At 44.1% G+C, this 57,671-nt stretch carries 50 protein-coding genes and 1 pseudogene (1 of these 51 running past the window's edge); 36 read left to right on the top strand and 15 right to left on the bottom strand.

Translation table 11 applies throughout. From position 1 onward, the window contains the following. Positions 1–148: 148 nt before the first annotated feature. On the bottom strand, positions 149–487 hold the full coding sequence (locus JKJ11_RS22065) for a hypothetical protein (protein ID WP_062456122.1): 339 nt from the start codon (positions 485–487) through the stop codon (positions 149–151). A gap of 95 nt (positions 488–582) precedes the next feature. Then, entirely contained in the window at positions 583–1,122 is a 540-nt protein-coding gene (locus JKJ11_RS22060) for an NUDIX domain-containing protein (RefSeq protein ID WP_006070368.1), read from the bottom strand. Between the two features lie 138 nt (positions 1,123–1,260). Between JKJ11_RS22060 and JKJ11_RS22055 the strand changes: the two genes are divergently transcribed. Together JKJ11_RS22055 and JKJ11_RS22050 are read left to right on the top strand one after the other, a co-directional pair. Continuing rightward, positions 1,261–2,895, top strand: coding sequence for a mechanosensitive ion channel family protein (locus JKJ11_RS22055; protein ID WP_252039204.1), 1,635 nt, complete (start codon positions 1,261–1,263; stop codon positions 2,893–2,895). A gap of 155 nt (positions 2,896–3,050) precedes the next feature. After that, on the top strand, positions 3,051–3,905 hold the full coding sequence (locus JKJ11_RS22050; protein ID WP_124941464.1) for an SMP-30/gluconolactonase/LRE family protein: 855 nt from the start codon (positions 3,051–3,053) through the stop codon (positions 3,903–3,905). A 56-nt stretch (positions 3,906–3,961) separates the two neighbouring features. Here JKJ11_RS22050 and JKJ11_RS22045 read toward each other — a convergent pair whose 3' ends face one another. The 3 genes from JKJ11_RS22045 to JKJ11_RS22035 all read right to left on the bottom strand — a co-directional run bounded on the left by JKJ11_RS22045 (position 3,962) and on the right by JKJ11_RS22035 (position 6,558). Then, positions 3,962–4,213 carry a hypothetical protein gene (locus JKJ11_RS22045; protein WP_006070371.1) on the bottom strand — a complete coding sequence of 84 codons (252 nt, stop codon included), beginning with the start codon at positions 4,211–4,213 and terminating at the stop codon, positions 3,962–3,964. A 298-nt stretch (positions 4,214–4,511) separates the two neighbouring features. Continuing rightward, a complete protein-coding gene (locus JKJ11_RS22040) occupies positions 4,512–5,243 on the bottom strand; it encodes a carbonic anhydrase (RefSeq protein ID WP_124941463.1) in 732 nt (243 codons plus the stop codon). A gap of 124 nt (positions 5,244–5,367) precedes the next feature. Further along, the gene (locus JKJ11_RS22035) at positions 5,368–6,558 is read right to left on the bottom strand and encodes an MFS transporter (RefSeq protein WP_252039203.1); all 1,191 of its coding nucleotides are present in this window, start codon (positions 6,556–6,558) and stop codon (positions 5,368–5,370) included. 117 nt (positions 6,559–6,675) lie between these two features. Between JKJ11_RS22035 and JKJ11_RS22030 the strand changes: the two genes are divergently transcribed. The 9 genes and pseudogenes from JKJ11_RS22030 (at position 6,676) to JKJ11_RS21990 (ending at position 18,720) form a co-directional block, all read left to right on the top strand. Next, on the top strand, positions 6,676–7,443 hold the full coding sequence (locus JKJ11_RS22030; protein ID WP_062456110.1) for an ABC transporter ATP-binding protein: 768 nt from the start codon (positions 6,676–6,678) through the stop codon (positions 7,441–7,443). Positions 7,444–7,506: 63 nt separating this feature from the next. Beyond that, positions 7,507–8,391 (top strand): ABC transporter substrate-binding protein, encoded by an 885-nt coding sequence (locus JKJ11_RS22025; protein WP_252039993.1) that lies wholly within the window; start codon positions 7,507–7,509, stop codon positions 8,389–8,391. An 11-nt stretch (positions 8,392–8,402) separates the two neighbouring features. Further along, complete coding sequence (fhuB, locus tag JKJ11_RS22020) at positions 8,403–10,394, top strand: Fe(3+)-hydroxamate ABC transporter permease FhuB (protein ID WP_252039202.1); 1,992 nt, start codon at positions 8,403–8,405, stop codon at positions 10,392–10,394. A 270-nt stretch (positions 10,395–10,664) separates the two neighbouring features. Beyond that, a pseudogene (locus JKJ11_RS22015) lies at positions 10,665–11,741 on the top strand (IucA/IucC family protein); the annotation flags it as partial. Then, positions 11,733–12,407, top strand: coding sequence for an IucA/IucC family C-terminal-domain containing protein (locus tag JKJ11_RS22010; RefSeq protein ID WP_353505909.1), 675 nt, complete (start codon positions 11,733–11,735; stop codon positions 12,405–12,407). The pseudogene JKJ11_RS22015 and the gene JKJ11_RS22010, both read left to right, overlap by 9 nt. Positions 12,408–12,422: 15 nt before the next feature. Then, on the top strand, positions 12,423–13,268 hold the full coding sequence (locus JKJ11_RS22005) for a GNAT family N-acetyltransferase (protein WP_252039201.1): 846 nt from the start codon (positions 12,423–12,425) through the stop codon (positions 13,266–13,268). A gap of 3 nt (positions 13,269–13,271) precedes the next feature. Continuing rightward, complete coding sequence (locus JKJ11_RS22000; protein ID WP_252039200.1) at positions 13,272–15,050, top strand: IucA/IucC family protein; 1,779 nt, start codon at positions 13,272–13,274, stop codon at positions 15,048–15,050. An 11-nt stretch (positions 15,051–15,061) separates the two neighbouring features. Continuing rightward, the gene (locus JKJ11_RS21995) at positions 15,062–16,399 is read left to right on the top strand and encodes a lysine N(6)-hydroxylase/L-ornithine N(5)-oxygenase family protein (RefSeq protein ID WP_006070380.1); all 1,338 of its coding nucleotides are present in this window, start codon (positions 15,062–15,064) and stop codon (positions 16,397–16,399) included. Between the two features lie 185 nt (positions 16,400–16,584). Further along, positions 16,585–18,720, top strand: a complete 2,136-nt coding sequence (locus tag JKJ11_RS21990; RefSeq protein WP_124941456.1) for a TonB-dependent receptor — start codon at positions 16,585–16,587, stop codon at positions 18,718–18,720. A gap of 64 nt (positions 18,721–18,784) precedes the next feature. Here the strand turns inward: JKJ11_RS21990 and JKJ11_RS21985 are convergent, their stop codons facing one another. Next, entirely contained in the window at positions 18,785–19,030 is a 246-nt protein-coding gene (locus tag JKJ11_RS21985; RefSeq protein ID WP_006070382.1) for a hypothetical protein, read from the bottom strand. An 83-nt stretch (positions 19,031–19,113) separates the two neighbouring features. Between JKJ11_RS21985 and pcp the strand changes: the two genes are divergently transcribed. After that, entirely contained in the window at positions 19,114–19,752 is a 639-nt protein-coding gene (pcp, locus tag JKJ11_RS21980; protein WP_236109345.1) for a pyroglutamyl-peptidase I, read from the top strand. 57 nt (positions 19,753–19,809) lie between these two features. On the opposite strand, the gene JKJ11_RS21975 is transcribed toward pcp, so the two are convergent. Further along, positions 19,810–20,307 (bottom strand): GNAT family N-acetyltransferase, encoded by a 498-nt coding sequence (locus tag JKJ11_RS21975; protein ID WP_031494714.1) that lies wholly within the window; start codon positions 20,305–20,307, stop codon positions 19,810–19,812. An 88-nt stretch (positions 20,308–20,395) separates the two neighbouring features. Continuing rightward, positions 20,396–21,385 (bottom strand): endonuclease/exonuclease/phosphatase family protein, encoded by a 990-nt coding sequence (locus JKJ11_RS21970; RefSeq protein WP_252039199.1) that lies wholly within the window; start codon positions 21,383–21,385, stop codon positions 20,396–20,398. Between the two features lie 83 nt (positions 21,386–21,468). Between JKJ11_RS21970 and JKJ11_RS21965 the strand changes: the two genes are divergently transcribed. Next, positions 21,469–22,656, top strand: a complete 1,188-nt coding sequence (locus JKJ11_RS21965) for an MFS transporter (RefSeq protein ID WP_006070386.1) — start codon at positions 21,469–21,471, stop codon at positions 22,654–22,656. 76 nt (positions 22,657–22,732) lie between these two features. Here JKJ11_RS21965 and katG read toward each other — a convergent pair whose 3' ends face one another. The 3 genes from katG to JKJ11_RS21950 all read right to left on the bottom strand — a co-directional run bounded on the left by katG (position 22,733) and on the right by JKJ11_RS21950 (position 28,147). Then, positions 22,733–24,937 (bottom strand): catalase/peroxidase HPI, encoded by a 2,205-nt coding sequence (katG, locus tag JKJ11_RS21960; protein WP_242456578.1) that lies wholly within the window; start codon positions 24,935–24,937, stop codon positions 22,733–22,735. A gap of 370 nt (positions 24,938–25,307) precedes the next feature. After that, positions 25,308–26,783 (bottom strand): Na+/H+ antiporter NhaC family protein, encoded by a 1,476-nt coding sequence (locus tag JKJ11_RS21955; protein WP_006070388.1) that lies wholly within the window; start codon positions 26,781–26,783, stop codon positions 25,308–25,310. A gap of 17 nt (positions 26,784–26,800) precedes the next feature. Further along, on the bottom strand, positions 26,801–28,147 hold the full coding sequence (locus tag JKJ11_RS21950) for a glutamine synthetase family protein (protein WP_006070389.1): 1,347 nt from the start codon (positions 28,145–28,147) through the stop codon (positions 26,801–26,803). 347 nt (positions 28,148–28,494) lie between these two features. On the opposite strand from JKJ11_RS21950, the gene JKJ11_RS21945 reads away from it, so the two are divergent. The 10 genes from JKJ11_RS21945 to JKJ11_RS21900 all read left to right on the top strand — a co-directional run bounded on the left by JKJ11_RS21945 (position 28,495) and on the right by JKJ11_RS21900 (position 39,769). Next, positions 28,495–29,241 (top strand): gamma-glutamyl-gamma-aminobutyrate hydrolase family protein, encoded by a 747-nt coding sequence (locus JKJ11_RS21945; protein WP_252039198.1) that lies wholly within the window; start codon positions 28,495–28,497, stop codon positions 29,239–29,241. Between the two features lie 16 nt (positions 29,242–29,257). Continuing rightward, positions 29,258–29,815, top strand: a complete 558-nt coding sequence (gene puuR, locus JKJ11_RS21940; RefSeq protein WP_006070391.1) for an HTH-type transcriptional regulator PuuR — start codon at positions 29,258–29,260, stop codon at positions 29,813–29,815. A 26-nt stretch (positions 29,816–29,841) separates the two neighbouring features. After that, the gene (locus JKJ11_RS21935) at positions 29,842–31,326 is read left to right on the top strand and encodes an aldehyde dehydrogenase (protein WP_038227367.1); all 1,485 of its coding nucleotides are present in this window, start codon (positions 29,842–29,844) and stop codon (positions 31,324–31,326) included. Between the two features lie 31 nt (positions 31,327–31,357). Then, complete coding sequence (locus tag JKJ11_RS21930) at positions 31,358–32,635, top strand: NAD(P)/FAD-dependent oxidoreductase (RefSeq protein WP_088877992.1); 1,278 nt, start codon at positions 31,358–31,360, stop codon at positions 32,633–32,635. 78 nt (positions 32,636–32,713) lie between these two features. Further along, positions 32,714–33,580, top strand: coding sequence for an N-carbamoylputrescine amidase (gene aguB / locus JKJ11_RS21925; protein WP_031493990.1), 867 nt, complete (start codon positions 32,714–32,716; stop codon positions 33,578–33,580). A gap of 11 nt (positions 33,581–33,591) precedes the next feature. Then, positions 33,592–34,674: an agmatine deiminase gene (gene aguA / locus JKJ11_RS21920; RefSeq protein WP_252039197.1), complete on the top strand. Its 1,083-nt coding sequence runs from the start codon at positions 33,592–33,594 to the stop codon at positions 34,672–34,674. A gap of 66 nt (positions 34,675–34,740) precedes the next feature. Next, positions 34,741–36,168, top strand: coding sequence for an NAD-dependent succinate-semialdehyde dehydrogenase (locus JKJ11_RS21915; RefSeq protein WP_006070396.1), 1,428 nt, complete (start codon positions 34,741–34,743; stop codon positions 36,166–36,168). Positions 36,169–36,200: 32 nt separating this feature from the next. Next, on the top strand, positions 36,201–37,475 hold the full coding sequence (gabT, locus tag JKJ11_RS21910) for a 4-aminobutyrate--2-oxoglutarate transaminase (protein ID WP_006070397.1): 1,275 nt from the start codon (positions 36,201–36,203) through the stop codon (positions 37,473–37,475). Between the two features lie 390 nt (positions 37,476–37,865). Then, positions 37,866–39,056 (top strand): mannose-6-phosphate isomerase, class I, encoded by a 1,191-nt coding sequence (gene manA, locus JKJ11_RS21905; RefSeq protein ID WP_252039196.1) that lies wholly within the window; start codon positions 37,866–37,868, stop codon positions 39,054–39,056. A 173-nt stretch (positions 39,057–39,229) separates the two neighbouring features. Beyond that, entirely contained in the window at positions 39,230–39,769 is a 540-nt protein-coding gene (locus JKJ11_RS21900) for a GNAT family N-acetyltransferase (RefSeq protein ID WP_006070399.1), read from the top strand. A gap of 76 nt (positions 39,770–39,845) precedes the next feature. On the opposite strand, the gene cscK is transcribed toward JKJ11_RS21900, so the two are convergent. Beyond that, positions 39,846–40,766, bottom strand: coding sequence for a fructokinase (gene cscK, locus JKJ11_RS21895; protein ID WP_252039195.1), 921 nt, complete (start codon positions 40,764–40,766; stop codon positions 39,846–39,848). A 165-nt stretch (positions 40,767–40,931) separates the two neighbouring features. Here cscK and JKJ11_RS21890 point away from each other — a divergent pair, with 165 nt between their 5' ends. The 4 genes from JKJ11_RS21890 (at position 40,932) to JKJ11_RS21875 (ending at position 45,731) form a co-directional block, all read left to right on the top strand. Next, entirely contained in the window at positions 40,932–41,939 is a 1,008-nt protein-coding gene (locus tag JKJ11_RS21890) for a LacI family DNA-binding transcriptional regulator (protein ID WP_006070401.1), read from the top strand. Positions 41,940–41,945: 6 nt separating this feature from the next. Continuing rightward, positions 41,946–42,662: a GntR family transcriptional regulator gene (locus JKJ11_RS21885; RefSeq protein WP_124941447.1), complete on the top strand. Its 717-nt coding sequence runs from the start codon at positions 41,946–41,948 to the stop codon at positions 42,660–42,662. A gap of 199 nt (positions 42,663–42,861) precedes the next feature. Continuing rightward, a complete protein-coding gene (locus tag JKJ11_RS21880; RefSeq protein ID WP_252039193.1) occupies positions 42,862–44,223 on the top strand; it encodes a PTS transporter subunit EIIC in 1,362 nt (453 codons plus the stop codon). Positions 44,224–44,303: 80 nt separating this feature from the next. Beyond that, complete coding sequence (locus JKJ11_RS21875) at positions 44,304–45,731, top strand: sucrose-6-phosphate hydrolase (protein ID WP_252039191.1); 1,428 nt, start codon at positions 44,304–44,306, stop codon at positions 45,729–45,731. A 62-nt stretch (positions 45,732–45,793) separates the two neighbouring features. On the opposite strand, the gene JKJ11_RS21870 is transcribed toward JKJ11_RS21875, so the two are convergent. Next, positions 45,794–45,976: a hypothetical protein gene (locus JKJ11_RS21870; protein ID WP_038227355.1), complete on the bottom strand. Its 183-nt coding sequence runs from the start codon at positions 45,974–45,976 to the stop codon at positions 45,794–45,796. A gap of 612 nt (positions 45,977–46,588) precedes the next feature. On the opposite strand from JKJ11_RS21870, the gene JKJ11_RS21865 reads away from it, so the two are divergent. Then, the gene (locus JKJ11_RS21865; protein ID WP_107306032.1) at positions 46,589–47,713 is read left to right on the top strand and encodes a carbohydrate porin; all 1,125 of its coding nucleotides are present in this window, start codon (positions 46,589–46,591) and stop codon (positions 47,711–47,713) included. Between the two features lie 456 nt (positions 47,714–48,169). Here JKJ11_RS21865 and JKJ11_RS21860 read toward each other — a convergent pair whose 3' ends face one another. Continuing rightward, positions 48,170–49,540 (bottom strand): YjiH family protein, encoded by a 1,371-nt coding sequence (locus JKJ11_RS21860; protein WP_062456048.1) that lies wholly within the window; start codon positions 49,538–49,540, stop codon positions 48,170–48,172. A gap of 299 nt (positions 49,541–49,839) precedes the next feature. Here JKJ11_RS21860 and JKJ11_RS21855 point away from each other — a divergent pair, with 299 nt between their 5' ends. From JKJ11_RS21855 to sigZ, 7 genes are all read left to right on the top strand, one after another. Then, positions 49,840–50,466 carry a hypothetical protein gene (locus JKJ11_RS21855; protein ID WP_038166986.1) on the top strand — a complete coding sequence of 209 codons (627 nt, stop codon included), beginning with the start codon at positions 49,840–49,842 and terminating at the stop codon, positions 50,464–50,466. Between the two features lie 123 nt (positions 50,467–50,589). Beyond that, entirely contained in the window at positions 50,590–50,898 is a 309-nt protein-coding gene (locus tag JKJ11_RS21850) for an isoamylase early set domain-containing protein (RefSeq protein WP_252039190.1), read from the top strand. 138 nt (positions 50,899–51,036) lie between these two features. Beyond that, complete coding sequence (locus tag JKJ11_RS21845) at positions 51,037–52,353, top strand: peptidoglycan DD-metalloendopeptidase family protein (protein WP_006070411.1); 1,317 nt, start codon at positions 51,037–51,039, stop codon at positions 52,351–52,353. A gap of 27 nt (positions 52,354–52,380) precedes the next feature. After that, positions 52,381–52,731, top strand: a complete 351-nt coding sequence (locus JKJ11_RS21840) for a hypothetical protein (RefSeq protein WP_006070412.1) — start codon at positions 52,381–52,383, stop codon at positions 52,729–52,731. Between the two features lie 125 nt (positions 52,732–52,856). Then, on the top strand, positions 52,857–54,218 hold the full coding sequence (locus tag JKJ11_RS21835) for a DUF1800 domain-containing protein (RefSeq protein WP_252039189.1): 1,362 nt from the start codon (positions 52,857–52,859) through the stop codon (positions 54,216–54,218). A gap of 6 nt (positions 54,219–54,224) precedes the next feature. Beyond that, the gene (locus JKJ11_RS21830; protein WP_252039187.1) at positions 54,225–55,358 is read left to right on the top strand and encodes a DUF1501 domain-containing protein; all 1,134 of its coding nucleotides are present in this window, start codon (positions 54,225–54,227) and stop codon (positions 55,356–55,358) included. A 94-nt stretch (positions 55,359–55,452) separates the two neighbouring features. After that, positions 55,453–55,989, top strand: coding sequence for an RNA polymerase sigma factor SigZ (gene sigZ / locus JKJ11_RS21825; RefSeq protein ID WP_006070415.1), 537 nt, complete (start codon positions 55,453–55,455; stop codon positions 55,987–55,989). A 31-nt stretch (positions 55,990–56,020) separates the two neighbouring features. Here sigZ and JKJ11_RS21820 read toward each other — a convergent pair whose 3' ends face one another. Continuing rightward, positions 56,021–57,193: a MalY/PatB family protein gene (locus tag JKJ11_RS21820; protein WP_252039185.1), complete on the bottom strand. Its 1,173-nt coding sequence runs from the start codon at positions 57,191–57,193 to the stop codon at positions 56,021–56,023. A gap of 316 nt (positions 57,194–57,509) precedes the next feature. Here JKJ11_RS21820 and JKJ11_RS21815 point away from each other — a divergent pair, with 316 nt between their 5' ends. After that, on the top strand, positions 57,510–57,671 hold the start of the coding sequence (locus tag JKJ11_RS21815) for an ATP-binding cassette domain-containing protein (RefSeq protein WP_252039183.1). It continues 1,431 nt past the right edge of the window; 162 of the gene's 1,593 nt are visible here — the first part of the coding sequence; the start codon lies at positions 57,510–57,512; the stop codon falls past the right edge of the window.

Here is a 57,671-nt window from a genome sequence, read left to right as displayed (position 1 = left end):
TATGATGTAAATCAATGGGTTAGTATGAAGTAAAATTAGTGCGAATAATGTACTAAACCTTTTAAAACAATTGGTTAAGACTTTTTGGTGAAGTGATTTATCGCTATTTATGGTAATGAGCACCTTGAGCTATTAACAATACAGATGGTTAGATGTGACCAAGTTCACCAAGTGTTACTTTAGATAAGGCTCTATCAGCTTCAAGAGTGTGAGCAATTAATTTTCGTGCATCATCAAGTTCAAAGCCCTGATCTAATGATCGGTCCGCTTCTTTAGTGACCATTTTTAGGAGCTCAATAGAGGAAGAAATATCGTCAATTGACCCTTTTAGCTCGCTCAGTATCTGAAGACTAAAAAGCTGCTCAGTGAGCTTTTTAATCGCAGATTCGAGATCATAGGCGTCCTCTCTCAGATACATCGTAGTTTTGTATTTTTCCAGTCGCCGAAGTGTGTCGATTAAGCACTCTTGAAGAGTTAACTGATCCATAGTCATTCCTCAATCAGGGTCGTATTCTCCTAGCTTGGGATATAATTACCGAATATCGAACTTTATAAGTACTTTTGTGACCAGTTTCCGATTTTCTAAGGTATCAAACCTTTCATTTTGGTCAGTCCCCATGCGCCCGTGGTAACGATATCCTGGATCTTTCCTTCGATGATCATGGTTTCAAACTCTTTGATCGTGAAGGCTTGAGTGATGAGATCTTCTTCTTCACTATCAAGGCGTTGTTGCTTTTGAGTCAGTTCAGTGGCGAAGTAAATGTGGCAAGTTTGATTGAGGAAACCGTACGCGATGAGTTGCTTGCCTACATATGTCATATTTTGAGCTTCAAGTCCGGTTTCTTCTAATAACTCACCCTTGGCGAGATCCAGATGATCGGCGTCGGGATTAGACTCCCAGGCCCCCTGAGGAAGCTCCCAAAAGCGATCGCCCACCGAATATCGGAACTGTTGAACTAAGTGGATGTTCTGACCGTCAAGAGCAATAATAACCGCGCAATCTGGTTTATCTACTACGCCATAGATTCCTTCTTTGCCACTGGGTCGCTCTATTCTATCTTCGCGAACTGTCATCCAATTGTTCTTATAAACGACTTTTGAATCTAGCGTTTTTATGGTCATGCAATTCCGGCCTTTAAATTGTTCTAGGAGAGATAAATCACATTACCTCTATCTCTTACAATTTCAATAAGAAAAAACGAGAATTCAAAGAATTAGATCCTATTCTTATAGAAAATCATACTGTTAATGGATGACCAAATGAAACAGTGGCTGATAGTATTTTTGAGTTATTGTGTCGTCATGACTTCTTGGGCAGAGAGTGCTTTTCCTTTAGCCCCCCCGGATACCAGTACGCCAAAAGCAACTTATGAAAGCTATCTTAAGCGAGTGACTGAGGCTAATTTGGCTCTGGGAGAGGTATATGGCGATATTGCTAATGTAAGTGTGGAGCAAAAGCAGAATATCTTCGCGCTGTTCGATAAAGCCTCACAAACTTTCGATCTTTCTGCCATTTCCGATCTCAATCGTCATAGAGTTGCGATGGAATCGGTAATGTTAATGAAAGAGGTTCTGGATCGTATCCCAAGCTTTGACCCGGCAATGATACCCGATTCTAAAGACGTTCAAAGTTGGACGATTCCGAACACCAATATACAAATAGTAAAACAAGAGTCTGGTAATTATCTGTTCGCAAGACAGACGGTAGCGAATCTTCATTATTATTACTCGTTAGTGAAACACTTACCCTCGAAGTTGGAATCCACGCCTGATTATTATCAATATTATTCATTGAGTGCAGGACGATTGATTCCGCCAACGTGGTTTTCACTCATTGACTCGTTACCTCCCTCGATGATGTCTGAGATCGCCGATCAAGCTGTATGGCAATGGGTTGCGTTCCTATTATTAACCGCTCTTCTTACAGGTTACGCGTATTTAGTCTATCGACAGGTGCACCATGCGCTGTTGAAGCCCTCTTTGATGGCACTAGGATTGTTTGGCTATACATGGATTGCTGATTATCAGCTCAATCTAACTGGTGGTCTGATGAACCTTCTTAATGTGGCAGGGGAGTTATTGTTCTGGCCTTTGATTGCACAAGTCGCATACATCGTCGCATCTTCAAGTTGTAAAGTGTTATTCGCAGGCAATGGCCAGGTTAGCGGCTTGAAGAAGAGTTTGAGTCAAATCACCGGAACCATTGTTGGTACCTTATGTGGGGTAGCAATTCTTGGGTTCGGTTTACATCGTTTGGGTGTCCCAGTGTATGGGATTGTGACCGGGCTAAGTCTAGGTGGTATGGCAATTGCTCTGGCGATAAAACCTACAATGGAAAACCTGATAGGCGGGGTCATTCTATTTATGGACAAGTCTTTGTCTGTTGGCGACTTTTGTAAAGTAGGTAGTGTTTCTGGAGTAGTTGAGCAAATTGGTGTTCGTTCTACATTGATTCGCGCTAAAGACCGAACGCAAGTCACTATCGCTAACGGCGATCTAGTGAAAATGCAAATCATCAATTTCAGCCGCAGGGACCGTTATCCACTTTTGGTGACTCTCAATCTTCGCTATGAAACTCCAATGGAAACGATGGTGAGCTTGACCCGCGATATTCGTTCAATGTTGGAAGCGCATGAGTTGATTTTGGTATCACCACTCAGAGTACACTTTTCTTCGTTCAGCGATTACAGTCTGGATATTGATGTATTCGCCCACATTGATACCCAAGAGCGGGAAGCGTTTTTGACCATCCAGCAAGAGTTATTGATGAAGATAAATCAGATAGTCGCTGAGCATGAAGCCAAATTTGCCTTACCATCGAATACCACGTATCTAAAGTCCGACTTCCAGTTTAACAATCCCGATCAGCTCAAAGTCGCGGGCGATAGAGACTGAATTCTTCGCAGATTATTCAATAGAGGCGATTCTCCGTCCCTTGCTTACATAATTTGTCCTTCAAATTGTTAATCAGCGCTAGCACCCTAGCGCTGATTTTGTTACAACAGTGCCAGAAAATTACCAACCTTAATTGATACAAAAAGGACATGAACGTGGCACAACCTATTCAGTTTGAAAAGTTCGTCGATCTAGATTTTGATTTGGCGGAATGTCCACGCTGGGACTGGCGTAATGAGTCTTGGATGTGGGTCAACATCTGTGACGGAGAGCTCTGGCGTCAAAAAGATGGTGTGAACGAAAAACTTGAGTTTGGCGAACCTATTGGTTGTTTCGCTATGCATGGTGAGCAAGGGTTCATCGTAGCGCTTAAGTCAGGTATGTATCACATTAGCAATTGGGGTGCAGAAAAAACGTCTTTGGCACCGTTAGTCTCTGAGTTTCCACGCATGCGTTACAACGATGGTCGCACTGCACCTGGCGGACGCTTTATAGCAGGTACGCGCAATGGCGCCAAGGTTGGTGACCAAGGGCAATTCCATCAGTTACATCTTGATGGCACGATTGAAGCGCTACCAATGTTCGCTTGGACATGTAATGGCCTAGCGTTTTCACCAGATGGTCAATGGTTGTACTGGGCAGATACAGGTTCAAGTAAAGTGTATAAACACAGCTACAACGCTGAAACAGGTCAATATGGTGAGCAACTAGTGCACTGTGACCTTACTGAACACAATGGTCGTCCTGATGGTGCAAGTGTAGATGCTGAAGGGAACTACTGGGTAGCTATGTATGCAGGTCAATCCGTGGTTAAAATCTCACCTGATGGCGACGTTATTGACGTGATTGCTGTGCCATCAGAAAACCCTACAATGGTTGGTTTTGGTGGTGAAGAGTTAACGGATCTTATTGTGACTTCAGCAGAAGGCAGTAAGGAGAAAGGCAAGCTTCTGATTGCTAAAAACGTAGCACAAGGTTTAAAAGAAACACTAGCAGCCGTGGTGGTATAAGCTCGCAACGGCGCATACCGAATGTAGTCATAGCGGTGCATCTGAGTGCACCGCTGTTAACAACTCATCGACATCTGCTGTTGGCGATACGCTGCTCGGTTCATGTCACTTAAGTCATCTTCTGTAATATACTTTTTGGCGACCACGTTGCCAGACACCACCAGGTGAGAAATGTAATCTCGGCAACTCGTTGTGGGCATATTGCTCCACATAAAGTCTGCTTTGGTGGTATCGCTAAAGCCGATATTGAGCACGATAAACCGCTGCTTATTCCTCATATCGTATACGTTGATCTCACACTGTTGCATACTGCACCCCCTTGTTTTGCCCACCGCTATTCAAGGCTAACCTACTATTCTCAGTAAGGAATGCTTTTGAACATCGTGTTATTCAAAATCTCATCATTGCAACATATTCTAAATTTTGTTTAACAGTTAAGTTACACGCTACGCGTACGGTAAACTTTGAAGCAGTTCAAAGAGTTAATTTTCGAAAGGTTGGGATTCGTATTTCTGGAAGGTTGATCAAAAAAATCTACCACTAATGTAATGATTTTGTTAATAAAAACAAGAGTGCAGAGTGCACCCTTGTCAATTTAGAGCTGAGTTACTTTAGAATGAGGCGGGCGTTATGTGGTTGTATAGGACGTGCATTATTCCCCATGGTATCAGATAAGTTATCCAGAGGTGCTTGTTCAATAAATTGTGGGTCAGTTAAGACAATCCAACGTACTCCTTCGCTACATGGTGGGGTGGTTAGTGAACCGTTGTAACGATAATAGCTATGAACTCTTGGAAGTAGGGATTTAAGTTTTACATCGGATTCCACTTTTATCGACTGGCCATTTGCTGGCAGTGTATTCAGAAGAGCCGATAGGGTGGAGTCTTCTCGTTTCCCTATGTCGTACATAACGGCAACAACCGCGAGTTCTCCATTGTCATTGGCGTGGACGAAATGCGCTTCAAGTGGGGCGTGTTTACCGTTAATGGTATTCTCAGACGGCGTATGAAAGTGGAACTGTTTCAACGTGAACGTTTGTTCGTCCAGTTTCAAGGTGTTGCTACCAGCGACATTGATTTGAATGGTATGCCCATTATTAACAACGTTGCCAATGCTACCTGAATAGTCAAACTCAAGTGGCGTCATCTCTGCTGCGGTAAGCGATTGTGTTTCTATATCGATGGGGCTTTGATTTTTACCTTGGCTGCATGTGCTACTGAATGAGCCCCAGTGTGCGGGGCCGTTATCCGCGCCGTATCCCCAACTTTGCGCGACTACCGCTTGAGAGAATGGCAGTAGTGACGTGAGAGTTAGAGCGAGTGTTATCTTATTTTTCATCTGATGATTATCCTTGTCTGACGTAGAGAGTGTGAATACTCTGGCGCTAGAATAATGGATAATTTCAAAATGCAATTATCTGCATATCTAGTTTGCGATTCTGCTCCAATCTTAACCAAAAAGACTATGTCTTGAGCTGTCGAAATGTAAGTAAAATCATCAAACCAGCAAGCAAGATGCTAAACCCTATTGGAGCAATGTCTAAGTAGGCGCTCAATGACATGATAAGGCCTGCCAATCCAAACCCAATAGTGTGTCCTGTTGCAATAAGCCCACTGATCTGTCCCTGATTTTCACTATGATGTTGCATTGCTTTTGCTGTGTAGGCTGGAGCCATTACAGCATTACCTGAAGAAAGAACGATGATAGCAATTAGGTACGTGGTAATGCTAGGTACCAGAAACAGTCCGTAGCCAATGAGTGTGAGAGTGGCACCCAGAGTCAGCATCTGATTGACTGAGAACAGCTTTTTCTTTACGACAAATAGCTGCGTCAATAACGTTGCCACTGCACTGGTTGTCAGCAAATAGCCAACCCAATCTGACCATTGTTCGGGTGTTAACTCAGGTATGCTTTGCAGCAACGGCGTTAACGAGTAATGCAGTACACCAACGGCTGCACAGAGACAAAGCCCAATGGTGATATAGTTCTTAATGCTGCCGAGAAGCGCGCGACTTTTTATCTTCTTGGGACTTACTGTCGACGGTATGGAAGGTTGCAATAGACATAGTGTCACCAGGAATAACGCGGAGGAACCGACGAAAGCGAAAGGAAGTAACGGATTTAACTTTACTAAGGCGACGGATAGCAATGGTCCACCAATTCGGCCAACGCTAAGTGCGGCGCTGACAGAGGTAATCGCACTCAACCGATTTTCTTTCCCAACAGTTTGTATTGCCCAGTGTTGACTGGCCGGAACTAATCCTGACACCGTCAAACCATAGATTATTCTCAATGTACCCAATAACAAAATACTTGTCGTCGTTGAAATCCAGCTCTGTTCTAGGGCATGGATGATCAAAGCAAAACCGATAAAGGTAACAGCAAGACCTAGCAATCCGATAGAGACCACTTTCCTAGGTCCGGATTTATCGCTCTGCTTTCCCCAGAATGGAGCGCTAGGTAGAAATAGAACACTTCCAATGGCAATTAGTATCGACCATGTGCCTAAGTCAATATCTGTAGTCATTACTAGTATCGGTAGGGAGACAAGTAGCGTATTTTGTCCGAAACCGATCAGTGAAGCGAATGTGCCAATTAGCCATAGAGTGCGGGTCGGACGTTGTTGCGCTTGAATGGTACGAGTATCGAGCATAGCAATGAGATTTTATAGAGTGGTGACAGAACACTCTAAAGTAATTACAATGCGCATACAAATCTTTCTCATTTGCAATTATATTAATTGCTTTAATAATAAGATGCTCAATTTATTATGTTTTCATTAAAGCAAGCAAGCTTCCAAATAGGCTCACTTGAAATCTTAGTCCCTTTTGATTTGGACTTTGTCGCAGGGGAAGTCACATCACTGTTAGGTCACAATGGTAGTGGCAAATCAAGCTTGATTAAAATGCTTAGCCGCCAGAATCAAACTGCATCAGGAAAGGTGACCTTAGAAGGCAAAATCATTGATGATTACTCACCAAAAGAGTTTGCTAAGAAAGTGGCTTACCTTCCTCAACATCCACCTATCACCGATGGTGTGACAGTTCGTGAACTAGTGATGTTTGGCCGTTATCCGTGGAAAGGAGTGTTAGGCCGATATACCGCTGAAGATTATCAGCTTGTCGAAGATGCAATTAAACGTGTTGGCTTGCAGCCGTTCGCTGAGCGTTTTGTGAGTACGTTATCCGGTGGTGAGAGGCAGCGTGCTTGGGTTGCTATGCTATTGGCTCAACAAAGCGAATGTATCTTGCTTGATGAACCAACTTCCGCACTCGATGTTACCCATCAATATGAGTTACTGAAACTGATTCGAGAATTAAACCAGAGCCTAGGTTTGACGGTGATTATGGTAATCCATGACGTCAATATGGCTGCGAGGTTTAGTGATCGTCTGGTGGCTCTTAAACGAGGACGAATTGTTGTTGATGGCTCGCCAGAAGCGGTGATGAATGAAACATCACTATCAGAAATCTACGGGATGCCTCTCTCTACCTTTACTGATCCACAAACTCAGAACGTCATCAGCTACGTTCGTTAACCCAATCAAGGAAAGCTCACTGTGTTAAACCGAACTCAATCAAAATTCATCATTACTACGCTCATGGCATTTATGCTGAGTGTGGTGTCAACGTTGTCCATGGCAAAAACAGTTCAGCATGAATTGGGAACCGTGACATTCGAGCAAACTCCGAAGCGTATCGTGGTGCTAGATTGGGCATTAGCTGAGTCGGTGCTAGCGCTTGGTGTGCAGCCGATTGCTGCGGCTGACGTCAAAGGCTATCAAGATTGGGTAGGGTCGCCGGCATTACCCTCAGACACGATCGATGTCGGTTCACGCCGTGAACCAAACTTAGAACTTATCGCTAGCTTAAAACCTGACCTTATTCTGATGAGCGGTCATTTAGCGCCTGCTTATGAAAAACTGAATGCTATTGCTCCAACCATTGCGATGAGTATATACAACGACAAGCAACAACCTTACGAGAATGCTAAATCATTAGTGACTATGTTGGGAGAGGTATTTAATAAACAAGAACAAGCCAAGTCGGTGATTGCACAGACAGAGAAAAAGCTGGCAGATAATGGCGCTAAGGTCGCGCAGTTGAACAACGGTAAACCATTCCTAATGGTGCGCTTTATTGGCGATAAACATGTTCGAGTCCACAGTACAGGTTCTCTGATGAATGACACTATCTCGGCTATGTCGCTTAAAAATAGCTGGAATGGTCCAACTAACAGTTGGGGGTTTTCTTCTGCAAGTGTTGAACAGCTTGCCAAGTATCAAGACAGTAACGTGCTTATTTTTGGTCCGCTTACCCAGCAAGAGCAAACGCAACTTAACGCGTCTCCATTGTGGGGAGCCATGGCATTTTCACGAGAACATCGCGTGAAGATTATTCCTAAAGTTTGGACATTTGGCAGTTTGATAGCGATGCAGAGACTCAGTGATGAAGTCGTCAATCAAGTATCAACACTTGGTCATTAACAGGTTCGCAGATGCAGTTAACAGCAACACAGCGTACTTCCTACAACATTAAAACTCTTGTTTTAGTGCTCCTTGGATTAGTGGCGTTGACCTGGCTAGTAGATAACGCGCTACCCTACCAATTATCGGCGACAGAGTGGCAGACCTACTTTTTTCATCGAGATGATAGTGATTACCGTCAACTGATCCTCCATTTTACCTTTTTCCCTCGCTTATCGATGGCGCTGCTATGTGGCGCCGCGTTGGCAATTGCGGGATGCTTGATGCAGCATCTTTTGCAAAATCCGTTGGCCTCTCCAACAACACTTGGCGTGGCTGCTGGAGCAGAACTTGGCATGACGACCAGTCTGCTGTTTGGTATCGCTGGTGGCAGTATTGTTCAGTACTCCTTTGCTTTTGGTGGCGGTATGGTTGCCGCCGCGTTAGTGTTCTTGTTGACCGCTAAAAAAGGGTTCGCTCCTTTGCAAATGGTGCTGGCTGGTATGGTGGTGACTTTGTTTTTGGGGGCGACCAACATGATGTTGGTTATGCTTAATGAGCAGCAGCTAACTAGTCTGTTTGTATGGGGAGCTGGCGCGCTCGCCCAGCAAGGTTGGGACAATAGCATCACCATTTTAACTGTGTTGAGTGTGATTCTAGTGGTGGTCATGGCAATGCTACGGCCGCTTTCTGCCTTAGAACTAGGTAGTGAAGTTGCTGAGTCGGCTGGCGTGAATGTCGCTAGAGTTCGAGCCATCGGCCTGACGCTCGCGGTTATCGTGACATCGATTGTTGTGGCGACAGTGGGAGTGATTGGCTTTGTCGGTCTTGTCGCTCCCACTATTGCAAAAATGCTTGGTGCTAGACGGTTCGTGCATCGAGTGTTTGTTAGCGGTGGCGTTGGCGCATTACTGCTGTTAACCGCTGATCTGATCATTCAACCATTCTCAGGTGTCTCAAGTGAACTATTGCCAACCGGTGCCATGACGGCGTTGTTTGGGGCGCCATGCCTTCTTTGGTTGCTGACTAAACACAAATTTGCTTCCAGTTTTAAGGCAGAAGAAGTTGCTAGCAAAGCTTACAATCCAAAACCTTTTGTTCTAGTTTCTTTGATTCTTGCTGCGATATTACTCACGATAGCAAGCTGTGCGCTGTTCTTGGGGCGAACTCATTTAGGTTGGAGTGTTACAGCGGACCTTAATATTCTCAACCTTCGTCTTCCTCGTGTTTTAGGCGCAATATTTGCGGGCTGTGGACTGGCTTTAGCGGGGACCATGGTACAACGAATCACAGTTAACCCAATGGCGAGTCCAGAGGTAATGGGTATTAGCTCTGGTGCAGCATTGGCTTTGGTGCTTTGCGCGTGGTTTGGCTTCACACCAACAAGAGGCGAACAAATCCTTTATGGGGGAGTGGGTGCGGCACTAGTAATGATGGTGATCTTGCAATTTAGTAAACGCTCGAACTATGCCCCATCGCAGTTACTTCTCACGGGTATTGCTGTGAGCGCGGCGCTAGATGCTATCCTTCGAGTGGCGTTATCATCTGGTCAAGATAATGTACAAGCACTATTAACCTGGTTGTCTGGCTCAACTTATTTGGCGAGTTATAGTGATGTGTCGGCATTGGCTATTGGTGTTGTGGTATTGGGAGGCGGGACGTTTATCGCGAGTCGTTGGTTGGATATTCTAAATCTAGGGCAGGTATCTGCTGTCTCGGTTGGAGTGAATACCAAGCGCACTCGATTGTTCTTGCTAGTGATGGCGTCTCTGCTGACGGCTCTGTCGACACTGGTTATTGGTCCACTCAGTTTTGTCGGACTGCTTGCCCCTCACATCGCTCGTGCATTAGGCCAGTATAAAGCGAAGAACCAACTTATCGTTGCTTGTTTTGTAGGGGCGATATTGATGGTATCTGCTGACTGGCTTGGTCGAACTCTTTGGTTTCCATGGCAATTTCCTGCGGGCTTAATGGCTTCTGTTGTTGGTGGTGGTTACTTCCTCCTTCTACTACGAAAGGCTTAAAAATACACAGTGAAATGTGACTGGTATCATAAAAATGGCACATTTTAGTGCCATTTTTCATTTCTGCTTTCTGATGATTCTATCATCCTGTTCCACGTCATTTCCCCGATCTTATCTGCACACTTATTCCTTTTCACGTTCGTCCTTTGTTAGGTGATGGCTATTTCTCTATTTGATGCCGTTTCAGTAAAAATTCAATATATTGATGTTGATTGTGATAATCATTAGCATTCTCATTTGATTGTCGGGGTTACGGAAGAGGTAAGAAAAATGACAACCCATCATGCCCATTTTACTGATGTGGCGGCGAACTGTTTTTGGAATGGACTGTATCGTGAGTCTGCTCTGGTTGAGATTGTGAGTAAGGAAGGTACCAAGTACCTATGCACTCCAATTCGTGACAGCAAGTTAATTCTTGTTGAGGTGTTGAGTGAGTCTAATACCGGTATTAACCGTTATTCGCCATCAATTAAGCTGCGCAATTCACGTGGAGATTATGTAGAGACATTAAGCTTCCTGCAGGCCTGTGAACTCATCATTGCCAATGATGACATTGTAGGTAGTATCGACACTACGCAGCGCAAGCATTTCCTCGAAGCTGTATCGGAGAGTCACCGCAATACTTGGGTGGCACTTGAGCAGTATGGTCAAAGCCTAGGAGAGCAGCAAACGTCGTTTGAGGAATCTGAGCAGAGTTTGTATGTCGGGCATTCATTGCACCCAGCGCCAAAAAGTCGCTCCAATCTTAGCCTTGAAATCAGTAAACAATTATCTCCAGAATTAAAAGCCAATTTTGCTTTGAATTGGTTTGCAGTGCGCAATGAGTGTGTATTTGGTGGCTCGGCAACAGGTAGTGATTGGCGAGAGTATGTTAAGCAACTTCAGGTGAGCGAAACGACATTACCCGACACCGCCAAACCGTATTTAAATAGTACCAGTTGGCAGGTTCTCCCGATGCATCCTTGGCAAGCGACACAGCTATTAGCGCTTCCTTAAGTTCAGGAGCTGACAAACTCAGGAAAGCTAATTGATCTTGGACTAGGACACTCTACATGGTTTGCAACGTCATCCACTCGCGCTATTTATAATCCGGCTGCACCATTTATGCTCAAGTTCTCGCTGAGTGTGAAATTGACCAATTCGATTCGCTTGTTATCTGAGAAGGAAGTGAAGAGAGGGACAGCACTTGCAGATATTTGCCAATCACTCTCTGATGATACGAAGAAATATTTTACCAATGGATTGTCTATCATCCATGAGCCAAGTTATTTTGGTTTAAAGGACTGCAAGGGAGATATTATCGACGAGTCCTTGGCGACCGTACGCGACAACCCGTTTATGGTTTATGACCGACAGCCGATGAAATCTCATGGCGTGCTTGCAACCCTTTGCCAGCAGACTCCTTACAAGCAAAGCGGCTATGCATTATCCAACGAACTTCTCATGTTGGCACAGCAAAATCAAACAGATGCCGAAACATTGGCAACACAGTGGTTTGAAGCGTTCTGTGACAATGTTGTAGTACCGATTTTCGAGTTGCAAAGCCAGTTGGGTATTGTGTTACTTGCTCATCAACAGAATATCGTTGTAGAGCTAGAGCAAGGTATGCCAACCAAAGGTTACTTTAGAGACTGCCAAGGTGTCGGGTTTACTAAACTCGCATTTGAGCACTTCCCGCAATTGGGGAACCCAGAAACGACAGAGAACTATTGGGATAGAGCAAAAGTAAACCGCTATTTCCCTTACTATCTGATTTTGAATTCATGTTACGGCGTCATAGCAAGCTTATCGCCATTAGTTGAAGAAGCGATTCTATTTGACCTGTTGAAGCAGCGTCTAACTCAACTATACCAATCTGCCCCAGCCGATACAGACTGCCTGCATTATGTGCTCAACTCTGACACTTTGTGCTGCAAAGGCAACTTCTATTGTTACCTGCAAGGTTTCAACGAGAACTCCATTCCCGATCCTTCGGTTATCTATTTTGAACTTCCTAACTATTTATCACGTTGATTAAAGGATTACGTCGTGAATACAGAACAACTTGTGCGTGACGTTGAGACGCAGTTTACTCATCACCCCGACTTAGGGACAGTTTCGCTAACAGAACAAGAATGCCAGCTTTTAGGTTTTCCGATGCAGTGGTTAGATAAAAAGGGAATTGATAGAGCTTGTTTCTTCCAAATTAACCTCACCGGCCTTTGCCATCAGCCCTCTGATCGTTTTCCTTATAGTAAGCAGCAAGACGACCCTACGAGAGGCTATTTGGCTACACGTCCACCTAAGCCCGAAGGTGAAGTTTACCGTCGATTTGATGTGGCGTTAGAGAAAGTTATATCGTTTCGAACGTTTGATTTCGACAAAGATCTAGCTCGCTTTACCCAATGGATGAACAACCCTCGAGTCGCTGAATTCTGGGAGCAAGCTTGGACGGAAGACAAGCTCAAAGAGTTTGTTGAAAGCCGATTCTCCGATGGTTTTACGTTGCCCTTGATTGGCGAAATTGACGACCAACCATTTGGCTATTTTGAAGTGTATTGGGCTGCCCAAGATAGGTTAGCGCCTTATTATGATTATCAGGAGTTTGATCGAGGAATCCATCTGCTTGTTGGTGACGAAAATCATCGAGGCAAGCAGTACTTCGATGCATGGTTGCGTGCCTTGTGCCATTACGCTTTCTTAGACGATGTTCGAACGCAACGTATTGTCATGGAACCTAGGTTCGACAACGTGAAGCTATTCAAACGTCTTGCGAGTAGTGCGTTCGAAAAGCAGTTTGAGTTCAACTTTCCACACAAACGTTCGGCATTAATGATGATGAAACGAGAATTGTTTTTCGATCTCGCTTGGTCGATGGATAGTGAGAGGGCATAAGGTATGGATGCTAGTCAGGCTATTTCTCAGTATTGGTCGCGCGCCAATCGGAATTTGGTGGCAAAAATCATCAGTGAGTTTCACTACGAGGGTGCGTTTGAGATAGGCGAGACCTCAGATTCAAACCTCTGTGCCGCTCGTATCGGTAATGCGCAGTATCATTTCCAGGGACGTAAACAGATATGGGGCAGCTATCGCATTGATACCGACTCATTAGTGCGTGTTTGTGAAGAGCAAAATAAGACCGCTATCGAGGCAAACTTATTATTGGCTGACCTCAAGCTTCACCTTTCAATGAGTGATCATCGAGTCGCTGAGCACGTCGAAGATATGAACGCTACGCTGTATTCCGATTGCTTGATGATGGCTGCGAATGCAAAGCGAACTGCGAGTGACATGTGTTCGATGAGCCTAATTGAACAGCAGGCGGCGATTGCCGGGCACCCTAAGTTCGCCTTCAACAAAGGAAGAAGAGGCTGGGGTGTGAGTGACTTAGAACATTACGCACCGGAATTTAGTGGTCACTTTCAGCTCGTTTGGTTGGCGATTCGTCGCACTAGTTTACAAGTTGGTATTGCTAACAATTTAAACTGGAATCACGGTCTTGTAGCAAGCATGCTATCTCCATCTGAAATGGTTATATTTGAGAACAAACTTGCTGCCGATTCGCTGGATCCAGAAGACTATCTGTTGATACCTGTTCACCCATGGCAATGGGAGAATAAGTTGGCGATGGCCTACATAAAAGAGATAAGTGATAAGACACTGGTTTATCTTGGCGGAGCAGGTAAGCAGGTCTCGCCGCAGCTATCCATTCGAACTTTGAGTGTCATTGATGATTCGAGCGGTATTCCAGCGTTTGATATCAAACTTCCTCTTACTATTATGAACACCTCGTGTTATCGAGGCATTCCAAGTCGATATATCCAAGCGGGACCTTATGCTTCGAGCTGGATAAAGCAGAAATGCGAAACAGATGCTGAGCTGCAACAGCTAGGCACTCAAGCGTTGGAAGAGCCAGCAAGTGCGTATTTAGCGTCCATTGCCTATTCACAGTTACAAGACGCTCCCTATCGATTTCACGAGTTACTCGGCGTTATTTGGCGAGAGTCGGCGGAGAGTAAACTAGAGCAAGGTGAACACGCCTATTTGATGGCATTGCTGTTTGAGATGGACAGTCATGGTCAACCTATGGTGTTAGAACTGATCAAGCAGTCTGGTCTGACGGCGACCCTATGGCTGGAAAAACTGTTTACCGCGGTTGTGATTCCTTACTATCACTTGTTGGTGAAGTATGGAATATCGCTAATCGCTCATGGGCAGAACGTCACTGTTGTATGTCGAGACGGCATTCCTGAGCGAATTCTATTAAAAGATTTTCAAGGTGATATGCGATTAGTTCAAACGGACATTCCTGAGCTAGATGCACTACCAGATATCGTCAAGCAAGTCACCACACGCCTACCGGAAGAGCTGATTATTCATGATCTGCAAACCGGTCATTTCGTTACAGTACTTAGATTTTTATCTCCGCTGCTTGAGAAAGTTGAGGTGACAGAGCTGGAGTTTTACTCCGTATTAGCGAGAACCATCCGTCAATATCAAGCCAGACATCCGGAGCTTGCTTCACGTTATGAAGCACTGAACCTATTCAAACCACAGATCCTAAAACTGGGCCTCAATCTGTCTAAATTCAGGCACGATACTGATAACAGCAGCGACCGTATGCTTCCGGATATGGATCTTTATATGGACAACCCACTTTATTTTTCAGAGCGATAAGGACGACTACTATGGCAAATTCAAAGCAACACGAAATATACGATCTTGTAGGGATAGGCGCAGGTCCTTTCAATTTGAGCATTGCTGCGCTGTCTAATGAAGTTAATACACTAAAAACCGTATTCTTAGAGGCGCGAAGTGAGTTTTCATGGCATCCGGGGTTATTACTGGATGGTGCCAATATGCAAACCCATTTCTTAAAAGATCTTGTAAGCGCAGTTTGTCCGACGAGTGAATATTCATTCTTAAATTACCTCGTCTCTAATAAAAAGTATTATCGTTTTTTGAGTACGGAACAGAGTTGTATTAGCCGACAAGAATTTTCTGATTACCTTTCTTGGGCAAGTAAAAATATGCCTAACGTCGTGTTTGATAGTGCGGTACAGAATATTGAGAAGCACGATGGCTTATATCATATTCACACTAAAGATTTGGTTTATCGTGCCCGACATATTTGTCTTGGAACAGGCAAAACCCCGTATTTTCCTGAATGTACTAAGCCTTCTCTGGGCGCCAATGTATTTCATGCGGCCGAAATTGGTTTGAGAGAGCGGAACTTAACAGGAAGAAGAGTCACCATTATTGGAGGAGGGCAGTCTGGTGCCGATATATTCCTAAATGTTTTAAGGGAGAAATGGGGTAAACCAAGTCATTTAAACTGGGTGACAAGAAGAGCGAACTATCAACCTTTAGATGAAGCTGCCTTTACCAATGAATACTTTACCCCAGAATACGTTGATACGTTTATTGGATTAAACGACAAGGTAAAACAACGTGAAATCGCCCATCAAAAACTTACATCTGACGGTGTTACTCAGAAATGCCTATTGGAGATTTATCAAGAGTTATATCAACGATTTGACGTTATGAAGGAAAAGCGTTGGATAGAGCTTCTCCCCCATCGCACTTTGACGGCACTGGAAGAAACATCACAAGGGCTGAAGCTCAAATACGCTAACGCAATCACTGAAACAGACGAGGAAGACAATGCCGACATAGTCATTCTGGCAACGGGGTATCAAGGGCAATTACCTTCCTGTGCTAAAGCACTTGAAAGTAGTTTTAAGCGTGACCAAAACAGACAGATTCGACTCAATGGAGCATTTTCTATTGAAATGAGTGACAGCGATGAAATAGGTAATGTATTTGTGGTGAATGCAGGTTTACATTCACACGGAATTGCTGAGCCACAATTAAGTTTGGCAGCATGGCGTGCGGCGAAAATAATAAATCAAGTTGCCGATCAAGCAGCATTTGATATCGAGGCTGTTAATGGCCTTATGAATTGGGGAAACATTAACATGGAACGTTATGAAGATAGAGCATTAAAAGAATTAGCCACCTCTTAAATAACAAAAATATCAATTATATAAATGGGTTATTAACGACTAATTATTGCAAAACGTGACAAATTAATAATAGAAATAGTAATAATTATCATTTATCATTCGTTTCGCTTGTGGCGCGGACGTGCTACATCAATAGCGCAGTCGATAATTAGAGTTAATAACCAAAAATGTAAAAGAGTCATAAAATGAAAATCAGCTCAAGGAAGTTCCCCCTTAACGCCATTTTGGCGACCATGATAGTGTCAGGTGTTTCAGCTTCAGCAGTGGCGGAAACTGAATCGTCAAATACTGCTACGAATACCGATGAAAAAATGGTGGTGGTAGCGAGCCGCACTCCAAAGAGTATCAGTGAAATTCCAGGTACGGTTTGGTATGTGGGTACAGAGGAAATTGAAGAACAATATCGCGCAGGCAAGAGCTTAGATGAAATCCTTGCGGCGACAGTGCCTTCTCTTGATGTAAATAGTGGTGGTCGAACGCATTCGGGACAGAACCTGCGTGGTCGAAGCATAATGGTAATGATTGACGGCGTGTCACTGCAGTCAGTACGTTCTATTAGTCGTCAGTTAGACTCCATTGACCCGTTTAATATCGAACGCATTGAAGTACTATCCGGTGCGACGTCGGTATATGGCGCTGGTTCGAGTGGTGGTGTCATCAATATTGTGACAAAAAAAGCACAAAGCAACGATCTTCAATTTGAATCATTTGTCGGTGGTACTTCAGGCTTTAACTCTAGTGAAGACGGTGATTATAAGCTCGCTCAGTCTGTTTCTGGTGGTAACGATAAAGTGCGAGGTCGTGCGTCGGTTGCCTACAATAAGACACAAGCTTACTACGATGCGAATGGTAAAATGGTGACGCCAGATATCACTCAAGGCTCGACTCAGTTCAACGAGACAGTCGACTTATTGGGTAATATGCAAATTAGCCTTACCGATACTCAAGACCTTAACCTGTTAGCTCAGTACTACAATAGTCAACAAGATTCGCCTTACGGTTTGTACTTTGAGAAGGACAACAGTGGTGTCTATAAGTTTGTTGATGTACGCAAAGGTTATGAAGCTGATCGTCAGCAAGGTACTGAGCGCTATATGCTAAGTGCACAGTACACCAATCAAAGCTTTCTGAATCATTTGCTCATCGCCGAGCTGTCGTATCGTAAGGAAGACCATACGTTCTCGCCATACACCCAAGATGGTGGAACATCACTTAAGTTAAGTTCATCTAACCAAAATACCGATATCTTCGCGCTAAAAACGGCGTTAAGTAAGTCGTTTGATAAACTGCAATTAACCTATGGTGTTGATGGATTTATTGACCGATTCTCTAGCGATCAGGCGCTTTACAATCAAACCATCACGGAAAATACTGGTGGCTTGGTTAACAAAATTGATTCTATTCAAGGACGTTATCCAGGAATTGATACCTATGCCTTAGCGGGTTTTGTTCAAGCTGAATACGCACTGACCACCGACTGGACGCTTCAGGGTGGCTATCGTTATCAGTACATGAACACCAAAGTAGATGACTTCAAGAAAAATGCGAGTACAGCGCTCGTTCCGGGTGGTGAAACGGACTACTCTGCAAACTTGTTCAACTTGGGCACTATTTACCATCTAGATCAAACCTCGCAAGTTTGGGCTAACTTCTCTCAGGGCTTTGACCTAGCAAACCCAGCGAAGTACTACGGCAAAGATCCGTCGGTCAATGTTAACGATACTAAACTAGATGGAATTCGTACCAATAGCTACGAAGTGGGGTATCGTAGCGATTGGGATAAAGTGTCACTGCAAACGGCTGCATACTACTCATACTCTGATGGTTCGGTTGAATACTCGGCTGATCAAAGTATTAAAGGTATATCCAACCCAATCCGTATCTACGGTGCGGAAGCTCAGTTAACGTATTGGGCAACCAACAATCTTCAACTAGGTGCTACAGGGCATTATGTGGTTTCTGAAGAGAAAGCAGACTCTGGTTGGGAAGCGTATAAAGCGATGGAAGCCAGCGTTCCAAAAGCAAGTGCTTGGCTAGGCTGGTATGAAGACAACTACAACGTGAAGCTACAAAGCCTGTCAACGTTTGACTATAAAGATGCGGATGATCGTAAACTTGAAGGTTATACCGTTGTTGATCTAATGGGTAGCTACAAGCTGCCAGTAGGTAGCCTTGGGTTTGGTATCAAGAACCTGTTCAATGCTGACTACCAAACCACTTGGAGCCAGCGTGCAACATACTGGTATAGCGGTACTCCAGCACTGTATGACTACAAAGGTCGCGGACGTACGTTTACTTTGAACTATCAAGTTAAGTACTAATTGTTGTGATAAATAAAAGGTCTAGCACAGTCTAGACCTTTTTACTTTCTATCAGCCGGCGATATTAGTTACGTTTTGGGCCTGTTCTTACTAAGTCTTTGCCGTTTTCATACACATCTTGAGATACCCAACGACCTAGCAGGAGCTCGTGTTTGTCGCTTAATACAGCCACAAATGGACGACCATCAGAATTAGAGGTTGCTAACGCGATGCCAGCGACATCTTTTAGTCCCAATGCACCACTTTCTACTTGAATGAGAAAGTTCTCTAGCTGCTCAAGCGTTTCAATTACATCATTTTCAATATTCATCAGATTCTATCTCTTGCAGATAATGACTGGTGGCGTACTCTACCTAAGTTAAACCAAGAAACCAATAATAGGCTGGGTAGTAAATGAAAAAAGTGTTGATAGCGGGCTTTGATGTGTTTGGAGACAACACGATTAATCCTGCGTTGGAAGCGATCAAGCGATTATCCAATCAGCAGCTCCAGGGTGCAGAAATACAGGTATGCAAAGTACCCGTCACACGATATGAATCTATCGACACAGTGATTGCCGCTATTGAGACCCACCAACCAGACGTAGTTCTAACGGTTGGCTTAGGGGCTGGGCGAGCTGCGATTACACCTGAGCGAGTTGCAATTAATGTCGATGATTTCCGTATCGCTGATAATAACGGTAATCAACCGATTGATGTTCCTATTGTGCGCGATGGGCCTGATGCGTATTTCAGTACGCTGCCTATTAAGGCGATAACACTAAAACTCCAACAACAGGGTATTCCTTGTCAGGTATCTAATACGGCGGGGACGTTTGTGTGCAATCACCTATTTTACGGTGTGCAACATTACTTACGGGGTAGTGGTATTAAACATGGCTTCATTCACGTTCCATTGTTACCTGAGCAAGATATTGACGGCAGTCAGCCGACTATGTCGTTGGATAAGATTGTCGAGGGGCTGAGACTTGCCGCTCAGGTTGCGCTTAATTGTGATAAAGACAGTAAAGTGGGTGCAGGACAGATTTGCTGACAGAAGAGAAGCGAGTACCAAGAACACGGTGAACTCGTGTTCTTGGTAAAGTTGACACTACAATTGATCTTTCAGTCGAGCCATATAATACGTCGAGATAAATTCACCGTCTCGAAAGACTGAGCACAGCGCCTCACCTTCAATCTCAAAACCGAATTTAGAGTAGAGGGCGATAGCTGCTTTATTATCGGCGTTTACTTCGATCTGTACCCTTTGAACATTGAGCCAATTATCTGTTAGGTCTAACACGGTTTCCACCAATCGACTACCAATGCCTAAACCATGATATTCATCATGAACTCCAATCCCAAAGCTTGCACAGTGTGCCGTTCTTGGGCGCTGAGAGTGTTCCAGTCCAATATTACCGACAATTTTTCCGTCTAATTCGGCTACGTAGCTATACACCCCGACAGGCATATTACTTAGTCTTTCTTGCCACATTGCGACCGAAGGTAAAGGCAGTTGCAGGGTTTCTCGTTGTGCTTTTGGTTGCGAATAGAGCTGACTCAGACCCTCTGCGTCTCGTAGTTCTGTTGGTCGAATAATAACGTTCATGTCAGCCTCCTCGCTTGTGATGTTGTTAACCCCTATAACTAATTGAATTTTTTATCATAAGCAAGCGCTTTATCTTATTGGATTGAGATTAGGCACGTGTTTCAAACGAGACAGAAACCAAAGCATGGTCGGTACTGAGGTCATCAATGCCAAATATGGGGTCAATAATATGCTTGTTAGTAAGCTGATAGTCAGTCACTTCAAACATTGAGCGTTCATAGTTAGGGCAAAACTCACTTGATAGAAGAATATGGTCTAATCGACTGCCATATTCACCATAGTAATGAGTGATAGGTGGCTTAATCTCATCCACAGGGCGAACCGGCTTACCTTTTGGCACTAAATCCCAACTGTCGTGAAAATGATAAGCTTTGATGTCTGCGCGGGTATCTTTCCTTCGATGACGGTATTGGCTTCGAAACGGTTCGAACTCGTTGCTGCCAATACTGTTGTTGAAATCACCAAGCAGTAGAAAAGGTCGTTGGTAGCATCGTTTATTTTGCACTATTGCTTGGTGCAACGCGCCTGCCTCTTGAATTCGCATCAGCGATGAAAGTGTTTGACCTTGCGTTTCAACGAGCCAAGCATCGACAGTAGACTTGTTGTCTAGATTCTCGTCAGGAAGCGTTGGTCTTTTTGATTTGAGATGAACATTGTACATGTCCAATTCCCCTAACCCTTTAATATTCAAGGAAATATGTAATGCTGGACGGCTGAACTCGCCTTCAAAAGGTGCAAGGGAGGTGAGATTTGAATGGCGGACTATTGGGTAACGAGAAGCAAAAGCTAAAGCAGGGTGAGAATATATATATCCGGATTCTAACCGTGGCTCTGTATTGTAAGTAAAATAACCATAACCCAATGATTTAACTAAAGCCCGCAACGCTTCAACCGAAAACACTTCCTGAAAAGCAACGACATCGGAGTTGAGTTCGCTCAGCGTTTGCTTTAGCCACAGTGTTTTTTGTTGCCATTGTTTTGCCGTGTAGATGTTCTCCATCTCATAATAGGCAAACGGTGGCTCAACAAAATTACATAAGTTGCAGGTGGTGACTTTTAATTTATTTATCTGTGTCAACGTATTAGACTCCACTAAAACTCATGTCTAATCGTGAGCATACATTTCCCAAATTAAAAATAACAGCTCCTTAGGAATTGATAATGTCTTCAACGCAAAGCGCTAGCGGATGGCGAACCCCAAAAAACTTTCTCATCATTATCTCGATTATAGTGCCAATTGCGTTTTCGAGTTGGATGGCATTGCTGAACAACTTCGTAATTGAGAAAGCTAATTTTGATGGTTCCGATATTGGTCTATTGCAAAGTGTTCGTGAGATCCCTGGATTTCTAGCCTTCACTACCGTCTTTGTTTTACTGTTCATTCGAGAACAGAAGTTCATGATTGTTTCTTTGTTACTACTGACCTTTGGCACGGCGATTACGGGTATGTTTCCCTCTGTTGCCGGTTTGCTAATTACGACATTGATTATGTCGACTGGATTTCACTACTTTGAAACACTAAAGCAATCCTTGTCACTGCAATGGTTAAGCAAAGAAGAGGCGCCTGAAGTGCTGGGTAAACTCATCTCTGTAGGAGCATTAGCTTCGCTCTTAACCTATGGCGCGCTATGGGTGATGGTTGAGGTGTTCAAGCTAGACTACGTATGGGTTTATGGAATTAGTGGCGGTATTGGTTTTGTCTTAGTGCTGTTTATTGCCTTGGCTTTCCCACAGTTTAAAACGGAAACCCCTCAGACTAAAAAGCTGGTGCTGCGTAAGCGTTACTGGCTGTATTACGCCCTAACGTTTATGAGTGGAGCAAGAAGGCAGATCTTTACCGTCTTTGCCGGTTTCTTAATGGTGGAAAAGTTTGGTTATAGCGTCTCTGATATCACACTCCTTTTCTTGATTAACTACTTGTTTAACTTCCTATTTGCTAAAAAAATCGGTCGGTTTATTGGTGTTGTTGGTGAACGTAAGGCTCTTATGTTTGAGTATGTTGGACTGATCTTTGTTTTTGTGGGTTATGGACTGGTTCAAACGGCAGAATGGGCTGCGGCGCTTTACGTTATTGACCATCTTTTCTTTGCGCTAGCGTTAGCTATCAAAACCTATTTCCAAAAAATCGCAGACCCAGCGGATATGGCGTCTACGGCGGGAGTATCCTTTACCATTAACCATATTGCAGCTGTTGTCATTCCTGTTACCTTTGGATTCATTTGGCTGATTTCACCTTCAAGTGTGTTCTATATAGGCGCAGGTATGGCCGCGATTTCACTATTGTTGTCACTTAACATTCCTCGAAAGCCCGAAGAAGGCAATGAGGTAAGAGTACTTAACTGGAATTAGGTTCATGCCGAACCGATCCTAGAAACAAAAAAAGCCACTTGGTAACAAGTGGCTTTTGCTTATGGGTTTATCGTAATTAGATGTCGAAACGGTCCGCGTTCATCACTTTGACCCAGGCGGAAACAAAGTCGCAAATAAAGGTCTCTTTGGCATCATCACAAGCATATACTTCTGCCAACGCACGCAGTTGCGAGTTTGAACCAAACACCAAGTCAGAGCGTGTGGCTTTCCACTTGGTTGCACCTGTTGCTCTCTCTAAACCGACAAACTCCGTAGCCTCTTCGTTACTCGGACGCCACTCGACATTCATATCGGTTAGGTTGATGAAGAAATCATTGCTAAGAACACCTTTACGCTCTGTAAGAACGCCATGCTCACTATTGCCGAAGTTTGCGCCTAGAACACGCAAACCACCAATCAAAACAGTCATTTCTGGCGCTGTTAGTGTTAGCAGTTGAGCTTTATCTAGCAGTAAATCTTCTTCAGACACTGAGTAGGCTTTTTGTGCGTAGTTGCGGAATCCATCGACTACGGGTTCGAGAACATTAAAGGATGCTTCATCGGTTTGAGAAGCCATTGCGTCCACGCGACCAGCAGTAAATGGAACCTCAACGTTAGTACCTGCTTCTAGGGCTGCTTTTTCAATCGCAGCGTTACCGCCAAGGACAATCAGGTCAGCAATGGAAACCACTTTGTTACCATGAGCTTGATTGAACTCCTCTTGAATTGCTTCAAGGGTTGCTAGAACACGTTCAAGTTGCGCTGGCTGGTTTACTTCCCAGCTGCGTTGAGGCGCAAGGCGAATACGTGCTCCGTTAGCGCCCCCGCGGAAATCAGAGCCTCTGAAGGTCGATGCGGATGACCACGCGGTGTAAACCAGTTCAGAAATGGTTAGGCCTGAAGTAAGGAGCTTGTGCTTCAATTCTTTAATGTCTGTGTCATCGATCATGTCACCAGAAACTGCAGGTAATGGGTCTTGCCAAATGAGATCTTCACTCGGAGCTTCTTCGCCTAGATAGCGAGATTTTGGTCCCATATCACGATGAGTCAATTTGAACCAAGCGCGTGCAAAAGCATCTGCGAATTGGTCAGGGTTATTGTGGAAACGTTTAGAAATTTCCCCGTAGATAGGGTCCATACGCATTGCCATATCGGCAGTGGTCATGATAGTGGTGACTTTCTGTGATGCATCATGAGCTTTTGGGGCCATATGGTCTTCTGGAACCCCTACAGGTACCCATTGCCAAGCGCCAGCTGGACTTTTAACAAGATCCCAATCGTAGCCAAACAACATATCAAAGTAGCCGTTGTCCCATTGGATTGGGTTTGGAGTCCAAGCTCCTTCGATACCACTGGTTGTTGTGTCATCTCCCAAGCCGCTGCCAAAGTGGTTACGCCAACCGAAGCCCATTTCTTCCATTGGTGCCGCTTCCGGTTCTGGGCCCATCAGTTCAGGATCGCCTGCACCATGCGTTTTACCGAATGTATGGCCACCGGCAACAAGTGCAACGGTCTCTTCGTCATCCATGCCCATTCGAGCGAATGTGTCTCGGATATCACGACCAGAAGCAAGGACGCTTGGTTCCCCGTTAGGTCCTTCAGGGTTAACGTAGATAAGTCCCATCTGTACCGCAGCGAGTGGATTCTCTAGTTGACGATCGCCGGAGTAACGCTCATCGCCTAACCAATCACTTTCCATGCCCCAATAAACGTCTTCCTCAGGTTCCCAAATATCTTCACGGCCACCCGCGAAACCAAAGGTTTTTAGCCCCATTGATTCTATGGAAACATTACCTGCAAGAATAAATAGATCTGCCCATGAAAGAGCTTTGCCATATTTTTGTTTTACTGGCCATAACAGGCGACGAGCTTTATCTAAATTACCATTATCTGGCCAGCTGTTTAGTGGTGCAAAACGTTGGTTGCCTGAGTTAGCACCGCCACGTCCATCCGCCGTACGGTAAGTGCCAGCCGAGTGCCAAGCCATACGAATCATAAAGGGACCATAGTGCCCATAGTCAGCGGGCCACCAGTCTTTTGAATCGGTAAGAACCGTTTCGATAGCTTGCTTAACTTCTTTTAGATCAAGTGTTAGAAATGCCTTCTTGTAGTCGAAGGAAGGATCGTACGGGTTACCTTTTTTATCATTCTGATGAAGAATTCTGAGGTTAAGTTGATTAGGCCACCATTGTCGGTTTTGTGTACCTTTACCACCAACTCGAGTATGACTGCCATGCATCACTGGGCATTGCCCTTTTCCTGCGCCACTATGGTGTTTCATTTTCATCTCCATAATTTGAAATGTCCTTAAAAGCGAATGCGAATAAGGAAAATAACTAACACTGTGCACGTCCATTCCACTGTAATACATCCGATTTTTGTAGTTACAGTATGGTCGTTTGTATCACAATAAAACAACAAAAATGATTGAGTAAAATTGATTTAAATCAAGCAATTAAATAAGAATGATACTCTTTACAATAACTTACAAAATGTAAGGCTATTATGTTTAAATGCTTCAAGAGTGTAAGACACATATTTGTAGGAAAGTGAGAACAGGTGCTATTTTTTCGAAATCAAAAAGCTAGAGAACGGAACAAAAAAAGGGATACCCGCTGAGTAGGTATCCCTTTGGCATTCTTAGATCGCTGTTATGCAACGACTATGAAGAATAGGGTGGTCGCGACAATACCAATCAACGCATATGGGAACTGCGTTACGGCATGTTGCATTGATGTACATCCAGATCCTTGAGCCGATAGCACCGTGGAGTCACTGAAGAAACATGAATGACTACCTGCTGCTGATGCTGACAGCATAGCGGCGATGGTTAAGTGCAGTGGAACACCAATTTGCTCCGCGAGAGGAAGAATAATTGGCATTGCGACCGCAAAGGTCCCCCAGGATGATGCTGATGCAAAGACAAGACCGCCTGTTACTAGGAAGATCAGGGCTGGGAAGTACTGTGCTGACAAGTATGGGCTTACAGTCTCAATTACGTACTGTGTTAGCCCCAATGAGTCGTTAACACTCTTAAGCATAAAGCCGCCAATCACCGTAGCTAGAGGCAGTAACATGACCTTAATGCCATCGTACACTGCATCGAACAGTTCATTCATGGTGACTAGTTTTTGAATGCCGTAGAAACAGATAGTAAAGATAATGGCAACAAACACACCTGCTAATAGGTCAATACCGAAGTACCAAGAGGCTCCGACCAGAACAACCATTGGCAATAGGAAGTTAATTAGTCCCATAGTCGGGTTTGAGTGTGCTTTGATGTCAGCACCAAAGTCGATATCTGTTGCGCCATCTGGTTTAACTTGACCGTTGCGAGCGCGCTCTTCTGCTTTTTTCATTGCGCCTAGGTCTGGCATTTTGCCAATAGCTACGAAGAAAACAATCGCCAACGTTACCCAGCCATAAGCCATATACGGAATGGCTTGAATGTACGCAGCAATACCTTGTCCCGGTTCAGCAACTTCATTGGCTTCCAATAGAGAACTGAAGAAGATAGCCCAAGTAGAAATTGGGACCAGAATACAGATAGGTGCTGCCGTTGAGTCAACAAGATAAGCGAGCTTCTCGCGTGAAACTTGATAGCCATCAGTAATTTTCTTCATTGATGACGAAATCGCAATGGCGTTCAAGTAGTCATCAATGAAAATCAGAATACCTAGAAAAAATGTCATCAATAGCGATTGATTGCGGCTCTTAACTTTGTTCACCAGCATGTCACTGAAGCTAAGGATACTGCCACCTTTTTCTAGAATCGCAATCAGGCCACCCATTAGACCGCAGACGAGAATGATCCATGCGATGGTTTCATTCATCATCACATCCATCGAAATGCCAACGATCTGTTCTACTGCTTGAGTAGGGTCAAGCAGTAGAACACCGGCAATGGTGCCACTGAATAGTGCTTCAACGGTCCGGTGTGTGGTTAATGCAAAGACAAGTACTAACGATGTCGGTAACAGTGCCAACCAGCCGTAGCTTTCGCCTTCGACATGATTGAGTCCAATCGAGGTAAAGGTTATAAACAGGAAGACTATTGTAAGGCTAACCGCCAAATGTTTACTGCTTATTTTGAGCGGCGCCTCCAGCGCCTTTGTCTGCGTAGTCATAAAACTCATTCCTTTCGTTATGCAGAGTGAAGCATCCAATCAATTTCTAACGGTGTAATAATGCGTTCGAATTCGGCCAGTTCACTTCGTTTGCAAGCGAGATACATATCAATAAAGTCTTGAGAGAAAAAGGCACCTAATTCACTGGCTTCAAGCTGTGTCAGTGCATCAGACATACGCGTTGGTAGGTCTACGGCGTTTTCACTAAGAGCTGGTGGACATTGTTCTTGGGTATAGTTATCACTCGCTAATACGGCTGAGAGTACTACTGCAGCGAGAATGTATGGATTGACATCCGCACCTGCGATGCGATGTTCAATACGACGGTTTTTACCATCGCTAATTGGAACGCGAAGGGCTACGCCTCGGTGGTTCTCACCCCAATCCGCTTTTGTTGGTACGTAAGCACCAGGCACAAAACGGCGGTAAGAGTTCACGTTAGGACATAGGAGGGCCATCGCATCCGAAATCTGCGATAACATTGCAGCCATAGTTTGGTAGAACAGTGGGCTTGCAGAGTCATCGTCTTTATTGGTAAACAGGTTATCGCCTTGCTCATCGATAAGGCTGATGTGCATGTGTTGTCCATTTCCTGCTTCTTCAAGGAAAGGTTTTGCCATGAATGTGGCATCAAAACCGTGTTTGTGGGCGATTTGTTTAATAAGACGCTTAGAGAAAATGATTTCGTCACATACGCGAAGTACGTCTTGCGAGTGATTAAAGTTAATTTCAAACTGACCCGGTGCAGATTCTGATAGCGCACCAGCCGTATTTAAACCTTGATCAGCAGCTGCAGCGTTAAGCTCAGCTAGGAAGTCAGCATAATCATCAAGCCCATCGACATCATAAACTTCGGTATCTCTTTCTCGTCGGTTCTTCGTCGGATTAATAGCGGTTTGCAGTTCACCATTTTCACCGCGTTCCTTATCAATGAGGTAAAACTCGAGTTCTAAAGCAACAACTGGAAACATGCCTTTTGAATGCAAAGTATTCAACATACGGTCGATGATGTTGCGGATAAACAAACGGTGAGGGGTTTTTCCGTCATCTTCCATCATGCTGAGTAGCAGTTGTCCGGTACCTTCCTTTGCAGTAGGTAGCAAAGTGCCAGCGACAGGAAAGCAAAGGTTATCAGGTTCGCCAAGATCTTCACCTAATCCTGCTGATTCAACAACAGCACCTTTGGTATCGAGCGTAATAGTAGAAAGAGGAAGAGCAACACCTTTCACTAACTTGTCTAAGGAATCTACTGGTATGCGTTTACCGCGTGGTGTTGCGTTGACGTCCGTGAAAATGAGGTCAACGTACTTAATTTCTGGCCAACTTTGTCGAAAATTTTTAACTTCCTGTAAATAGGTATCCATCTTTACTACTCCTAGTGGCCCCACTCTTTGATGAAAAATTAGCTTAGTGTTTAACAAAAAGAACACAAAAGCCATGTCTTAAATGGGGTTTTTGGCTGTTTTATAAACTTATGTAATTGTTTTTATTGTGATTTGTTTAATTTGGTGATTATTTCGACCTTGTTAAACGTTAACTAATTTGTAACAGTTGATCGCCTTTTGCTCAATATATCGAGCGAAATTAGTGCTTTTTTTGAACAAAATAGAGATCGAAGTCACGATTTGGAACCTATTTTGAACACTTGTGTTGATAATTTTGTACATGGGTTGTACGGTTTTTGTTAAATAAATCAAACGTGAGTGTGACAATGTCTGAGATAAGAAAACCGATAATAGGACTCGTAAGCTGTAAGAAAGAGCTCGCTGGATATCAGATACAGGCATTGAATGAGTTCTACCTTCAAGCAGTGAAAGACTTCGGTGGCACACCAATCATTCTTCCATCTGTAATAGAAGACAGTGAGTTAGATAGAGTGTTGGCGGTTTGTGATGGACTGTTATTCCCTGGTAGTCATTCCAATGTAGCGCCTCATCGATACAACGGTTCACATGAAGAATTAAAGAAAGATGAAGCACGAGATGAATTAGCTATTCAGCTTATACGTCGTGCTATAGATATGAACATTCCGTGCCTTGGTATTTGTCGTGGTTTCCAAGAGATGAACGTGGCGTTAGGGGGAAGCCTAAACCCTGCAGTTCACGAAGCGGGGTTCGATGACCATCGTGAAAACGAATCAAAAGATTTCAATGAGAAGTATGCGCCCGCTCATCCTGTTTATGTTGAAAATGACGGCGTCTTTCAGCAATGGTTAGTGAAAGCAGAGTGGAATCAAACGGAGAAGTTTGAAGTAAATACGCTTCATAATCAGGGGGTTGATAAGCTGGCTACAACCTTAAAAGTAGAAGCTAAAGCACCTGATGGACTTGTAGAAGCTTTTAGTCTGCCTGGTCAAAAATATTTTGTTGGCGTGCAGTGGCACCCAGAATGGCAAGCAAAACACAATCATTTCTCACAAATTTTATTTAAAGAATTTATTATGTCAGCTTCACAGTAATTTAGAGGCTGAATGCATGGATAACCACCAGATTGGTAAAAATATCGCTCAACTAAGAAAAGAGCGAGGACTTTCACAACGAGAACTGGCAGAAAAAGCGGGCATCACCCATAGCGCTATTTCTTCAATCGAGAATGCCAAAGTGAGTCCTTCGGTGAGTTCTCTGCAAAAAATAGTGAACGTTTTTTCGTTGTCTCTTTCAGAGTTTTTTACTCTTGAGCAACAAGAAAACAAAGAGATTAAGGTCGTGGTTAAACCAGAAGACCTCATTGAAATTGGCAGTGAAAATGTCTCAATGAAGTTGGTTAACAATGGCAGCAATAAACAAGAAATCGGCTTTCTTATTGAAGAATATGGGCCTAACAGTACAACGGGCGCATCCAATATCAAGCATGAAGGTGAAGAAGTCGGCACCGTATTAAGTGGTGAAGTTGAACTTGAATATAACGGGGAGACCTACCTAATAAAGGCAGGGGAGTCTTACGTTATTGATACAACGATTCCACATAAATTTACTAATCACTCCGATAAGGCTTGCAGAATGATAAGTGCACACACGCCAAAAGCATTCTAGCGCCTTGAGGTAACCAAGGAGAGCGTATGAAAACGCAGCAACAATGGATTGAACAACGAAATGCTCTAAATATCGAGCAAAGAGCGTTTCTAAATGGTGAGTATACCGCAGCAGCAGATGGCAAGACGCTAGAGGTCGTAAACCCAGCTACCGATGAAATCATTGCTAATATTGCACGTTGCCAAACTGCCGATGTTGATTGTGCTGTAGATTACGCAAGACAAGCATTTAAACAAGGTGAGTGGAGTCAAATTGCTCCAGCGGCGCGTAAAGACGTACTGTTGAAGTTTGCTGCTCTTATTGATGAAAATGTTGAAGAATTAGCGCTATTAGAAACACTTGATACTGGTAAGCCGATTGCACACAGTGTGTCGACGGATATTCCCGGCGCAGCGAAATCTATTCGCTGGTATGCGGAAGCCATCGACAAAGTTTATGGTGAAGTTGCACCTACAGAAAAAGATGTTCACGCCTTTATCTCTCATCAAGCGATCGGTGTTGTCGCTGCTGTTGTTCCGTGGAACTTCCCGCTATGGATTGGTTGTTGGAAGTTAGGTCCAGCCTTGGCTGCGGGCAACAGTGTCATCCTAAAACCATCAGAAAAGTCTTCATTAACGGCAATCTTCTTAGGCAAACTGGCGAATCAAGCAGGTATTCCAGCGGGTGCATTTCAAGTTATTACTGGTTATGGCCATGAAGCGGGAGAAGCGTTGGCACGTCACGAAGATGTAGATTGTATCGCTTTTACAGGCTCAACTCGTGTGGCTGGTCATCTTATGATTGCCTCCGGTGAAACTAACCTAAAACGTGTCTGGGCTGAGGCTGGTGGTAAGAACGCAAATATAGTCTTTGATGATTATGCCGATCTTGACCGCGCAGCTGCAGAAACAGCCGCAGGTTGTTTCTATAACCAAGGTGAAGTATGCGTAGCAGCAACACGCCTTTTGGTTCACGAAAGCATTAAAGATGTATTTATCGATAAAGTGATTAGCGCAGCTCAGGGTTTCATACCTAAAGATCCAATGGATCCCACGTCTTCTATGGGGGCGCTTATTGACCGTGAACACAAAGAAAAAGTGCTCGATTACGTTAAGTTAGGTCAAGATGCAGGGGCTACGCTGCGCTGTGGTGGTGACGCAGGCGGTAAAGGCGCCTTTGTTGAGCCAGTGATTCTCGATAATGTGGACAACAGTATGCGTGTGGCTCAAGAAGAGATCTTTGGCCCAGTGTTATGCGTCATTCCATTTAAAACAGAGCAAGAAGCTATCGCTATTGCTAATGACTCCAAATATGGCTTAGGCGCTGCACTTTGGAGTGACAATATTAATCGCGTACATCGAGTCGCAAAGCAGTTAGAAGCTGGCTCTGTGTGGGTGAACAACTACAACGAGGGCGATATGACCGTCCCATTTGGTGGATTCAAAATGAGTGGTAATGGACGTGACAAGTCGATTCATGCCATCGAAAAATTCACTGAAACCAAGACGACATGGATTCGTCTCCAACCTTAAGCCTGAAGCTGTAATCGAAAGGAATATAACCATGAACAAACATACTGATTCATATTATGCTCACTCAATCCCGAATGTAAGTGAGTACCCACAACTGCAAGACAATATTGAGTGTGATGTGTGTGTCGTAGGCGCGGGTTTCTCGGGTCTTTCCTCAGCTCTTCATTTAGCAGAAAAAGGCTTTAAGGTTGTAGTGCTGGAGAATGCGAAAGTAGGGTTCGGCGCGACAGGTCGTAATGGCGGCCAGATTGTTAACAGTTATAGCCGCGACGTAGACGTTATTGAGAGTCGCTATGGTGAAAAGCAAGCTAAGGCACTGTGTGACATGATTTTTGAAGGTGGTGATATCATTCGCGGCCTTATCGACAAACATAACATTGATTGTGATTTCAAGCAGGGGGGAATGTTTACTGCTCTGAATAATAAGCAATTAAAAGGTCTAGAAGAGCACAAAAAGCACTGGGAACGTTATGGTAACGATCAGCTTCGTATGATGGATGCGAGCGAAGTGGAAGCCGCAGTAGGTACCACAGCTTATAAAGGCGCTCTACTGGATATGCGTGGTGGCCATATTCACCCACTCAAACTGGCGTTGGGCGAAGCAGCAGCTGTAACGGCACTTGGCGGACAAATTTTCGAACAGTCCGGTGTGACTCGCCTGGAAAAAGGCGCCAATCCTGTTGCTCATACAGAAAAAGGCAGCGTAAAAGCGAAATACATCGTTCTTGCAGGCAATGCTTACCTTGGTGGGCTTGCTCCAAACATCAGCAATAAAGCGATCCCGTGTGGTACTCAGGTCGTAGCCACTGAGCCTCTTTCCGAGGCGCAACTTAAAGAGATCTTGCCATCAGATTACTGTGTTGAAGACTGCAATTATCTATTGGACTACTTCCGTCTTAGCGCGGACAAGCGCTTACTATTTGGTGGCGGTGTAGTTTACGGTGCTCGTGACCCAGAAAATATCGAAGGCATCATTCGTCCTAAGATGGAGAAGATCTTCCCACAATTAAAAGGTATCGGTATTGATTATAAGTGGACGGGTAACTTCCTACTGACTTATTCCCGCATGCCGCAATTTGGTGCTTTTGCAGACAACATTTATTACCTACAGGGCTACAGTGGTCACGGTGTTACTTGTACTCACCTTGCTGGCAAACTGTTGGCTGAAGCACTAACCGGACACGCAGAACGTTTTGACGCGTTCGCTGATTTAACCCACATCGCGTTCCCTGGCGGTCGTCATTTTGCTATCCCGATGACAGCGATGGGGGCAGCTTATTACAACTTACGCGACAAACTAGCAATCTAATTCAGAAAATAACAAGAAGTGCCTGCTATGACAGGCACTCAGTCAGCCTCAAACAAAGAATAGATAAAGGAAGATCCGATGAGTAGAGTAGTTAAATTTGCTGCGATGCAGTTAACCAAAACTTGGGATTTAGAAGCGAATCTAGAAAAAATCAAAGGTGCGATTCGCGAAGCTGCGGCAAATGGTGCGAATGTTGTACTACCTCAAGAGCTCATGGCAGCGCCTTACTTTTGTAAGAAGCAAGAAGCCAAGTATTTTGAACTTGCTGAAGAAACGGATAATTCTCGTCTGATCAAAGAGCTTAGCGCGCTAGCTAAAGAACTGAATGTGGTTATACCTGTAAGCTATTTTGAGAAAGCGGGAAACACCTTTTTCAACTCTTTAGTGATGATCGATGCAGATGGTACGGTACTAGAAAACTACCGCAAATCCCATATTCCAGATGGTCCTGGCTATAGCGAGAAATACTATTTCAGCCCTGGTGATACAGGATTTAAAGTATGGAAAACCAAGTTCGGTACTTTCGGTGCAGGTATTTGTTGGGATCAATGGTTCCCTGAGCTGGCACGTTGCTTAGTGCTTAACGGTGCAGAAGCTATTTTCTACCCAACAGCAATTGGTTCAGAGCCACAAGACCTATCTCTGGATTCACGTGACCATTGGCAGCGTACTATGCAAGGCCACTCGGCTGCCAACCTTGTACCTGTTATCGCGTCTAACCGTGTAGGGGTAGAAGTGGATGATGGCATTGAAACTACCTTCTATGGTTCATCATTCATCACTGATCATACTGGCGGTAAGCTGGCAGAAGCTCCAAGAGAAGGTGAAACTATCATCTACGCGGAAATTGACCTACAGGCTACTGCGCAAGCGCGTCACGCGTGGGGATTGTTCCGTGACCGTCGTCCGGACTTATATCAAGACATAATGAGCTTAGCTAAGTAACGAGGTGGACGATGAAACTCGATACGACCCCAAAGCAAGACGGTTTCTATTTTCCTGCTGAATATGAACCAGTAAGAGAGGTCTGGTTGGCATGGCCTGAGCGTCGTGATAATTGGCGCGCTAGTGCAAAACCTGCGCAACAAACCTTTGCCAACGTGGCGAATGCGATTGCGGACGTAGTGTGTGTTTCTGTTGCAGTAAGCTCTTCGCAATATGAAACCGCAAGAAGCATGCTGCACTCGTCCGTCAAACTGGTTGAAATGGCATTCAACGATTCTTGGATGCGCGATATCGGTCCTACTGTTGTAGTGAATTCATCGGGAGAGAGACGCGGCGTCAGTTGGAAGTTCAATGCTTGGGGAGGCGAGTTTAACGGCCTTTACGAAGACTGGAGTGATGACGATAAAGTTGCCGCATCCGTCTGTGATGTGTTGGGAATCGATCATTATCGCGCTCCATTTGTCCTGGAGGGTGGCGCGATTCATACAGATGGCGAAGGCACGTTATACACAACTGAAGAATGCTTATTGAGTCCGGGACGTAACCCAGAACTAAGTAAACAACAGATAGAAGCGCTACTAGCCGAGTATCTTGGTATCGAAAAGGTCGTCTGGCTTCCAAACGGTTTGTTTAATGATGAAACGGATGGGCATGTCGACAACTTACTTCACGTTGTCGCTCCAGCAAAAGTGGTACTCAGCTGGACGGATGATCCCTTCGATCCGCAATTTAAGTTATCACGTGAAGCGCATGCGGCGCTTAGTGCACAAACCGATGCACAAGGTCGAGCCATTGAGATTGTCAAAATCCCAGTTCCGGGTCCTCTTTACTATTCGCAAGAAGAAGCGAATGGAATTGAATCAAGCGATGGTATGAATCGTCACGAAGGGGAGCGACTGAGTGCTTCCTATGCTAACTTTCTGATGGTGAACGGACATATATTTTTGCCATTACTTGATGACCAATATGACGATATTGCTATCGAGATTTTAACAAAAGCGCTTCCCGATTATGAGATTGTTGGCATAGCAACACGAGAAGTTTTACTAGGCGGTGGCAATATTCACTGCATTACCCAGCAGATTCCCGCTTAGGATTCATCTGCTTTTTATCCACAGCATTCCTAGCGAAAGCTAGGAGTAGGAACAAAAGGAATTACCATGCAGCAAATAAATAATAAGAGCTTACTCTCCTTTATGGTAACGGCAGCGGACAACGCTGTAGCCGTGACAAACCCAGCAACAGGCGAACTTGTGGGTCATGCTCCTATTTCATCTGAACCTGAGCTGATGGATGCTATTGAGCGAGCTCATGTGGCGCAGAAAGAGTGGGCCAAAGTGCCGGCTAAGTCGCGCGCAGTATTATTAAACCGCTGGTATCAATTAATTCTTGAGAACAAAGACGACCTTGCTCGTATTATGACTGTTGAACAGGGTAAGCCATTGGCAGAAGCTGCGGGTGAGGTTCTGTATGGTGCCAGCTTTATTGAATGGTTTGCTGAAGAAGCCAAACGCACCTACGGTGACTCCATTCCTGGACCAACGGCAGACAAGCGCTTGGTAACCATCAAGCAACCTATTGGTGTCGCATGTGCGATTACGCCATGGAACTTCCCTATCGCTATGATCACACGTAAAGCAGGTCCTGCATTGGCTGCCGGTTGTAGTTTCGTCGTTAAGCCATCGGATTCAACACCGCTGTCTGCATTTGCAATTGTGGAACTCGCGTACCAAGCGGGCATTCCGAAAGACGCGCTGCAAGTGGTTCTAGGTGAAAGTTCACGCAAAATCGGTGCGATCTTCACTTCTCACCCACTGATTCGCAAGCTGTCTTTCACTGGTTCTACTCAAGTGGGCAGTGTGTTAATGCAACAAGCCGCAAAAGACATCAAACGCACGTCAATGGAACTGGGTGGTAATGCGCCGTTCATCGTCTTCGATGATGCTGATATTGATGCAGCCGTGCAGGGCGCTATGGCCTCTAAGTTCCGTAATGCGGGTCAAACTTGCGTCTGTGCGAACCGATTCTATGTGCATAGTAAAGTGTACGATGAGTTCGTAACGAAATTTGATGCAGCAGTACAGCAGCTAAAAGTCGGAAACGGCTTAGATGAAGGTGTCAACATTGGACCAGTTATCAATGAAAGTGCAAAACAGGGCATCCAAGCACTGATTGACCGTGCGGTAGAGCAAGGTGCAGTGCCTGTCACCCCTCTTAAACAACTTGACGGTTTGTTTATGCAGCCAGTCGTCCTCAAAGACGTGAAACACAGCATGGATATCGTTCAAGAAGAGATATTTGGTCCGGTGGCTCCAGTAATTCGTTTTGATACGGATGAAGAACTTATCGAAATGGCGAACGACACGATTTACGGTTTGGCGTCGTACTTCTACAGCCAGAACATCCACCGTGTTTGGAAAGTAGCAGAAGCACTGGAATACGGCATGGTCGGCATTAATGAAGGTATTATCTCGACAGAAGTAGCACCGTTTGGCGGTGTGAAGCAGTCGGGTATTGGACGTGAAGGTGCGAAGCAGGGTATCGACGAATATATGGATGTGAAATACCTGTGCTTTGGTGGCAACTAAACGTCTAGCGGTAACAAATAAAGGATTAAACAATGAAAAACCAACAACTACACGAAAGAAGAAGCAAAGTTATCGCTCAGGGTATGGGCGCGCTGTACCCACTTTATGTTGAGAAGGCTGACAACGCTCATGTATGGGATGTCGATGGTAACAAATACATTGATTTTGCAGCGGGCATCGCGGTGACAAATACTGGTCACTCAAACTCGCGCATCACTGACGCTGTAAAAGCCCAGATCGACAACTTCTCTCATACTTGCGCTATGGTGACACCGTATGAATCTTTTGTTGAGCTGGCAGAAAAGCTGACTGACATTGCTCCGGGCGACTCGGAAAAGAAAGCTATTTTCCTAACAACGGGTGCCGAAGCGGTTGAAAACGCGGTGAAAGTAGCACGTGCTCATACTGGGCGTAGCGGCGTCATTGCCTTTAAAGGTGGTTTTCACGGTCGTACCAATATGACCATGGGATTGACTGGAAAAATCGCACCATACAAAGCGGGCTTCGGTCCTTTCCCGAACGAAATCTACCATGCACCTTATCCAAATGCGTTCCACGGCATCAGCACAGAAGATAGCTTACAGGCATTACAAGATTTGTTTGCTTGCGATATTGAACCTAGTCGCGTTGCTGCGATCATTTTTGAGCCTGTACAGGGCGAGGGTGGTTTTTACCAAGCGCCAGCGGAATTTGCTCAGGCACTACGCAGCCTTTGTGACCAGCACGGTATTATGCTAATAGCCGATGAAATCCAAACAGGCTTTGCCCGCACCGGTAAAATGTTCGCAACGGAGTATCTGGATATTGAACCAGATATGATGACGATGGCGAAAGGCATTGCTGGTGGTTTTCCAATCTCTGCTGTTGTAGGTAAAGCGGAAGTTATGGATTCTGCGTTACCAGGTGGTTTAGGCGGTACTTATGCTGGTTCTCCATTAGGCTGTGTTGCCGGTTTGGAAGTGCTTAAGATAATTGAAGAAGAGCAGCTATGCGCTAAAGCCCAAGGTATTGGTGAAGTGGTTAATGCACGTATGGCTGAGCTTCAAAAAACGGTGCCTGCGATTGGTGAGATTCGCACCATTGGTGCAATGATGGCGATTGAGTTTACCGATCCACAATCGGGGCAACCACTTCAAGATGTTACCAAAGCGGTGATTAGCAAAGCACAAGAAAATGGTTTAATTCTGTTGTCTTGTGGCGTTAAAGCCAATGTTATTCGCTTGCTCCCGCCACTAACGATTGAATCAGATGTATTGGCAGAAGGTTTAGACAAACTGGAAGCCATCATCGCAGAAGTAGCGAAATAGAACGACGTTACGTAGGATAATATAAGCCCCCTCGATTCGAGCCCGAGGGGGCTTTTTTAATGTTCATGGCAATTTGTCTAGGAGTGATAAACCAAATTGTATCTTGGGTCTATCACAGTTTTTGCCTGTTCCCTTCAGCGGTTAATACTCTCTAACCGCTTAAGCTATGAAATAAAATGTATTGATTACAGCGGGTTAATGGATTGGTTTCTTCCCGAAGATACCATTTCTGCGTTGAATATCTTTTTTCAATCTCTTACTTAAAAACTATACAGTTTTACTCTAAAGTCTGCTAATTTGTGCTGACAAAATGAGAGTGATCAAAATCTCGACACCATGATTAAGATACATTGCTGCTCAGAAGAATTTAATAATCGCTTGGACTGAAAAATGAAACATCAACATTTCTTACCTATGCAGAACGTAATCCAAGATTATGCTTGGGGTAGCGTGACGTCTATTAACACTCTGTTTGGCATTGCCAACCCAGATAACAAACCACAAGCTGAGATCTGGATGGGTGCACACCCAGGCGGCTGCTCTGAAGTGGTCACCGCAGATAAGACTTTGCGTCTGGATCAGTTTGTTACTGATAACCTAAGTGATGTTTTGAGTGAAGCCATTAGCCAGAAATTTGGTGAGCTGCCTTACCTGTTCAAAGTCCTTGCTGCAGCGAGCGCTTTGTCTATTCAGGTTCACCCGAGCAAAGCTCAAGCAGAACAAGGGTTTGCCAAAGAAGAAGCCGCTGGTATCGCCCGTAACGCAGCAAACCGCAATTATAAAGATCCAAACCATAAACCAGAGTTGGTTTACGCATTGACACGTTACCAAGCAATGAATGGCTTCCGCTCTTATGAAGAGATCTTAAACAACTTCGAACAGCTTAATATTGAGGAGTTAGCGCCTCTTATTAATGCTTATAAAACATCTCTGGACGCAACAGGTCTTGAGGCGTTGTTTGTTAGTATGCTGAAGCTTGACGGCCAAGCAAAAGATACGGCATTGAATAAGTTGCTTGCTTTCGCTGAGACCAAACAAGGCGACGAAACCTTTGAACTCATCTTATGGCTAAAAGATCTCTACCCTGGTGATATCGGTCTTTTCTCTCCATTATTCTTACACGTATTGACGCTTGAGCCGGGCGAAGCGATGTTCCTTCACGCTTGTACTCCACACGCATACTGTCGTGGTACTGGACTTGAAATTATGGCGAGTTCAGACAACGTACTTCGTGCAGGCCTAACGCCAAAACACATTGATGTTGAAGAGCTGGCTTCTTGTACCATTTTTGAACCTAAGCTGCGTGAGGAGTTGTTAACTCAACCAGAAATGGATAATGGTGCAGAGCACTATCCAATTCCGGTAGAAGACTTTAAATTTAGCGTCTACGTTGACCAGCAAGACCGATTTGTCAACGTCACAACACCAGAGATTCTATTTGCATTGGATGAGCCAATCGTATTGACGCATCTAGGTGGCGAAACCATTGCGGTTGAACGCGGTCATTCAGTGTTCATCCCTGCTTCTGCGGGTAACTACAGCGTGACTTGTGCTGGCAAGTTCGCAAGAGCCTATTGCTAGCGTAATATGCTGCCAGTAGGGCAGTAATCCTACTTATAAAGGGAGATCGTGAAAGATCTCCCTTTTTTTGTGCAACTTGCCTATTACTTATGCAGCATGGATTGCATTTTAGTTGCAGATAATTAGTATGTAATGAAAGGATATGTAAAAACTTAAGCAGTAGGTACTATAAAATGGAATTTAGAGTAGCAGAATATTCTGACTACCAAAGTGTGGCGGAACTACACGCGGTAAGTTGGCAAAAAGCCTATAAAGGCATCATGCGTCAGTCGTATTTAGACGAGTCGGTTCTTGAAGACAAGCAACTGATTTGGCAAACCCGACTATTAAACCCTCCTTTCAGCCAACATGTCATTATTGCCGAGCACCAAGGCGAATTAGCGGGTTTTATCTGCCTGTTTGGTAATCACAATGTCGAGTTCGGTACTATCATTGATAACCTTCACGTTAGGGCAAGTGCGCAAGGCAAAGGTGTGGCGAAGAAACTGATTGCGTTGGCGATGGAATGGGCAAGTAAGTACTATCCGGACAATGGTGTGTTTTTGGAGGTACTGGCGGATAATTCGAACGCCATTAAGTTCTATGAATCCATAGGTGCGAACAGAGCGATGAAACAGCGTGGCGAATCGCCATGTGGGCGCCACGTCGATGAGTTTATTTATGTATGGAAAAATCCAGAAGCGTTGATGGAACAGTGTGTTGTGTCGGTGTAGTTTGCCTTTTCAAACAATCGAATTAAAAAAACGCCTAACATGAATCATGTTAGGCGTTTTTGTGTTGTGTCAGGAGCTACTTGATGTATTCCAAAAGTGCTTTTTCATTAGGCAGTGCGGTCATTGCGCCTTTTTGCGTGGTTGCCAATGCCCCACAACCGTTAGCCCATCGTACAGCGTCATGAATGGTTTCATCATTTACCCAGCTTTCTGTTTTCGACAGGCGAGTTAGCAGACCACCAACAAAGGCATCGCCTGCACCTGTCGTATCGACGGGTTTTACTGGAGTGCCAGCAATCAACTCTTGTTGTGCGCCACGAATAACCAGTGCTCCTTTCGCTCCTTGAGTAATCAAGACCAATGTATTGCTAAAGGATTCAAGTGCTTCAATACCTGCTTCTAAGGTATTGGTGTCTGTGAGGAACATGAGTTCGTCATCTGAAAACTTAACTACATCGGCCAGCGCAATAGCTTCTCGGCAAACAGGTTTGATTAAGTTTTGATCGCCCCAGACCTCATCACGTAAGTTGGGGTCGAAGCTAACAAAGCCTCCAGCAGCCTTAATTTGTTTCATTGCGTCAATCGTAGAACTGCGGCTAGGTTCATTGGCAAGGGCGATTGAACAAACGTGCAGCCACTCGCCTTTTTCGAAAGCAGGAATGTCACTTTTTTGCATAAACTGGTCGGCACTAGGCTTAACCATAAAGGTAAAGCTGCGCTCACCGCTGTCATCTAAGTCAACAATAACGGTAGAAGTGCGCTGTTGCTCATCAAGCAGCATATAGTCGGTATTGACGTGTTCGTCGCTCAAAGTCTGCTTCATAAAGCGACCTAGCGGGTCTTGTCCGACGCGACCGAAAAATCCAGTGTTACCACCTAAACGTGCGATAGCTACAGCTACGTTTGCAGGCGCACCACCTGGACATTTCAAATAGGTAGTTGCCGTATCTGGTATTAAATCTACGACAGCATCTCCGGTTACCCACACTTTGCTCATGAGAAAAATCCTGTATTAACTAAGTTGTTTTTAGTTTACTAAATCGATTTAGCAAAGAAAATGTGTTTTAATAGACCTCTAATGGATTGAAAATGAATTTGTGATCTCACACACGATCTTTTAGGAAAATAAGATCAAACTGACCGAGTGGATGAGTAGGAAGGAATGAGCAAAAAATTAAAACTTGCTGACATAGCAAAACTCGCTGGTGTATCGAAATCAACGGTGAGTTTTGTATTGAATGGGCATGCAGAAAAGCATCGAATCACGAAAGAAACCGTGGAGAGAGTACTGCATGTTGTGCAAGAGAATAACTATTCGCCTAGTGTTTATGCCCGAGCGCTAAAATCGAAAAAGAGCTCTACTTTTGGACTTGTGATCCCCGACCTACTCAACCTTGGTTTTGCGTCTATTGCCAAAGAATTAGAACGTCTCTGCTTAGCATCAGGCTATCAGTTATTACTGGCTTCAACCGATGATAACCCTGAAACAGAAATGCGCGCAGTAGACAATCTAATATCACGTCAAGTCGACGGCATCATGATTGCGTCTTGTCTCACCAGTGATGCTTTCTATAGCGGATTACCTGACGATCTTCCGCTTGTTTTCTTTGACCGTTCGTTCGAATCTTCAGATTTTAATATGGTGACCACTGACGCTTACGATGCAACGAGACTGTTATTAACGGAACATACGAAAAACGTGGCAGAGTGTGTTTTTATTGGTGGACAATTAGAACTTTCACCAAGTAAAGAACGCTATCAAGGTTATGTAGATGCGTTAGCTACAAACCAAATTCCGTTGAATCAGAGCTTAGTGTTCAATCGTGATTATCAGCCTTCAAGTGGTTACGACATGATGGCTGCGTGTGTTGATGAACTTGGTCGATTGCCACACTGTTTATTTACGGCATCTTATTCATTGTTAGAAGGGGTGCTGCGCTACCTTAACGAACATGATCTGTTTGCAACAGCAACCAATGCTCGGATGCGAATTGCTACGTTTGATAATTACGCCATATTGGACTGCTTACCGTTACCAATAAACTCTATAGAGCAAAATTGTGTCGAATTAGCGTCGGAGATTTTTGACTGTCTACAAAAGACCTTGTCTAATTCTCAATATCAAAGCAAGATTAGTGTTAAAGCGCACCTTCATCAGCGGAGTTACTAACCGGACATGGAATCAAAATCTCTACAGCCTTTATATATTCAAGTGGCCGATACGCTAAAACAGCGGATTGATGAAGGGCTATATCCGCAAGGCTCGAAGTTGCCTTCTGAGAATCAGTTAGTAGAGAGTTTAGGTGTAAGTCGTGTCACGGTCAGAAAGGCGTTAGGTCAACTTGCCGATATTGGCTATACCACCTCCGAAAAAGGTAAAGGTACTTTTGTTGCTCATCAAAAACTTAAGCATGATTTCTTAGGGATGGCGGGCTTTGCTCAAGAGTTGCAGGGAGCGGGGCTTGAGGCTCACAACCAAGTGATTCACTTTGAGAAGGTGGAAGCAGATGAATCATTAGCCTCCAAGCTGTCTATAACAGTGGGCGATCTCGTCTATCATTGCGGTCGACTGCGCGTTGTAAATCAACAGGTTGTTTCTTACGAAGATTTCTATATACCATGGGCGTTACTTCCAGATTTAGATGCCCAGTCTCTTTCGGGCTCCAAATTTGCTTATCTTAAGCAACGTGATATTGAAATGGTGAAAACACAACAAAAGATAAAACCAGCGTTGCCAAGCCTATTCATTCAAAAGCAGCTGTCTGTAGATAAGTTAGAGCCGATACTGATCAATGAATCGATCAATTTTCGCACTGAATCTCAGCCTTATGAGTACTCCATTGTCTATTATAAGTCCAGTGTCTATGACTTTGAGATAACTGCCAGACTTTAATAATCTTATCAATTAGTTACCAAGCCACCTCTTAATGAGGTGGTTTTTTTGTATCTGAGCTAACTATTATTGAATGTGATGATAAGCACGTTTCTAAAGTTCAAAAGCACAAATAGATACAACTTGTATTTATCCTGTATTACATTAATACATGTTGAATACAGGTTGTTATCTTGTGCTCTTGGGAGAGAACGAAAAAATGGCAAGAAATGCTCAAATCGTTGCAACAGAAGTGATGGCGCTGCTTGGTGGAGAAACCAATATCGAGCAGTTGACACATTGTGCAACGCGATTGCGGGTCGTGACGAAAGACGACTCTAAAGTCGATGCGGAAAAACTAGGCGAAACAGAAGGCGTTCACGGTTACTTTTTTAAAAATGGCCAACACCAAGTCATACTAGGTACGGGCTTTGTTGGTAAGGTGTTTGCGATATTAACAGGCAATGGTGATGTTGAAACCAGTGCCGCACCGAAAAAAGAGCAAGCGGGTAGTGCTTTCCAACGAGTGACTCGTACGTTTTCAGATATCTTTGTTGCCATTATTCCTGCGCTAGTTGCGACAGGTTTATTGATGGGATTGCGCGGACTGATCGTTAATGGCTTTGGGGTGGAATTGTCACCTCAATTGACGACGCTGTCTCAAGTGCTTACTGATACCGCGTTTATCTTTATTCCAGTCTTAGTGACATGGTCAGCGATGAGAGTGTTCGGTGGCAATCCAGTACTCGGTATTGTACTCGGATTGATGCTGGTTGCTCCTCAATTAGCAAGCAAATGGGATGTCGCTTTTGGTAATGCAGAAGCACTGATGATTCCATTCTTCGGCTTTAATATTGCCGTCACTGGCTTGCAAAGTTCTATCTTACCTGCCGTGTTTATGGGTTGGTTTGCTGCAACTGTTGAGAAAACATCACGCAAGTACGTGCCGGAGGTGTTGGATCTTATCCTTACTCCATTCATTACACTGTTGGTGTCGCTGATTGCAGGATTAGTTTTCGTTGGACCATTACTATTAGGTATCGAAAAGCTAATTACCGATGTAGTGGTGTATTTTTTACAAATTCCATACGGTATTGGCGGTTTGATTTACGGTGGCGCGATTCAGTTCATGGCCGTTACGGGTATGCACCATACTATCGTGCCAATTACCATTGCCATGGTGACAGAAACTGGTTTTGACTATATCAACCCACTGGGTACCGCTGCGATTGCAGGTCAATTTGGTGCGGCGATTGCGGTGATGACTATGCAAACCAGCAAGGTGAAAAAGTCAGGCATGTTTGGGGCAGCGCTACCTGCGTTATTTGGTATTACTGAACCAGCAATGTTTGCAGTGACCTTACCTCGCGTTAAGCCATTCCTTTATGGATGCGTTGGCGGTGCAATCGGTGGCTGCCTAGGTGCTATCGCAGGAATTGGTTCAGCGGGTACGGGGGCGACGATGCTTCCTGGAATGCTGCTGTACCTCGGTGGTGGTCTTGGTATGTATATCGTGGTCATGTTGGTTGCTGCTTTGGTAGCTTTTGTCATGACTAAGTTGTTCTACAAAGAACCTCAATAAGTTATTTCCTTTTTATCCCTTCATGGACGCGACTAGGTGACATGAAGGGATTTTGCGTTTTAAAGCTACAGTGAGTCGTTATGGATTTTTCTAATCGTCAAAACCGCTTCGTGCGGCTAGACGAAGTGTCAGCAGAGTATCTGGAACATATTGAGTCATTGACTCAAAATGACCCCTATTATCCGAGTTACCATATAGCACCCAAACATGGGTTGGTTAATGACCCAAATGGGCTTAGTTACTTTAATGGTGAACATCATATTTTCTATCAATGGTTTCCATTAGGGCCCGTTCATGGACTTAAGCATTGGTATCACGTATCAACGAAGGATTTCGTGCACTTCAAAGATAGAGGAGTCGCACTGTATCCTGATCAGGATTACGACCAACACGGGTGTCATACTGGTGTGGCAGTCGTTGAGGGTGAGCAGCTTAACCTGCTGTATACCGGACATTTGGTATATGAACCAAACAGCGGTCACCCGACTCAAGTTCTCGCTGTGATGGATAAAGAAGGGAAGATAGAGAAGAAAGGAGTCGTTGTTGACTACAACTCTCAACACTACACACATAACATGCGTGACCCTGTCACAATAAAGAGAGAAGATGACTATTATATGTTGATTGGTGCTGAGAGCCATCAACAGCAAGGTAAGTTGGCGCTTTATCACGGGAGACAAATCGATGCCTACCAATACAAGGGGAATGTTGATATAGGCATTGGTGAGTTTGGTTATATGTGGGAGTGCCCTAACTACTATGAGGAGGCTGGTAGTGGCGTCTTTATTTTCTCTCCTCAAGGCGTCACTTCTGATAGTAAGTACGATTTTAATAATGTGTTTTCTGTGGTCTATATCGTTGGTAAACCGTTAGATACTGAGAATCTTAAGTTCGAACATCAGGGCTACTTTGAACTCGATAAAGGCTTTGATTTCTATGCCCCTCAAACTTATTTAGACAACAAAGGACGCCGCATTCTGATTGGTTGGTTAGGTAATTCGAAAAGCGAGTATCCAACGGATAAGAATTACTGGGCGCATATGCTGACATTGCCAAGAGAGATAAGCATAGAAGGTAATAAACTGCGCCAAACACCGCTCGTGGAACTTACTGACTTGCGCGAAAGTAGTAAAGTATTAAGGCCACAACATGAACTAATTAGTCGAGCTTTTGAACTTGAAGTGAGTGTGGAGCAAGACTTTGTTATAGAGTTTGCTAATCAGAGTGGCGACAAAATGACGTTTTCTGGCAATGAAACGGAGTGGTGCTTAGACAGGACACATGTGACGGAAACACATGCTGAGCAGTTTGGCACAGTTCGATACGCTCTGCGGCAAAGTAATGACAGCCTAGTGCGTGTGTTTGTCGACCATTCCAGTATTGAAATATTCTGTGACTTCGGAGAGACGGTATTCACATCACGTATTTTCGTTAGCGATTTGAACCAACTTCATTTGTCCAAAGCAACCGGACAGATACATTACTTAAGTGGTATTCATTACGAATAGATGAAAACAAAAACGACCAGCCGAGGCTGGTCGTTTTTGTTAGGTATGGTCACTCGTCTAGATTAGCGGTAGCTTCGCTTGGATGTGCTTAGTTCCATAATCATGGCTAATTCTTCTTCCGTAACCAAATCACTGGGCTGTTGGCGTGTTGATAAACGCTCAACAAATCGCTTCACGTCGCGAAGCTGCTCAGTATTTAAATGATGCATAGCGTCGACAATGTCTTTTTCTAGCGCATGGTTCATATCAGCATCACTCCTTTGTTTTTCCTTATCTCTAACTTAGACCATATGAGTCTAATAGCAAGGCTTTTTATGCATATTGTTACACTTGATATCTGTGACACTGCATGGATAACGAGAACTAGATTAATAGAAAGGCAATACAAATAGTGTGGAAAAAATAAACATGAGCATTAGAGGTGATATAGAAAATACATTCACACCATTGTTACATTTTGGAAACTGATAATTAATAATTTAAATAGTAGTTAAGAATTACTATGTGTGTGAGCAAGATCACTGAAAGTAATTTATCCGCCAAAAAGTTCCCCTAAATTACCTCAATAAATGTTTTTAAAGCTAAATGTATATTTATTTATATATAAGGCATTGATAAATAAGAGTATTTGTATTTTTATAAAAACGTGATTTAGATAGGCATTTTCAAATTCTTAGGATTGCTGCATGTCGGGATATTAGTGAAAATTTGTCTCGTTCATTCGGTACATGATTTTCAAACTTTTGAGTGATGTGACTGGTGAATGAGTTTTCAAAGTTTAACGACGCTTATTCACGACAACTCAATAGCTTTTAAAAAATAACAAAAATAGTTAATTACAATCCTTGGGGTTAATAATGAAAAATACTTTCAAACTATCGCTAGCTGCAGTACTTGTTTCTTCTGCAATGGCGGCAAACGCTGGTATCGCGATCACTGATACTGAAACTGGTAAGTTCTCTATCGGTGGTGACGTTGAATTTGACTTCAACTTCCAAGACCGTGAAGGCCAAGAAAACAACGAATTCAACCAATCTGGTCGTATTCTTCTTGAGTTTGCTGGCGAGCGTTACACTGATACTGGTCACATTTTCCAAGTAAACGTTCAACCTCTGATGGAAAGTAGCGGTAACGTTGCACTGGATGACGCATGGTTTGCATTCGGTAAACAAGACGGTTGGAACCTACGTATGGGTCGTTTCGAAGCATTCGATATGTTCCCTGTTGGTCAAGATACGTTCCTAGAGTATTCAGGTGATACTGCTAACGATCTATACCAAGACGGCGCTGCTTACGTTTATCAAATGAAAGAAGGTCGTGGTCGTGGTTCTGATGGTCAAATCATGTACAGCCAATCTTTCGACAACCTATATGTAGAACTTGCTTCTATGATCGGTGACCGTTCAGTATTGTTTGGAACAAGCACAGTCGGTAATCAAGTTACTTACCATGGTCAACAAGTAGAAAACAACAAGGATTCAGTCCTTCTGCGTCCAGTCGTAGGTTATCAAGCTGGTAACTTTGGTATCGCGGCTTCTATGGAAGCCAACCTTGTGAAAGATGCGGTAATCGTTACACAAGGCGGTCAAGAAATCGATATCTCTGACCGTATCGGTTATGGTGTGACAGCAAACTACACAACAGCAGATTGGAACTTAATTGCTAACTTTGCATACATGGATGCAGTTGACGAAACCAACCTAACAACTGGTGTGAACGCGTTATACAAAGGCTTCGGTTTAGGTTATATCCACGCTAACAACGACTACGAAAACAAGAAGATCACAGGCTGGGCTGAAGGTAACGTTAAAGTTGACACAGTATATGCTTCTTACGAGTTTGCGGACGTACTACAAGTTGAAGACTTCTCTATCTACCTAGGTGCTTACTACACAACAGTTGATAACAAAACTGATATGGAAGACCTATTTGCAGAAGACACAGACAAAGGTGTTCGTGTACGCTTCAAGTACTTCTTCTAAGCGCTTAGCCGTATAGAACAGAAACACTGCCTTATATAAACGGAGCCCATCGGCTCCGTTTTCTTGTTTAGACTACTAGCTTCAATCGTCGTACAACTGCCTAAGATTACGCCGAAACACTCCGCCTGCATCTTGTCTTCGGTGAACGCTTACCATGTCCCACCGTTACCATGATGTTCTCATTGATTTCCTCATAACTTATCTCTTCAAAAAGCCTCTACGTTACGCGATGTTGGCTCGTATCGAATGGCAGTATGAATCGTCTAACAATCAAAGACAACACTACTGTGTTGCCATATGGGGGCTAAAATTAGCGAGTTTGTTATTGACTACAACAACTAGTTAGGGGAAGGGTAGAATTATGGTCGATACGATGTCTTGAATGGAAAAGCAAAAGATGAGTCATACAAAAAAAGGCCCACCAAAGTGAGCCTTTTAACTGAGCAATATGTTTTACTAGAAAATCAAATGCGCGACACCAGCGATAACAGGTAACGTAATCAAAGTACGCAGGATGAAGATAGCAAACAGTTCGAAGATGTTTACTGGGATACGGCTACCAAGTAGTAGCGCCCCCACTTCAGACATGTAGATAAGCTGAGTAACGGACATCGCGGCGATAACAAAACGCGTCATTTCACTATTGATTGATGCTGCTAGGATTGACGGAATAAACATGTCTGCAAAGCCAACAACCATAGTCTTGGATGCCGCAACTGCTTCAGGTACGCCCAATAACTCTAGGTAAGGAATAAATGGTGTACCGAGCGTTTCAAACACTGAAGTGTATTCAGCGATAACAAGCGCGACTGTACCTAGGCCCATAACCACAGGAAGAACCCCAAACACCATATCTACGGCATTCTTAATACCTTCGCCAAACACCGATTTTGCAGAGGTAACAGTGCCTGCTCGTTTAAGTGCTAAATCAAGACCCCAAGAGAAAGTAGAATGGCCTTCAGGAATCACTTCAGCATCTTTAGCTGGTTTAGTACCGTCAATGAACACGTCTTTTTTGTTACGTAGTGGCGGCAAACGAGGAATGATAATCGCTGCAACAACACCGGCTAAACAGATAGCGCCATAAAACGGTAAAAACAGATGCTCAAGCTCAACCTGAGCGATAACCACTAAGCTGAACGTGATTGATACTGCTGAGAAAGTAGTACCAATAACGGCTGCTTCACGCATGGTGTAGAATTTGTTTTCGTACTGCTTGCTCGTTAGCAGAATACCAACACTACCGTCACCTAACCAAGATGCCATACAGTCGATAGCGCCACGACCTGGTAGGTTGAATACTGGGCGCATGATTTTACTTAGTAACGCACCAAATAGTTCTAACAAACCAAAGTTCAGTAAAAGAGGTAGCAATAAACCTGCAAAGATAAATACAGCAAATAGAGTAGGTAGCAGACCTTCGAGTACTAGGCCACCGGTATTTTCTTCCCAAATCGCTTGAGGACCAACTTGGAAGTACGTCATTACTACCGCTAAGCCACCGATCAAACGAACTGCTAACCACATTGGGCTTGGATTAAATAGACCGTTTAAAAATTCATTGTTATTAATGAATGCAGGCTTAGCAATGCGGGTGATGACTGACGCGATAGCCATAAATGCGATGATAGCTGTAACTAGAGGTACGATGAAATCGCCAACCGCCGCTTGTAGTGATTTAGCTAAGACAGCTACAGGTATAGTTAAACCGCCGTCAAAGGTGATTGGAGCCATGAACAGGAACAGGCCAATTAAAGACGGGATGAAGAACATCCAGAAGTTGCCTTTCTTTCCAGACTCAGGAACAGATTGAGCGCTATTTTGCATTTTTCTCTCGTGTTACAACTAGTTAATAATGGACAATTCCATTGCCTATTTATTCACTAAACATCCATATTTGCTCATTGCGCGCAAGATTACTGCTTTTTATCAATCAAGGCAATACTATTCATCAACAAAGACTAAATATTCACAATTTAGTACTGATGTCGCAAATGATATGCAAAACAATGTTCGGTGCTAAGGCTAGGTAAATCTGTCTAAGTATAGTGGGTTGTTACTCTTTGAGCTTAGTAATCGAAAGCGCTACACTGAACGAAGAACTTAACTTATTGAGAATCATCACAATGCCTCGCAAGAAACTTCCAGTGCCACTGATTTTACTGATCCCACTTTGTCTTCTCGTCGTTGTCATTGTGGCTGGAGTCTATCGATTTTCGATGAGTGATGAGGAGATACTGGCCAAATTCCCATCTCATCAAGCAGAAAAGGCCGATGTCGTCGTAGAGACTATTCTAGGCGTGAAGGTGGCTAATCCATGGACAATTCAGGTACCAGAAACCAGTGCGTTCTCTCTACTCACTGACATCGATATTGATAAACAAGTGGCTGCAGGTAGTTATGATGATGGTATGGAGCGTGGCAACGTATACCTACTGTATCAATTTAAGCAACTCATGTTTGAAAACAATAAGCTTCATTTCGCTGTTGTACCATTTGCCGTGAGTAACCAAGGCTCGGGAGTCTTCTATTACCTTGGCTTGTTTAATTGGGACGAATCAAGACAGCGAGTAATCCTTATTAACGCTAAACTAGCAGGGGATCGCGTGGATATTGAATCTTTAGACTTATCTGGACAGGATGTAACAATGAAGTTCAAAAGCCATGGCCCTGAACAGTCAATGGCGGAGACGCCAACAAAGGAAAACTCACTGGTTTGCACACTGAAAAATGGCAAATTGACAGGATGTTAATTGGAATTTGTTTCCAGCCGTAAATGATATGCATCTTTGTCACTTATTATGTTGAGAATGTGAGCTTGATTACATAATATGACACTTTGATGTTGTTATTTTTTAGACAAACGGAGCTTGCAAATGATCAATAAGCGTTTTTTTAAAACTAAAGATGAAGTGGAAGTCACATTCGAACTGGATGCGACCAATATTGAAAGTGCGGTACTAGTAGCAGAGTTTCACGATTGGCAACCTATGCCAATGAAAAAAGTTGCGAAAACCAAGTCTTTCAAATATAAAACTCGTCTGCCAAAAAACGCGGAATTTCAATTCCGCTACCTTGTGAATGAGAATGACTGGGTTAATGATGCTGAAGCGGATAACTATGTACCAAATGGCTTCGGTGCTGATAACTGTATCGTAAAAACAGAACAAGCATGTGAATCCTAGCTCTCAGTAATGCTGATTTTGTAGAAAGCGAAGCGACAAGCTTCGCTTTTTTACATTCTCATCACAGGTTTTACCTTAATTTTCCTCTCAATCGGATGCAATTCGCCGAAGAAACGATTAATCTGTTGGCTCTTTTTAATGGAATGCATTGGAACCATTGTGCAATCGAATCAACCTATAGACGGCGTATGCACGGCAAAAGCGCCGTCACGAAAACTAAAACGCGGCCTAGCTTTTACCGTGCCTCTTATCGCGGCGTTTCTGTTTCTTCATAGTCTGCCTAGTTCAAACCTCAACGGAACGGTAGAGCTAGACCTCAATGATTCACCAATCGCCAAAGCCATCACTCCTGAGCCAACCAAAGCTGAACTACCACCTAAATTCGCCTATACCGTAAAGTCAGGTGACAGCTTGAGCCAAATTTTCGACCAACTTGGTTTTCCGTACTCAGACATGATGTCAGTAATGGAAACCGATTTGGATTACTTAGTGCTCGACACGCTGCGTCCCGGTGACAAGATGCGATTTTGGCAAGATGAAGCCACTGGCGCACTCGGTCAATTGGAAGTTCAACGTAGTGTGGCCGAGAAAGCCGTTTATACTCGGCTAGACGACGGTAGCTTTGAATTTAAGGATGTCTCTATTCCCGGCGTGTGGGAAAGCGTGGCTTTGGTCGGTGAAATTCACGGCAGCTTCTCTTCTTCAGCGAACAAATTGGGTTTAAACCCTCGTGAGATTGACCAAGTTGTTACACTGCTTAAAGACAAACTGAGTTTCACTCGCGACCTTCGTGCTGGTGACCGTTTTGAAGTTGTTAAAAACAGCCAGTTTGTTGATGGTACCGCGACAGGTAACTCTGAAATACAAGCGATTAAGATCTTTAATCGTGGCGCGATGTACTCAGCTTACCTTCATACTAATGGCCAGTACTATGATGCCAAAGGTGACAGTTTACAGCGTGCATTTATGCGCTATCCGGTGAAAAATCATCGAATTACCTCAGGCTTTAACCCTAATCGTCGTCATCCTGTAACAGGCAGGATTGCACCGCATAACGGTACTGATTTCGGTGTTCGTACTGGTACTAATGTTTATACCACTGGTGATGGCGTTGTTGCTATGGTGCGCAACCACCCATATGCAGGTAAGTATATCGTTATCGATCATGGTGGTCCGTACAAGACTCGTTATCTTCATTTAAGTAAGATTCTAGTGAAGAAAGGGCAAAAAGTGACTCGTGGTACTCGTATAGGCTTGTCTGGAGCGACTGGGCGAGTGACTGGGCCTCACTTGCATTACGAATTGATTTCTCGTGGGCGACCAGTTAATGCTATGCGAGCGAACATTCCTATGGCAGACTCTGTGCCCAAGAACGAGCTCAAGCAGTTTATTGCTCGTCGCGATGAGTTAGACTCTATGCTTGAGAAACAAGAAACTAAACTGGCGAGCTTGTAGTTCGCTAGGTTAATAACGGTATTGATAATGCAACAACTAGAATTTCAACTACTTGTCATGCAGCTTTGCGAGTTCAAAACGCTCCCAGATGCATTGAATAAGCTTAAAAGCGTCGAGAACCAAGAGATTGTCGAAGCAGCAAACAGTTTAAGCGGTCAATTTGCATTAGCGGATGTCGATGGTGAACAGCGTATTTATCATGTATTCACCGATATCGATGATAACGGTGACGAGCAAGAATACGTAGAGCACATTATGAACGAAGGTGACGATATCATTAAGTTTGTCGCTTGGTTCTTCGACGCTATGTTCGAAATGAAGCAAAGTGACACGTATAAGGCGGCAGGTAAGACTTACAAGCAACCTAAACGTTCTTAATCCTATCCGGATAAAGTCAAAACGGCGCTCAAATGAGCGCCGTTTGTTATTTTATCGTCAGGGCAGGTGTGCAATTTTTGCTTAGTGTGTAATGCTTTAGGTATCGCATACTTACAGAGGTTGCCATGGAGAACAAGGACACTGCTCAATACATTGTTTCGCAGCGATTTGGTTTTGGGCCAAGAGTTGGTGATGCTAAGCTGGAACCCAGTTTAAATGAGCAACTCAAAGCTCAGGCTTATACTCATAAGGCGATTTCATCGCTTCCATCTACCGATGAAATGTTGGCACATTTTGGTGACCTGAATCGAAGACGAAAGGCAGCAAAAAGCGCAGAAGAGAAAAAACAGTTTACCAAAACCAATAACGCGTTTTTTCAAGAAAACTTCCGCAATCTTGTTCATGCGAGAAACATACAAACCCTATACACTCCACTAAGCTTTCAAGAACGTTTAATCCAATTTTGGAGCAACCATTTTGCGATCTCCGCGGATACACGTAGAGTCCGTCCAATTGCTTCTGGTGTTGAAAATGAAGTAATCAGAGAGCTTTGGTCTATCGATTTTCCGAGTATGCTGGTAGGCGTGATTCAACACCCCAGTATGCTGATCTTCCTTGATAACCACCAGTCAGTTGGGCCTAATTCCAAAGCAGGGCAAAAGCGCAATAAAGGACTCAATGAAAACTTAGCTCGAGAGATTTTAGAGTTGCATACTTTAGGCGTGGATGGTGGCTATACACAAAACGATGTTGTTGAGCTCGCTCAGGGTATCACTGGTTGGACGGTGAGCTTTAAACCGGACAGTCCAGGTTATCGCTTTTCATCGACCATGCATGAACCTGGTGCGATTAACGTATTGGGTAAAGTGTACGATCAGCAAGGTGAAGAACAGGGCATGAGCTGTCTTCGCGATCTTGCAAATCATGAAAATACCGCAAGACATCTATGTGGCAAATTGGTCGAGCATTTCTACGGTGTAGGACATGCTTCATTGGTAGATAAACTCACCAAAGTCTGGATAGATAACGAAGGCATGTTAATTCCGGTATATCTGACATTGATTAATAGCAGCCTCAAAAATAAGGATGAGCGCCTGCGTTTTCGTACACCTCAGGAATGGTATTTTGCCGTGCTCCGCAGCGCCGATTTTGAACCCAACCAGAAGCAGATGCATTCAATGTTGAGACAATTAGGGCAAGAACCGTTTATGTCAGGGTCGCCCGCAGGATGGTCTGATAACGATGCTGATTATAATAGCTCGGCCGCATTGACTCAGCGTTGGCAAGTCGCTAACCAAGTGGCTAAGCTTTTGATTACCCAGATTGAGCGCAGTATACAGAACCCGGATGACAGGGTGACACAGATTGCACAACGCCTTTATGGTAATGAAGTCGATGAACACCTACTGACTGCGTTAGAAAAGGCACAAGATGCCAGTTCCAAGTTTGTTGCGCTTTGGATGAGCCCACAGTTTCAATATAGGTAAACGGTTATGACGACACGACGACATTTTTTGAAAGGCGTAGGAGCGGCGTCTCTGGTTACCTTGCTACCCAATTTCTCCTTTGCGTCAACGCAAAGCCCAAATGTACTGATTTGGATAACACTTCGCGGCGCGATGGATGGCCTCAATGTGGTAGTACCAAGTTTTGATGAGCATTACCAAAAGTTGCGGCCAACAATAGCACTCACCAAAGATCAGCTTAACCCGTTAGAGAAAGGGTTTGGCTTACATCCAGCATTAAAAAGTGTTCATCAGATGTATCAAGACAAGCAAGCCATGTTTGTTCATGCTTGTGCCACTGGCTATCGAAGTCGTTCTCACTTTGATGGTCAGAAGATTCTAGAAAATGGCTCCACGGATCCATTTGATCCGGTGGGGTGGTTGAATCGCTTTTTGTCGACACAACAGAACAACCAAGCGATTGCTATTGATGCCGGGCTACCATTGATTGTTCAAGGTGATGTCAAAGTCAGCAGTTGGTTTCCTCATAAGCTAAAAGCTAAAGAAGAACAAGCCAATTTACTTGCCGAAATGTTCCAATCTGATGCCAAACTCTCTGCAAACTTTGAAGAAGCAATGAAGTTAGAGTCAATGTCCATGGGCGGCAATCAAAATAAACAATTTACCAACTTAGCCAAGCAGGCTGGCAAGTTTGTGAGCTCGCCCAATGGGCCTAATATCGTAGTGCTAGAGCTGGGCGGATGGGACACACACTCGTCGCAAGGGGCGGACAAAGGAAGACTTGCCAATCAGCTCAATAAGTTTGATCAAGGTATGGCAGCGTTAAAATCCGCATTAGGCGAAAAATGGCAGTCGACTGTGGTCATTGCAGCAAGTGAGTTTGGACGAACTGCCGCCGAGAATGGGACCAAAGGGACCGATCACGGCACAGGCAATGCGATGTTGGTAATGGGAGGAGCAGTACAACGCTCTAGGGTTTTATCCGATTGGCCAGGATTAGCTAGCAATCAGCTCTATCAGGGGCGTGACTTACAACCAACGTTGGATGTTCGTGCAGTCATCAAAGGTGTATTAGAGCAGCATATGGGGGCGGATCAAACGACGCTCAACAACACTTTCCCAGAGACGCAAGATATTCAGCCTATTCGTGTTTTATCATGACCTTAATGCATCGGCAGAAAAGTTGCGTCTTTTATGGGGTTGCTTCGTCTTAAAGAGATTAACTAAGGCAATGTGGGGTTAGGAGCCTGGGTTTATGCTTGCAGAATGGCAAAATCACAAAACAAAACTAAGAAATTACATCGCGAAACAAGTGGATGATGAGCATTTTGTTGACGACATTTTGCAGGATGTTTACATCAAAGCGAGTGATAATTTACATCAGCTCAAGTCCCAAGGAAGTTTGAGTAGTTGGCTATTTCGCATTGCCCATAATACGATTATGGATCACTACCGTCAGCGTCGTGATTTCGACCAGTTACCGCAAGATCTTGTTCATGAAGAGCCGGATACGGCAGAGCAGGCTCATCAAGAGGTGGCGCAATGTTTAAGACCACTCATAGATGAATTACCAGAGCAGTATCGCACACCTTTAATACTGGCAGAACTTGAGGGAATATCTCAAAAAGAGATAGCGGAGCGAATGGGGATATCGTTATCTGGTGCTAAGAGTCGAATTCAACGAAGCCGAATCAAGCTGAGGGAGCATATCATGCGATGTTGTGATATCGAAATCGGTCACGGCGGTGTGACCGATTATGCTCCAAAGGAAGCGTGGTTAAATCGGCAGTGAATCTCCCCTTAGCCAGTAAGGGGAGTGGGATTTAGAGAGATTTAATTGCGGTGTGCAACCTAGCAAATGACGCTTGGATCTGTGCTCTGTCCACTGCGATATTCATGCGATAGTAATTAGGGTTGGTTTCGCCAAACCATGCACCCGGAGTCAGCCCCATTTTTGCCTCGTTAACCAGCAAAGACTTCAGCGCATTCGGCGCTAGTTGTAACTTGGAAAAATCGAACCAGATTTGGTTGGTACCCTCAGGTTTATACATGGTGATTTCTGGCAAAGATGAGGCAACAAACTCTGCGATCCAATGAACAGTGGTTTGAGTGTATTGTAAGTAGCCTTCAAACCATTCTCTACCTTTCTCGTAAGCAGCGATGGTGGCATAAGTTGTTAGCGCATTCCCATGGTCGATAGCCAATGAACTCACGGTTGATTTGATTTGTTGATACAAAGTGTCGTTATCGGTGTATATATATCCGTTCGCTATGCTGTTAAGTCCAAAGTTTTTAGCTGGTGAGCCAATAATAGAAACCGCTTTCTCGTATCCCAAGGAAACAATTGATGTGAATGTATGAGCGTCGAAAACGATATCGGCATGGATTTCGTCACTAACGATAATCACATCGTAACGGCGGGCAATATCGACCATCGTTTGAAGTTCAGAGCGAGTCCAAACACGACCAACAGGGTTATGAGGGTTACACAAAAGAACCATTTTGGCATTGCCCTGTTTGAGTTGCTGCTCAAAATCGTCAAAGTCGATGGTGTAGTGTCCATCTTCGATCTTGAGAGAATTACCTGCAACCACTCTGCCTGCCGATTCAATCAATCTGCGGAACTGATGATAAACCGGTGTTTGAATCAATACGCCGTCGCCTTGCTGGGTAAATTGGCGAATCAACAGGGCAATAGCACTCAAGACGCCCGGTACTTGCACGAAGTGATTTGGGTCTAATGACAGGTTATGTGCTGTTTCATTCCAGCGCGCAATGGCTGAAAAAACTCGAGAAGAGTCGAACTCGTAAGCGTAAACTTCGCGCTCAACAAGACGTTGTAATTCCTGCGTAATTGGATTTGCAATGGGAAAATCCATATCAGCGACCCAATAGGGTATGACATCGTTTGTTCCGTAAAACTGGTTCAACATGGCAGAATCATGTTTGATAAAGTTGTTCTGCGTAGCGGACGTTGATGAGGTTACTTTAAACATAGGTTTCTCTTATCATAAATAAGTGGTCATTAAATTAGACGGTGCTAATTCAAAAAAGACGCAGAGAATTTTGCTTTTTTGAGCAGAACAGTAGTTTTCTCATGCCGCTTGAGTTATAAATTCACTATCACTTTCCTAGGAGTACACGCCTACATGAACAACTAACTCAATTTCGATCGTTTTATACAAGTAACTTTTGAAATCGCAGAGTTAGTGGGCGTTGGCTCGTTCTATCTACACATCTCTATCATCAGCATATAGCTGACTTGAAATAGTACTATCTGCCAAGCGTCACATGCTCTGTAAAGGAGGATGTATGACTGCATTTCATGCAATTTCAATCTCAAAGCAGTTTCCTGATGGAGACCGACTATTTTCATCGATTAGCTTCTCAACTGAAGAAGGCATCACAGCGTTAGTAGGAAAAAATGGCAGTGGCAAGAGTCATTTGGCGCAGATCCTCGCTAAATTAACCCCA

The sequence above is a fragment of the Vibrio sp. SCSIO 43133 genome, from assembly GCF_023716845.1.
Taxonomy (GTDB): domain Bacteria; phylum Pseudomonadota; class Gammaproteobacteria; order Enterobacterales; family Vibrionaceae; genus Vibrio; species Vibrio mediterranei.
Note: the sequence above shows the minus strand (reverse complement) of the source record. Positions and strands in the feature narration are given on the sequence as shown.

What these genes read in the sequence shown, in the direction of transcription:
- JKJ11_RS22065 (WP_062456122.1), bottom strand. Translation starts at nt 487, where the DNA reads ATGGATCAGTTAACTCTTCAAGAGTGCTTAATCGACACACTTCGGCGA.
- JKJ11_RS22060 (WP_006070368.1), bottom strand. Translation starts at nt 1,122, where the DNA reads ATGACCATAAAAACGCTAGATTCAAAAGTCGTTTATAAGAACAATTGG.
- JKJ11_RS22055 (WP_252039204.1), top strand. Translation starts at nt 1,261, where the DNA reads ATGAAACAGTGGCTGATAGTATTTTTGAGTTATTGTGTCGTCATGACT.
- JKJ11_RS22045 (WP_006070371.1), bottom strand. Translation starts at nt 4,213, where the DNA reads ATGCAACAGTGTGAGATCAACGTATACGATATGAGGAATAAGCAGCGG.
- JKJ11_RS22040 (WP_124941463.1), bottom strand. Translation starts at nt 5,243, where the DNA reads ATGAAAAATAAGATAACACTCGCTCTAACTCTCACGTCACTACTGCCA.
- JKJ11_RS22035 (WP_252039203.1), bottom strand. Translation starts at nt 6,558, where the DNA reads ATGCTCGATACTCGTACCATTCAAGCGCAACAACGTCCGACCCGCACT.
- JKJ11_RS22030 (WP_062456110.1), top strand. Translation starts at nt 6,676, where the DNA reads ATGTTTTCATTAAAGCAAGCAAGCTTCCAAATAGGCTCACTTGAAATC.
- JKJ11_RS22025 (WP_252039993.1), top strand. Translation starts at nt 7,507, where the DNA reads ATGGCATTTATGCTGAGTGTGGTGTCAACGTTGTCCATGGCAAAAACA.
- fhuB (WP_252039202.1), top strand. Translation starts at nt 8,403, where the DNA reads ATGCAGTTAACAGCAACACAGCGTACTTCCTACAACATTAAAACTCTT.
- JKJ11_RS22010 (WP_353505909.1), top strand. Translation starts at nt 11,733, where the DNA reads ATGGTTTATGACCGACAGCCGATGAAATCTCATGGCGTGCTTGCAACC.
- JKJ11_RS22000 (WP_252039200.1), top strand. Translation starts at nt 13,272, where the DNA reads ATGGATGCTAGTCAGGCTATTTCTCAGTATTGGTCGCGCGCCAATCGG.
- JKJ11_RS21995 (WP_006070380.1), top strand. Translation starts at nt 15,062, where the DNA reads ATGGCAAATTCAAAGCAACACGAAATATACGATCTTGTAGGGATAGGC.
- JKJ11_RS21990 (WP_124941456.1), top strand. Translation starts at nt 16,585, where the DNA reads ATGAAAATCAGCTCAAGGAAGTTCCCCCTTAACGCCATTTTGGCGACC.
- JKJ11_RS21985 (WP_006070382.1), bottom strand. Translation starts at nt 19,030, where the DNA reads ATGAATATTGAAAATGATGTAATTGAAACGCTTGAGCAGCTAGAGAAC.
- pcp (WP_236109345.1), top strand. Translation starts at nt 19,114, where the DNA reads ATGAAAAAAGTGTTGATAGCGGGCTTTGATGTGTTTGGAGACAACACG.
- JKJ11_RS21975 (WP_031494714.1), bottom strand. Translation starts at nt 20,307, where the DNA reads ATGAACGTTATTATTCGACCAACAGAACTACGAGACGCAGAGGGTCTG.
- JKJ11_RS21965 (WP_006070386.1), top strand. Translation starts at nt 21,469, where the DNA reads ATGTCTTCAACGCAAAGCGCTAGCGGATGGCGAACCCCAAAAAACTTT.
- katG (WP_242456578.1), bottom strand. Translation starts at nt 24,937, where the DNA reads ATGAAACACCATAGTGGCGCAGGAAAAGGGCAATGCCCAGTGATGCAT.
- JKJ11_RS21955 (WP_006070388.1), bottom strand. Translation starts at nt 26,783, where the DNA reads ATGACTACGCAGACAAAGGCGCTGGAGGCGCCGCTCAAAATAAGCAGT.
- JKJ11_RS21950 (WP_006070389.1), bottom strand. Translation starts at nt 28,147, where the DNA reads ATGGATACCTATTTACAGGAAGTTAAAAATTTTCGACAAAGTTGGCCA.
- JKJ11_RS21945 (WP_252039198.1), top strand. Translation starts at nt 28,495, where the DNA reads ATGTCTGAGATAAGAAAACCGATAATAGGACTCGTAAGCTGTAAGAAA.
- puuR (WP_006070391.1), top strand. Translation starts at nt 29,258, where the DNA reads ATGGATAACCACCAGATTGGTAAAAATATCGCTCAACTAAGAAAAGAG.
- JKJ11_RS21935 (WP_038227367.1), top strand. Translation starts at nt 29,842, where the DNA reads ATGAAAACGCAGCAACAATGGATTGAACAACGAAATGCTCTAAATATC.
- JKJ11_RS21930 (WP_088877992.1), top strand. Translation starts at nt 31,358, where the DNA reads ATGAACAAACATACTGATTCATATTATGCTCACTCAATCCCGAATGTA.
- aguB (WP_031493990.1), top strand. Translation starts at nt 32,714, where the DNA reads ATGAGTAGAGTAGTTAAATTTGCTGCGATGCAGTTAACCAAAACTTGG.
- aguA (WP_252039197.1), top strand. Translation starts at nt 33,592, where the DNA reads ATGAAACTCGATACGACCCCAAAGCAAGACGGTTTCTATTTTCCTGCT.
- JKJ11_RS21915 (WP_006070396.1), top strand. Translation starts at nt 34,741, where the DNA reads ATGCAGCAAATAAATAATAAGAGCTTACTCTCCTTTATGGTAACGGCA.
- gabT (WP_006070397.1), top strand. Translation starts at nt 36,201, where the DNA reads ATGAAAAACCAACAACTACACGAAAGAAGAAGCAAAGTTATCGCTCAG.
- manA (WP_252039196.1), top strand. Translation starts at nt 37,866, where the DNA reads ATGAAACATCAACATTTCTTACCTATGCAGAACGTAATCCAAGATTAT.
- JKJ11_RS21900 (WP_006070399.1), top strand. Translation starts at nt 39,230, where the DNA reads ATGGAATTTAGAGTAGCAGAATATTCTGACTACCAAAGTGTGGCGGAA.
- cscK (WP_252039195.1), bottom strand. Translation starts at nt 40,766, where the DNA reads ATGAGCAAAGTGTGGGTAACCGGAGATGCTGTCGTAGATTTAATACCA.
- JKJ11_RS21890 (WP_006070401.1), top strand. Translation starts at nt 40,932, where the DNA reads ATGAGCAAAAAATTAAAACTTGCTGACATAGCAAAACTCGCTGGTGTA.
- JKJ11_RS21885 (WP_124941447.1), top strand. Translation starts at nt 41,946, where the DNA reads ATGGAATCAAAATCTCTACAGCCTTTATATATTCAAGTGGCCGATACG.
- JKJ11_RS21880 (WP_252039193.1), top strand. Translation starts at nt 42,862, where the DNA reads ATGGCAAGAAATGCTCAAATCGTTGCAACAGAAGTGATGGCGCTGCTT.
- JKJ11_RS21875 (WP_252039191.1), top strand. Translation starts at nt 44,304, where the DNA reads ATGGATTTTTCTAATCGTCAAAACCGCTTCGTGCGGCTAGACGAAGTG.
- JKJ11_RS21870 (WP_038227355.1), bottom strand. Translation starts at nt 45,976, where the DNA reads ATGAACCATGCGCTAGAAAAAGACATTGTCGACGCTATGCATCATTTA.
- JKJ11_RS21865 (WP_107306032.1), top strand. Translation starts at nt 46,589, where the DNA reads ATGAAAAATACTTTCAAACTATCGCTAGCTGCAGTACTTGTTTCTTCT.
- JKJ11_RS21860 (WP_062456048.1), bottom strand. Translation starts at nt 49,540, where the DNA reads ATGCAAAATAGCGCTCAATCTGTTCCTGAGTCTGGAAAGAAAGGCAAC.
- JKJ11_RS21855 (WP_038166986.1), top strand. Translation starts at nt 49,840, where the DNA reads ATGCCTCGCAAGAAACTTCCAGTGCCACTGATTTTACTGATCCCACTT.
- JKJ11_RS21850 (WP_252039190.1), top strand. Translation starts at nt 50,590, where the DNA reads ATGATCAATAAGCGTTTTTTTAAAACTAAAGATGAAGTGGAAGTCACA.
- JKJ11_RS21845 (WP_006070411.1), top strand. Translation starts at nt 51,037, where the DNA reads ATGGAATGCATTGGAACCATTGTGCAATCGAATCAACCTATAGACGGC.
- JKJ11_RS21840 (WP_006070412.1), top strand. Translation starts at nt 52,381, where the DNA reads ATGCAACAACTAGAATTTCAACTACTTGTCATGCAGCTTTGCGAGTTC.
- JKJ11_RS21835 (WP_252039189.1), top strand. Translation starts at nt 52,857, where the DNA reads ATGGAGAACAAGGACACTGCTCAATACATTGTTTCGCAGCGATTTGGT.
- JKJ11_RS21830 (WP_252039187.1), top strand. Translation starts at nt 54,225, where the DNA reads ATGACGACACGACGACATTTTTTGAAAGGCGTAGGAGCGGCGTCTCTG.
- sigZ (WP_006070415.1), top strand. Translation starts at nt 55,453, where the DNA reads ATGCTTGCAGAATGGCAAAATCACAAAACAAAACTAAGAAATTACATC.
- JKJ11_RS21820 (WP_252039185.1), bottom strand. Translation starts at nt 57,193, where the DNA reads ATGTTTAAAGTAACCTCATCAACGTCCGCTACGCAGAACAACTTTATC.